General features: G+C 64.7%; 44 protein-coding genes, 1 pseudogene and 2 riboswitches (1 of these 47 cut by a window edge). Of the genes and pseudogenes, 19 read left to right on the plus strand and 26 right to left on the minus strand.

Annotation, left to right across the window (positions count from 1 at the left end; all coding sequences use genetic code 11):
* A protein-coding gene (gene serC / locus AB4Z38_RS12655) for a phosphoserine transaminase (protein ID WP_441430042.1) crosses the window boundary here: on the plus strand, positions 1-347 show its 3' end. It extends 784 nt beyond the left edge of the window; 347 of the gene's 1,131 nt are visible here — the last part of the coding sequence; its start codon lies off the left edge, out of view; the stop codon is at positions 345-347.
* Between the two features lie 21 nt (positions 348-368).
* Here the strand turns inward: serC and AB4Z38_RS12660 are convergent, their stop codons facing one another.
* From AB4Z38_RS12660 to AB4Z38_RS12670, 3 genes are read right to left on the minus strand one after another with little or no spacing between them, the layout of a single operon-like run.
* Positions 369-1,697 carry an MFS transporter gene (locus tag AB4Z38_RS12660; RefSeq protein WP_441430043.1) on the minus strand — a complete coding sequence of 443 codons (1,329 nt, stop codon included), beginning with the start codon at positions 1,695-1,697 and terminating at the stop codon, positions 369-371.
* A gap of 44 nt (positions 1,698-1,741) precedes the next feature.
* Positions 1,742-2,314 (minus strand): DUF3027 domain-containing protein, encoded by a 573-nt coding sequence (locus AB4Z38_RS12665; RefSeq protein ID WP_441430044.1) that lies wholly within the window; start codon positions 2,312-2,314, stop codon positions 1,742-1,744.
* 7 nt (positions 2,315-2,321) lie between these two features.
* Complete coding sequence (locus AB4Z38_RS12670; RefSeq protein WP_441430045.1) at positions 2,322-2,705, minus strand: cold-shock protein; 384 nt, start codon at positions 2,703-2,705, stop codon at positions 2,322-2,324.
* Positions 2,706-2,949: 244 nt separating this feature from the next.
* Between AB4Z38_RS12670 and AB4Z38_RS12675 the strand changes: the two genes are divergently transcribed.
* From AB4Z38_RS12675 to AB4Z38_RS12685, 3 genes are read left to right on the plus strand one after another with little or no spacing between them, the layout of a single operon-like run.
* A complete protein-coding gene (locus AB4Z38_RS12675; RefSeq protein WP_234751558.1) occupies positions 2,950-3,165 on the plus strand; it encodes a hypothetical protein in 216 nt (71 codons plus the stop codon).
* Between the two features lie 49 nt (positions 3,166-3,214).
* Positions 3,215-5,677: a helicase-associated domain-containing protein gene (locus tag AB4Z38_RS12680; protein WP_441430046.1), complete on the plus strand. Its 2,463-nt coding sequence runs from the start codon at positions 3,215-3,217 to the stop codon at positions 5,675-5,677.
* A 10-nt stretch (positions 5,678-5,687) separates the two neighbouring features.
* Positions 5,688-7,331: a DNA repair helicase XPB gene (locus AB4Z38_RS12685; RefSeq protein ID WP_441430047.1), complete on the plus strand. Its 1,644-nt coding sequence runs from the start codon at positions 5,688-5,690 to the stop codon at positions 7,329-7,331.
* Positions 7,332-7,365: 34 nt separating this feature from the next.
* On the opposite strand, the gene AB4Z38_RS12690 is transcribed toward AB4Z38_RS12685, so the two are convergent.
* Both AB4Z38_RS12690 and AB4Z38_RS12695 read right to left on the minus strand, forming a co-directional pair.
* Entirely contained in the window at positions 7,366-7,593 is a 228-nt protein-coding gene (locus tag AB4Z38_RS12690) for a hypothetical protein (RefSeq protein WP_441430048.1), read from the minus strand.
* Positions 7,594-7,683: 90 nt separating this feature from the next.
* Complete coding sequence (locus tag AB4Z38_RS12695; protein WP_441430049.1) at positions 7,684-8,610, minus strand: LysR family transcriptional regulator ArgP; 927 nt, start codon at positions 8,608-8,610, stop codon at positions 7,684-7,686.
* Between the two features lie 69 nt (positions 8,611-8,679).
* On the opposite strand from AB4Z38_RS12695, the gene AB4Z38_RS12700 reads away from it, so the two are divergent.
* The 4 genes from AB4Z38_RS12700 (at position 8,680) to AB4Z38_RS12715 (ending at position 12,033) form a co-directional block, all read left to right on the plus strand.
* On the plus strand, positions 8,680-9,315 hold the full coding sequence (locus AB4Z38_RS12700; protein ID WP_441430050.1) for a LysE/ArgO family amino acid transporter: 636 nt from the start codon (positions 8,680-8,682) through the stop codon (positions 9,313-9,315).
* A gap of 84 nt (positions 9,316-9,399) precedes the next feature.
* The gene (locus AB4Z38_RS12705) at positions 9,400-10,110 is read left to right on the plus strand and encodes a response regulator transcription factor (protein WP_059388206.1); all 711 of its coding nucleotides are present in this window, start codon (positions 9,400-9,402) and stop codon (positions 10,108-10,110) included.
* 2 nt (positions 10,111-10,112) lie between these two features.
* A complete protein-coding gene (locus AB4Z38_RS12710) occupies positions 10,113-11,594 on the plus strand; it encodes a sensor histidine kinase (RefSeq protein WP_441430051.1) in 1,482 nt (493 codons plus the stop codon).
* A gap of 148 nt (positions 11,595-11,742) precedes the next feature.
* Positions 11,743-12,033, plus strand: coding sequence for a WXG100 family type VII secretion target (locus AB4Z38_RS12715; RefSeq protein ID WP_059388207.1), 291 nt, complete (start codon positions 11,743-11,745; stop codon positions 12,031-12,033).
* Positions 12,034-12,103: 70 nt separating this feature from the next.
* Here the strand turns inward: AB4Z38_RS12715 and AB4Z38_RS12720 are convergent, their stop codons facing one another.
* The 6 genes from AB4Z38_RS12720 to AB4Z38_RS12745 form a co-directional block, all read right to left on the minus strand.
* Entirely contained in the window at positions 12,104-13,198 is a 1,095-nt protein-coding gene (locus AB4Z38_RS12720; RefSeq protein ID WP_441430052.1) for an RNase H family protein, read from the minus strand.
* Between the two features lie 233 nt (positions 13,199-13,431).
* Entirely contained in the window at positions 13,432-15,060 is a 1,629-nt protein-coding gene (groL, locus tag AB4Z38_RS12725) for a chaperonin GroEL (RefSeq protein ID WP_234751548.1), read from the minus strand.
* Between the two features lie 296 nt (positions 15,061-15,356).
* On the minus strand, positions 15,357-16,607 hold the full coding sequence (locus AB4Z38_RS12730; protein ID WP_441430053.1) for an ABC transporter substrate-binding protein: 1,251 nt from the start codon (positions 16,605-16,607) through the stop codon (positions 15,357-15,359).
* A 107-nt stretch (positions 16,608-16,714) separates the two neighbouring features.
* Positions 16,715-16,918, minus strand: coding sequence for a cold-shock protein (locus tag AB4Z38_RS12735; RefSeq protein WP_059388209.1), 204 nt, complete (start codon positions 16,916-16,918; stop codon positions 16,715-16,717).
* Between the two features lie 139 nt (positions 16,919-17,057).
* Positions 17,058-17,678 carry a LytR C-terminal domain-containing protein gene (locus AB4Z38_RS12740; protein WP_441430054.1) on the minus strand — a complete coding sequence of 207 codons (621 nt, stop codon included), beginning with the start codon at positions 17,676-17,678 and terminating at the stop codon, positions 17,058-17,060.
* Positions 17,679-17,727: 49 nt separating this feature from the next.
* Positions 17,728-18,063 (minus strand): DUF3263 domain-containing protein, encoded by a 336-nt coding sequence (locus AB4Z38_RS12745; protein WP_269998769.1) that lies wholly within the window; start codon positions 18,061-18,063, stop codon positions 17,728-17,730.
* Between the two features lie 230 nt (positions 18,064-18,293).
* Here AB4Z38_RS12745 and AB4Z38_RS12750 point away from each other — a divergent pair, with 230 nt between their 5' ends.
* Together AB4Z38_RS12750 and AB4Z38_RS12755 are read left to right on the plus strand one after the other, a co-directional pair.
* The gene (locus AB4Z38_RS12750; RefSeq protein ID WP_441430076.1) at positions 18,294-18,989 is read left to right on the plus strand and encodes a uracil-DNA glycosylase; all 696 of its coding nucleotides are present in this window, start codon (positions 18,294-18,296) and stop codon (positions 18,987-18,989) included.
* A 15-nt stretch (positions 18,990-19,004) separates the two neighbouring features.
* Complete coding sequence (locus AB4Z38_RS12755; RefSeq protein ID WP_441430055.1) at positions 19,005-19,844, plus strand: siderophore-interacting protein; 840 nt, start codon at positions 19,005-19,007, stop codon at positions 19,842-19,844.
* 61 nt (positions 19,845-19,905) lie between these two features.
* Here AB4Z38_RS12755 and AB4Z38_RS12760 read toward each other — a convergent pair whose 3' ends face one another.
* On the minus strand, positions 19,906-21,384 hold the full coding sequence (locus AB4Z38_RS12760; RefSeq protein ID WP_441430056.1) for a threonine/serine ThrE exporter family protein: 1,479 nt from the start codon (positions 21,382-21,384) through the stop codon (positions 19,906-19,908).
* A 78-nt stretch (positions 21,385-21,462) separates the two neighbouring features.
* Positions 21,463-22,536 carry a lipid II:glycine glycyltransferase FemX gene (locus AB4Z38_RS12765; protein WP_441430057.1) on the minus strand — a complete coding sequence of 358 codons (1,074 nt, stop codon included), beginning with the start codon at positions 22,534-22,536 and terminating at the stop codon, positions 21,463-21,465.
* A gap of 231 nt (positions 22,537-22,767) precedes the next feature.
* Here AB4Z38_RS12765 and AB4Z38_RS12770 point away from each other — a divergent pair, with 231 nt between their 5' ends.
* Positions 22,768-22,932, plus strand: a complete 165-nt coding sequence (locus AB4Z38_RS12770) for a hypothetical protein (protein WP_441430058.1) — start codon at positions 22,768-22,770, stop codon at positions 22,930-22,932.
* Here AB4Z38_RS12770 and AB4Z38_RS12775 read toward each other — a convergent pair.
* From AB4Z38_RS12775 to AB4Z38_RS12800, 6 genes are all read right to left on the minus strand, one after another.
* Positions 22,913-24,343, minus strand: a complete 1,431-nt coding sequence (locus tag AB4Z38_RS12775; RefSeq protein WP_441430059.1) for an L-serine ammonia-lyase — start codon at positions 24,341-24,343, stop codon at positions 22,913-22,915. The two genes, AB4Z38_RS12770 and AB4Z38_RS12775, sit on opposite strands and share 20 nt — an antisense overlap.
* A gap of 199 nt (positions 24,344-24,542) precedes the next feature.
* Complete coding sequence (gene glyA / locus AB4Z38_RS12780) at positions 24,543-25,865, minus strand: serine hydroxymethyltransferase (protein WP_441430060.1); 1,323 nt, start codon at positions 25,863-25,865, stop codon at positions 24,543-24,545.
* The gene (gene gcvH, locus AB4Z38_RS12785; protein ID WP_441430061.1) at positions 25,862-26,257 is read right to left on the minus strand and encodes a glycine cleavage system protein GcvH; all 396 of its coding nucleotides are present in this window, start codon (positions 26,255-26,257) and stop codon (positions 25,862-25,864) included. Before gcvH ends, glyA begins: the two co-directional genes overlap by 4 nt.
* Before the next feature lie 473 nt (positions 26,258-26,730).
* Positions 26,731-27,864 carry a glycine cleavage system aminomethyltransferase GcvT gene (gcvT, locus tag AB4Z38_RS12790; protein WP_441430062.1) on the minus strand — a complete coding sequence of 378 codons (1,134 nt, stop codon included), beginning with the start codon at positions 27,862-27,864 and terminating at the stop codon, positions 26,731-26,733.
* A gap of 13 nt (positions 27,865-27,877) precedes the next feature.
* Complete coding sequence (gene gcvP / locus AB4Z38_RS12795) at positions 27,878-30,775, minus strand: aminomethyl-transferring glycine dehydrogenase (protein ID WP_441430063.1); 2,898 nt, start codon at positions 30,773-30,775, stop codon at positions 27,878-27,880.
* Between the two features lie 52 nt (positions 30,776-30,827).
* Positions 30,828-30,935: riboswitch (glycine riboswitch) on the minus strand.
* Between the two features lies 1 nt (position 30,936).
* Positions 30,937-31,034, minus strand: a riboswitch (glycine riboswitch).
* Between the two features lie 104 nt (positions 31,035-31,138).
* A complete protein-coding gene (locus AB4Z38_RS12800) occupies positions 31,139-31,687 on the minus strand; it encodes a TetR/AcrR family transcriptional regulator (protein WP_441430064.1) in 549 nt (182 codons plus the stop codon).
* An 82-nt stretch (positions 31,688-31,769) separates the two neighbouring features.
* Here AB4Z38_RS12800 and AB4Z38_RS12805 point away from each other — a divergent pair, with 82 nt between their 5' ends.
* A complete protein-coding gene (locus AB4Z38_RS12805; RefSeq protein WP_441430065.1) occupies positions 31,770-33,311 on the plus strand; it encodes an MFS transporter in 1,542 nt (513 codons plus the stop codon).
* Positions 33,312-33,429: 118 nt separating this feature from the next.
* On the opposite strand, the gene AB4Z38_RS12810 is transcribed toward AB4Z38_RS12805, so the two are convergent.
* From AB4Z38_RS12810 to AB4Z38_RS12830, 5 genes are all read right to left on the minus strand, one after another.
* Positions 33,430-33,840 (minus strand): VOC family protein, encoded by a 411-nt coding sequence (locus AB4Z38_RS12810; RefSeq protein ID WP_059388226.1) that lies wholly within the window; start codon positions 33,838-33,840, stop codon positions 33,430-33,432.
* A 66-nt stretch (positions 33,841-33,906) separates the two neighbouring features.
* On the minus strand, positions 33,907-34,719 hold the full coding sequence (modA, locus tag AB4Z38_RS12815) for a molybdate ABC transporter substrate-binding protein (protein WP_441430066.1): 813 nt from the start codon (positions 34,717-34,719) through the stop codon (positions 33,907-33,909).
* Entirely contained in the window at positions 34,716-35,126 is a 411-nt protein-coding gene (locus AB4Z38_RS12820) for a TOBE domain-containing protein (RefSeq protein ID WP_059388228.1), read from the minus strand. The genes modA and AB4Z38_RS12820 overlap by 4 nt, the downstream gene beginning before the upstream one ends.
* Before the next feature lie 164 nt (positions 35,127-35,290).
* Positions 35,291-35,731, minus strand: coding sequence for a helix-turn-helix transcriptional regulator (locus tag AB4Z38_RS12825; RefSeq protein ID WP_441430067.1), 441 nt, complete (start codon positions 35,729-35,731; stop codon positions 35,291-35,293).
* 292 nt (positions 35,732-36,023) lie between these two features.
* The gene (locus AB4Z38_RS12830; protein WP_441430068.1) at positions 36,024-36,974 is read right to left on the minus strand and encodes a helix-turn-helix transcriptional regulator; all 951 of its coding nucleotides are present in this window, start codon (positions 36,972-36,974) and stop codon (positions 36,024-36,026) included.
* A 63-nt stretch (positions 36,975-37,037) separates the two neighbouring features.
* Here AB4Z38_RS12830 and AB4Z38_RS12835 point away from each other — a divergent pair, with 63 nt between their 5' ends.
* Positions 37,038-38,192 (plus strand): epoxide hydrolase family protein, encoded by a 1,155-nt coding sequence (locus AB4Z38_RS12835; protein ID WP_441430069.1) that lies wholly within the window; start codon positions 37,038-37,040, stop codon positions 38,190-38,192.
* Positions 38,193-38,247: 55 nt separating this feature from the next.
* Here the strand turns inward: AB4Z38_RS12835 and AB4Z38_RS12840 are convergent, their stop codons facing one another.
* Complete coding sequence (locus tag AB4Z38_RS12840; protein WP_441430070.1) at positions 38,248-38,997, minus strand: ABC transporter permease; 750 nt, start codon at positions 38,995-38,997, stop codon at positions 38,248-38,250.
* Between the two features lie 215 nt (positions 38,998-39,212).
* Here AB4Z38_RS12840 and AB4Z38_RS12845 point away from each other — a divergent pair, with 215 nt between their 5' ends.
* The 5 genes from AB4Z38_RS12845 (at position 39,213) to AB4Z38_RS12865 (ending at position 45,302) form a co-directional block, all read left to right on the plus strand.
* The gene (locus AB4Z38_RS12845; protein WP_441430071.1) at positions 39,213-40,259 is read left to right on the plus strand and encodes an iron ABC transporter substrate-binding protein; all 1,047 of its coding nucleotides are present in this window, start codon (positions 39,213-39,215) and stop codon (positions 40,257-40,259) included.
* 4 nt (positions 40,260-40,263) lie between these two features.
* Positions 40,264-41,874, plus strand: a complete 1,611-nt coding sequence (locus AB4Z38_RS12850; protein ID WP_441430072.1) for an ABC transporter permease — start codon at positions 40,264-40,266, stop codon at positions 41,872-41,874.
* Positions 41,871-43,025 carry an ABC transporter ATP-binding protein gene (locus AB4Z38_RS12855; protein ID WP_284982042.1) on the plus strand — a complete coding sequence of 385 codons (1,155 nt, stop codon included), beginning with the start codon at positions 41,871-41,873 and terminating at the stop codon, positions 43,023-43,025. The genes AB4Z38_RS12850 and AB4Z38_RS12855 overlap by 4 nt, the downstream gene beginning before the upstream one ends.
* Before the next feature lie 195 nt (positions 43,026-43,220).
* Positions 43,221-44,135: a patatin-like phospholipase family protein gene (locus tag AB4Z38_RS12860; protein ID WP_441430073.1), complete on the plus strand. Its 915-nt coding sequence runs from the start codon at positions 43,221-43,223 to the stop codon at positions 44,133-44,135.
* A gap of 594 nt (positions 44,136-44,729) precedes the next feature.
* Positions 44,730-45,302: an MOSC domain-containing protein gene (locus tag AB4Z38_RS12865; protein ID WP_441430074.1), complete on the plus strand. Its 573-nt coding sequence runs from the start codon at positions 44,730-44,732 to the stop codon at positions 45,300-45,302.
* An 8-nt stretch (positions 45,303-45,310) separates the two neighbouring features.
* Here the strand turns inward: AB4Z38_RS12865 and AB4Z38_RS12870 are convergent, their stop codons facing one another.
* Entirely contained in the window at positions 45,311-46,585 is a 1,275-nt protein-coding gene (locus AB4Z38_RS12870; RefSeq protein ID WP_441430077.1) for an MFS transporter, read from the minus strand.
* A 179-nt stretch (positions 46,586-46,764) separates the two neighbouring features.
* On the opposite strand from AB4Z38_RS12870, the pseudogene AB4Z38_RS12875 reads away from it, so the two are divergent.
* Positions 46,765-47,396, plus strand: a pseudogene (locus tag AB4Z38_RS12875) (HNH endonuclease); the annotation flags it as partial.

Consider the following 47,396-nt stretch of genomic DNA (forward strand, 5'->3'; position numbering starts at 1 on the left):
AGGTCCAGTGGCTCAACAAGAACGGTGGCCTGGACTTCGCTTCCGGACGCACAGCGGATTCCGCAAGCCGCATCTACAACTGGGCCGAGGCTTCCGAGTACGCCACCCCGTTCGTCGCGAAGGCCGAGGACCGCTCCAATGTCATCGCCACGATCGATTTCGATGATTCGATCGATGCCGCGGCCATCGCCAAGGTGCTGCGCGCCAACGGGATCGTGGACACGGAACCGTACCGCAAGCTGGGCCGCAACCAGCTGCGCATCGCTACCTTCGTTGCCATCGAGCCGGACGACGTCTCTGCATTGCTCGCCAGCATCGACTACGTGGTGGGCGAACTGAAGAAGTAAGGGACTGCGGCGTTCCCGCGGTCAGGACTCGTCGGCGTCGCCCGGGTGGGGATCCCGGGCGGCGCTAGCCCTTTTAATAGAACCACCCGCGCCCTGGGACTCAATGCGGAAGAACCGCATCCCGCGGGCGCTGCTATCGAAACGGAGCCGCAGCTGGCGCGCGCGGATGATCCACACGATGCCGACGACGGCGGTGCTGGCGCCCGCGGCGGCGGCCACGCCCACAGCCCATCGGGGTCCGGCCACGTTGGACACCCATCCGACGAACGGTGCACCGATGGGCGTCCCACCCATGAAGATGGCCATGTAGAGTGCCATGACCCTGCCGCGCATGACAGGTTCCGTGGTGGACTGCACGTAGCCGTTGGCGCTCGTGATCATGGTCAGGGCAAACAGTCCGCAGGGAATCAGCGCCAAGGCGAACATGGTGTAATTCGGCGCCAGGGCAGCCAGTCCGCTCGCAAGGCCGAACCCGGCCGCCGCCGCGAAGATGAGCCGCATCCGTGGCCGCCCGCGCCGGGCGGCCAGCAATGCTCCTGCGACGGAGCCGATCGCCATGACCGAGTTGAGCAGCCCGAATGCCCCCGCGTCCATGCCGAACTCCGTGCCGACCATGGCCGCGATGAAGAGGACGAAGTTCAGGCCGAACGTGCCCATGATGAAGATCGCGACGAGGACGACCACAATGTCCGGGCGATTGCGGACATAGCGAAGCCCTTCACGGATGCGGCCCTTGCCCGCGGCGGCCCGGGGCTGCACGCGCAAGGAGGAAAGGGGGATGGCCCTGATCGCGCCAAGCATTGCGAGGAAGGTCAGGGTATTGATCATGAATACCCAGCCCGGCCCCACAGCCACCGTCAGCACGCCGGCCACGGCGGGACCGATCATGCGGGCAACGTTGAAGGATGCGCTGTTCAAGGCAACCGCGTTGGAAAGATAGTCCTCCTTGACCAGCTCCGAAACGAACGTCTGGCGAACCGGGGCGTCGAGTGCCGAGACGACACCAAGCAAGAGCGCGAACACATAGACATGCCACAGCTGCGCTGCCCCGCTCAGGACCAGGAGTCCCAAGCCAGTGCTCAGGACCGCCATGGCCGATTGGGTCATGACCAGGAGGCTGCGCCGGCTGTAGCGGTCGGCAAGCAGTCCGGCCCAGGGGGCCAGGAAAAGCTGCGGGCCCAATTGGAGGGCCAAGGTCACGCCCATCGCGCCGGCATCGTGGTTGCTCAGATGGGCGAAGACCAGCCAGTCCTGGGCCGTCCGCTGCATCCAGGTGCCGACGTTGGAAATGAGGGCACCAATGAACCAAATGCGGTAGTTAAGGACACCCAGCGATTTGAAGGTGGACATCAGTTTCCACCTTCACGAAATTCACTCGCCGGGTCCGCCAAGGGCTAGTCAGCCTCGATGTCGTCGGCGTCGTCGCTCTCTTGTTCGTCACCGGAGTGGCCGCCGTCGTCGTCCGCGTCAACGGGGACGCCGGCCTCCTCCGCCAATTCTTCGGCCGCGGTGGCCTCGTCCTCCGGACGGACGCGCTTTGCCCAAGGCACCCATTCAGGAGCGAGGATGGAGTCCTCCGACGGCAGCAGGCCAAGCTCGCTGACCGTGACCACTTTGGAGCGGGAGTTGCGGGTCACGACGGCGTACCACTGCCAACCGCCGTAGCCGGCCAGCCGCGATTCGAACAGGTGCGTGACGACGCGTTCGCCTTCGGAGCGCGCGGCAATATGCGGTCCGATCTCGCCCGGTCTGGCAATGGTCTCCACCGCATTGCGGGCGACGTCGACGGCGGCGGCCAGGAAAGCGTCCGGCTTGCCGACGCGCCACACAGGAATGCCGGTGCGGGGTTTCGCCGTTGCCGGCTTCCGCTCAGCACCGGGACCAGCCGTTCCAGCCGTTCCAGCTGTTACAGCAGCGGCATCAATTCCGGCCACTTCAGGACTGGCTTCAGCGGATTCCGATGTCATGGCAGGTTTAGGCTTCCAGCTCGTCGGCAACCTTGCGCAGGGCTGCGGCGATGGCCTTGCCCTTGGCGCCTTCAGGGTACTTGCCGGCGGACAACGTCCCAGAGAGGTTGTCCAGGACAGAGACGAGGTCCTGGACTACCGGAGCGAGCTCGCGGGCGTTCATGCGCTTGGCTTTGGCGATGGATGGCAACTTGTCCAGCACGCGGAGGCCAAGCGCCTGGGCGCCCCGGCGACCGTCGGCGACGCCGAACTCAACCCGGGTGCCGGCCTTGAGATCCGCTACGCCATCGGGCAGTGCGGATTTGGGCAGAAATACTTCCTGGCCGTCCTCTGCTGCGAGGAATCCGAAGCCTTTTTCCTTGTCATACCACTTGACCTTGCCGGTGGGCACGTAATCAACCTTCTTCGTTCTTACTTGCGAGACACAGCCGGCGCGCCACCGCATCCGCAGGATACTGCGGGAATAGGGGTAACTGCCAGGACCGTGTTGGTCTATTGCTTCAAGGTTATCCTGCCCGGCCGCGGATTCGCGCTTTGAGACCCCGCAGGCAGGTCCCGCCGCCTTTTGCCCGCAACCGGACCTGCACCCGGGTCTGGAACAGGGGATGCGGCCCGGGACTGTTAGCGTTGCTTCCATGATTCCCCACGACTTCCGCCGCCCGCTCACGATCGTTGCCGCCGTCGTCGCAGTGCTTTCCCTGGCGGCCGTAGCCGCCGTCATGGCCGTCGCTTTCGCCAACGGCGTGGCACCGGTCTGGGTCACGTCCACCGCTCTCTACGGGCTGCCGCTCGCTTTCATTTTGATGGCCGCGTTGGTGGTTGACTCTGTCTGGGCACGGCGTCGTCAATGAGCAGCCGGAAAGCCCGACGGCAGACCCGGCTGGCTGTAACGTTGAACTGATGTCCCTTATTCGCGCGCTCAGCAAGGAACTGGAAGCGCGCAGCGATGATTCGCTGCGGGCCCTGTTTGCCGCGCGGCCGGACCTCATCTCCCCCGTGGTCCCGGACTTCGCCGCACTCGCGGCGCGGGCAAGTGCCCGGGTCAGCGTGCAGCGCGCCCTGGAACGGCTCAACAAACCGGAGATGCAGGTAGTGGAGACACTCCACCTGTGCACCAACACCGACACCGGCCACAGCGTCTCCGCGGCGGGGCTGAAGAAGTGCATCAACGGCGCGACCCTTGCCGCGCTCGAGCCGATCCTGAACAAGCTCCAGGAACTGGCCCTCATCCACCGCGCCGATCCGCCGCCCACGGTGCACAATCCAGGCCGGCAGCGTTTCTACTTGCCGGTGGGCAGCCTCAAGGACGTCATCGGCATCTACCCTGCCGGTTTGGGGCGTAGCTACACCGAGTTGGTGCGGCTGCAACCGGCCTTCGCCCAGCGCGTGGTGCATCTCGTTGCCGAACTCCACCAGAGCGGCGCCAATATCCTGGCCGCCACGACGCCCATGGACGCGGCGTTGGCGCTGCAACGTTGGACATCGACGCCGGAGAACCTTCAGCACATCCTGTCCGAGGCACCCGTACGGACGCGCCCCCTTTTGAACAAGTTCGGCAACTGGGCCATGGGCGCCGTTCCCCAAGCCCAGCGCAAGGCCTCCGTGCTCCATGAAGGCCGCGACGTCGGTCCCGTGGACTGGCTCTTGGCCCGCGGTTTGCTTGTCCCCCTGGATGCCGGCCACGTTGAACTCCCGCACAGCGTCGGTCTGTCCCTGCGCGGCGGCGCGATCGTGGACCACTTCACGTTGAAGCCTCCCGTGCCGGAGCTGGGCCAAACGAGTGCTGCCTTACGCCGGAATGCCGCCATGGGTGCCATCGCCGAAGCGCTCCGGCTGGTGGGTGAACTCCTGTACGCGGTCCGCGAGCAGCCGGTGGTTACCCTGCGCAGCGGAGGGGTCGGTGTGCGTGAACTCAAACGCCTGGCCGACAGCCTCCGCCTGGGGTTGTCCGAGACCGCCCTGGTCCTTGAGCTCAGTGCCTTGTCCGGATTGCTGCGCCTCGATGTGGACAGTTCCACCTGGGTGCAGCCGCCATCGGTGGAATGGCTCACTCTCCCCCGCCAGGAACAGTGGCTCTGGCTGGTCAACGCCTGGCTCGCCAGCGAGCGTGCTCCTTCCCTCGTGGGACAAACCCTCTCCGGACCTGCCACCACGGCACCGCGATCCGGCTCTCCGGCAAGTTCCATCAATGCCTTGTCCGCCGAGGCCCAGCGCCCTGATGCCCCGCTGGTCCGCAAACGGATCCTGGAAATCCTCGAAGAGCTCACCCTCGAAGTGGAAGCACCGGACGGCAAGGCGCCGGTGCTCAACACCGAAGCCGTCATGGAACGCGCGGAATGGGCCCAGCCCCGCATGTCACGGCGGTTCAGCTCCCTTGTCCGCGGCATCCTGCACGAAGCCGAACTCTTGGGGCTCATGGGCTCCGGCGCCCTGACCCAGCTTGGTTCGGCGATCGCCACCGAACAGCCCGAGCTGGCGCTCAGCATCCTCGGCGAACACTTGCCCGCCGCGGTCAACCATGTCCTGCTCCAAGCAGACCTGACCGCCGTCGCCCCGGGCTACCTGGCACCTGAACTGAGCGAAAAACTGCTCTTGATCGCCGACGCCGAAGGCCAGGGACCGGCCACGATCTTCCGCTTCTCCGGAGATTCGATCCGGCGTGCGTTGGACGCGGGCCAGGACGCGGAAACCATCCTCGCGTTCCTCCGCACCCACTCCGCCACTGACGTTCCCCAGCCGCTCCGGTACTTGATCAAGGACATCGCCTCGAGGCACGGCCGGCTGCGCGTCGCCAGCAGCCCCAGTTTCATCCAAAGCGACGACGAAGCCGCCATCGCCGAGCTCGTTCGGGAGCCGGGAGCCGCAAGCCTGGGGCTGGTCCGGATCGCCCCCACAGTACTGACCTCCGCAACGAGCCCCCGGGAGACCGCGAGGGTGCTGCGCGAGCTGGGACTCTCGCCTGCCGTCCAGGAGGCGGAGACCGCCGTCGTGCGCTATAAGAGGACGACGGCGGTGGCCGGGGGCGTCCGCCCCGTCTACACGGCGCCCCGCATCGCACCGCCGGACGACGACGTCGACGCCCAGCTCGCGGTGCTGAGGCACCATCGCGCGGTCCACGGCGAAGTGACCGGCGAAGCAGCAACGCAACTGGGACTCGAAACCCTGCAGAGGGCCATCCGGCTGAAGCAAGCGGTCACCATGAACGTGGTGGACGGCTTGGGGAATTCCAATACCGAAACCGTTGTTCCGGTTTCAGTGTCGGGAGGGCGCGTCAGGGTGTTCGACGCCGCCAGGGATACCGAAAGAGTCTTGTCCATCCATCGCATCATCGATGTGGAGCCCGCGGGCGATCCGCGCAAGTGAGGAAGCAATAGTGAGCGACGGTCCCCTGATCGTACAGAGCGACAAAACCATCCTGCTGGAAGTCGACCACGAGCTTGCTACCGAGGCACGGCATGCGATTGCGGCGTTCGCCGAGCTGGAACGCGCCCCTGAACACATCCACAGCTACCGGCTCACCCCATTGGGCCTCTGGAATGCGCGGGCAGCAGGACTGGACGCCGAAAAAGTCCTCGACACGCTCCTGCGCTACTCCCGTTTCCCGGTGCCGCACTCATTGCTGATCGACATTGAAGAGACGATGTCCCGCTACGGCCGCTTGCGCCTCGAAAAGGACCCGCAGCACGGATTGGTCATGCGTACCACCGACTACCCCGTACTTGAGGAAGTCATCCGGGCCAAGAAAATCGCCCCCTTGCTGGGACCGAGGATCGACGGCGAAACCGTGGTGGTGCACTCCTCCCAGCGGGGACAGCTCAAGCAATTGTTGCTCAAGCTTGGCTGGCCGGCCGAGGACCTCGCCGGCTACGTGGACGGCACTCCACACCTGATCGCCCTGAACGAGGACGGCTGGCACTTGCGGCCATACCAGAAGCTTGCGACGGAGAATTTCTGGGCGGGCGGCAGCGGCGTCGTCGTGCTGCCCTGTGGTGCGGGCAAGACCTTGGTGGGGGCTGCAGCCATGGCTACGAGCTCCACCACCACGCTGATCCTGGTCACCAATACTGTCGCGGCCCGGCAATGGAAGGACGAGCTCCTCAAGCGGACGTCGCTGACGGAGCAGGAGATCGGCGAGTATTCGGGCGCGGTCAAGGAAGTACGGCCCGTTACGATCGCCACCTACCAGGTCCTGACCACGAAACGCGGAGGCCTTTACCCGCACCTGGAACTCGTGGACGGGCACGACTGGGGACTCATCATCTACGACGAGGTCCATCTCCTGCCGGCTCCGATCTTCCGGATGACCGCGGACCTGCAGGCCCGGCGGCGTCTGGGACTCACTGCGACGCTTGTGCGTGAGGATGGTCGCGAGGGTGAGGTCTTCAGTTTGATCGGCCCCAAGCGCTACGACGCACCGTGGAAAGACATCGAAGCCCAGGGCTACATTGCACCCGCGGACTGCGTGGAGGTCCGGGTGGACCTGCCCCGGGACGAGCGCGTCGCCTACGCGATGGCGGAGGATGCTGACAAGTACCGGCTCTGCGCGACGTCGGAGACCAAGACCCACTTGGTGGAGCAGCTCGTGGCCCTGCACCAAGGCGAGCAGCTGCTGGTGATCGGCCAGTACATCGACCAGTTGGATGAGATCGGCGAGCGTTTGGACGCTCCCGTGATCAAGGGCGATACCACTGTGAAGGTGCGGCAGAAGCTGTTCGATGCCTTCCGCGCCGGTGACATCAAGACCCTCGTGGTGTCCAAAGTGGCCAACTTCTCGATCGACCTGCCCGAGGCCTCCGTGGCGATCCAGGTATCTGGATCTTTCGGTTCCCGCCAGGAAGAGGCTCAACGATTGGGGCGCTTGCTTCGCCCCAAGCAGGACGGCCGTGCTGCACGCTTCTACTCCTTGGTGGCCCGGGACACCCTCGACCAGGACTTTGCCGCCAAAAGGCAGCGCTTCCTTGCCGAACAGGGCTACGCTTACCGGATCATGGACGCCAAGGACGTGCCCGCCGGGTAGGGGCTAGGCAACGTAGGGCTAGTCAATTTAACAGCTAGGCAACCAGCTGTTGCGCGCGCTCCTGTTGCTGCGCTGCTTGCAGCACGACGACGTCGACGACAGCCCAGGAGTCCTCGTCCTTGAGCTGCGCACCGGCGAAGCGTTCGGCGGCAAGGCGGTCGCTGAACTCCTCGTGCTCGATGCGTCCAGAGAGCATATCCAGGTAGCTGACATGGAATTCGACGTTCTGAATTTCAACGCGTGATTCTTGTTTGTTTTCCATGGCTCAAGTGTGAATCGGGGCTCCGACAATTTAGGACTGGGCCCGCGGCGTGTTGGCTTTTGGCCGTTTTTCGGGCCGGGCGCAGCACTGTCAGGCCGGCGCAGCACTGTCAGGCCTGCGCAGCACTTCCGCGGCCGTGCTCCGGACCGCCTCAGTCACGGCGTCCAGGATCCGCGACGATGTCCGCCACCGTTGCCAGTACAAGGGAACGTCCAACGGCCGCTCGGGCGCGAGTTCCACCAAATATCCGTCGGCTATGTCCCGGCCGCATTGCGGTTCAGGCAGCAATCCCCACCCAAGCCCCAAGCGGATGGCCTCGGCAAACTCCTGGCTGGACGGAACATAGTGCCGCGGCCCTGCCGGTTCCATCCCACGCCCCGCACCGCCCAGGAGTTCCAGGAAACGGTGCTGGTACTCATCCTTGCGGTCGAAGTCCACGGCCGGAGCCGCACGCAGCGAGGCGACATCGACGCCGTCGGGAAGCCACCGCGCCCTGAATTCCGGAGTGGTGACGGCGCGGTATCGCATGCTCCCCAGCGGCTCCACCCGGCAGCCCTGCACCGGCTCGGGAGTCGCGGTCACGGCGGCCATCACCGTTCCGGCGCGCAGCATGGACGTTGAATACTGCTCGTCGTCCCGGTGAAGATCAAAGACGGCGTTCAGCTCCGCCGGGACCCTGGTAAGGGCCTTGAGGAACCAGACGGACAAGGAATCCGCGTTGACCACGATCGGAACCGAGACCATCGGCGATTCGCCCGGCAGGCCCAGTTCCAGTTCGGCGTCGGCCTCGAGCTGGGCGAGCTGCCGTGCCAGCCTCAGCACCACGTGTCCCGACTCCGTGGCCTGGACCGGATTGCTGCGCTGCAGCAATACCCTGCCGGATGCTTGTTCAAGCGCCTTGAGGCGCTGGGAGACCGCCGACGGCGTGATGTTCAGTGATCGGGCAGCGGCGTCGAGCGTGCCTTCCGTGAGCACGGCGGCGAAGGTGTGCAACTGTTCGGAAGAGAATCTAGCCATAAGACAATCTTACGATGCCTAAGAATATTTAGCTGGACTAATGCCGAAGGCGGAGCCTAGCCTCGAAGTATGAACTCCCCCGACGTCTTCCACGCTGCCGGCATGGGCCTCGGCACAGGCCTGGCCCTCATTGTTGCCATCGGCGCCCAAAATGCTTTCGTCCTCCGGCAAGGAATCCGCGGCGAACATATCGGAGCAATCGTTGCCGTATGCGCCATCTCGGACGCCGTGCTCATCGCGGCAGGCGTACTCGGCACAGGCGCCCTGCTCACCGCGGCGCCTGCCGCCGTCGTCGTTCTCCGCTATGTCGGTGCGGCATTCCTGGTCACGTACGGCGTGATGGCGGCACGGCGGATCCTCAAACCGCAAGCGCTCATGTCCGCTGAGCCTGGGCCTTCGGGCGCCGGCCGAAGCGGACTGGCCGCAGCGCTGGCAACCGTCATGGCACTGACGTGGCTCAACCCCCATGTCTACCTGGACACCGTGTTGCTCCTGGGATCCGTGGCGAACGCGCAAGGGCCCGGGCTGCAGTGGTGGTTCGGCGGCGGAGCCATGCTGGGCAGCATTCTATGGTTCTGTTCACTCGGGTTCGGCGCGAAACTGCTGCGTGGCTTCTTTGCGCGCCCGGCGTCCTGGCGGGTCCTCGACGGCGGGATTGCCGTCACCATGGTGGGACTCGGCGTCGGGCTGGCTCTCGGCAGTTAGCCCGGGCCTACAACCACGACACCCCGATAATTCTCACACCAAGCATCCAGTCAACTCCCAGAAACTGGGAGCATCATGAATGGTATGAAAAAGAACGGCCCCGAAGCCAAGCTCCTCGTCGTCGACGACGAACCCAACATCCGTGAGCTGCTCTCCACCTCGCTGCGTTTTGCTGGCTTTGAGGTCGTTGCGGCGTCGAACGGCCGCGAAGCGCTCGCTGCCGCCGATCTTCACGCCCCGGACCTCGCGGTCCTGGACGTCATGCTCCCCGATATGGATGGGTTCACTGTCACCCGCCGCCTTCGCGCAGCCGGAAAGCACTTCCCTGTCCTGTTCCTGACTGCCAAGGACGACACGGAAGACAAGGTCACCGGCCTGACCGTGGGCGGCGACGACTACGTCACCAAGCCCTTCAGCCTGGATGAAGTGGTGGCCCGGATCCGCGCCGTGCTGCGCCGCACGCAGCCGATGGAAGACGACGACGCCGTCATCCGCGTGGATGATCTTGAGCTCGACGACGACGCGCACGAGGTCCGCCGCGGCGGCACCATCATCGAGCTGTCACCCACCGAGTTCAAGCTGCTGCGCTACCTCATGCTGAACCCCAACCGGGTGCTTTCCAAGGCGCAGATCCTGGACCACGTTTGGGAATACGACTTCAACGGCGACGCCTCGATCGTGGAGTCCTACATTTCCTACCTCCGGCGCAAAGTGGATATTGACCCGGATGCCACTGCCTTGATCCAGACCAAGCGTGGCGTCGGTTACGTACTGCGGACGGCCGAGAAGCGCTGACCTTGTTCAACCGTTGGAAGTCGGCCTCCCTCAGGTCGCAGCTGGTCGCCATCATCATGGGGCTGCTGCTCCTTGCCCTGGCCGCCACGGGCGCCGGGACGCTGACGCTCGTCAAGAGCTACCTCCAGGGGCAAGTGGATGACAAGCTCAAGGCTGCTGTCCAGACCGCCCAGCAGCAGCAATCGTTTGCCAACCTGTCTGAGGCGAGCCCCGCCGTGCCGACGGACTATTCCTTGACGCTTTACGTCCAGGGACAGCAGCCCTATCCGTTCGGCGGCAGCAAGACCGATCGGCCCAGCATAGCCAGCATCAGCCCGGTTGAAGCCAAGGACCGCAACTACGCGCCCTTCCAAGTGGGTGGCACTGCCGGCGGCAATTGGCGTGTGGTGGCAGTCAACGTCGTGGACAACCGGACCGGGCAAAACGCGGTGGTGATTGTAGGGCTGCCCCTCTCCCCCGTGGACAGAGTCATGGAACACGCCACCCTCGTGGTGGTCGGCGTCGGACTCTTGACCCTGGTGCTCGCGTTCTTCATCGCCACGTGGACTGTTGCACGTTCCTTCCGCCCCCTCGCGCGCGTCGAAAAGACGGCGGCCGCTATCGCTGCTGGTGATCTCTCGCGCCGTGTGGAGGTCGAAAACCCGGTCACCGAGGTCGGTCGCCTGGGTGCTTCCCTCAACGCGATGCTCGCCCACATCGAGTCGTCCTTTGCTGCGCGTGCAGCCTCCGAGGCCAGGATGCGGCGATTCGCCGCCGACGCCTCCCACGAGCTGCGCACCCCCTTGGTCACCATCCGCGGTTTCTCCGAGCTTTACCGCCACGGCGCCCTAGCCACGCCGGAAGACGTGGGCACCGCCATGGGCAGGATCGAGAGCGAGGCGAAGCGGATGGGATCCATGGTGGAAGACCTGCTGTTGCTTGCCCGCCTCGATGAACAACGGCCGTTGCAGCTCAAGCCGGTGGATCTGCACCTGCTGGCGAACGACGCCGTGGTGGACTCACTCGCAACGTCCGGCGAGCGGAAGATTTCGCTCACGGGGCTCGACGGCGGAGCGGCGGCGCCTGCCCCGGTCCAGGGTGACGAGGCCAAGCTTCGTCAGGTGCTCGGAAACCTGGTGGGCAACGCCCTGAGGTACACGCCCGAAGGAACACCGATCGAGCTCGCCGTCGGGGTGCGGAACACCCCCGCCGGTCCGTTGTCCGTTCTCGAGGTGCGGGACCACGGCAGCGGCATTCCGGCCGAGGAACTGCCCCGGATCTTCGAGCGCTTCTATAGGGCGGACACTTCGCGCACGCGGGAGACTGGCGGCAGCGGGCTCGGCCTCGCGATTGTCGCGGCAATTGTGGGGTCCCACGGCGGTACCGTCAGGGTCGAAGAGACCGACGGCGGCGGGGCCACCCTGGTCGTCAGCCTCCCCTTCCAGGACGACATGTCCGAGGTGCCTGAAGATGCGGGTATTGCCGAGGCGGAGATCTCCGACTAGCAGTTTCTGCGCTGGCGGCTTGATGTAGCGAGTTGTCCACATACGGAGATTCGACTCTGCCTGGGCCAGGTGACGGCTTCTAGGCTCGTTGTGTGGACCACAAGCCAGCCGCACCTGCGGACCCTCTCTAGTTGAAAGGCCACGCCCTATGAGCGTTATCTCCGTCGATACCGAATTGCTCCAGCTGAAGTCCGCCAACGTCAAAGCCACCGTGGATCGCATCAGCGCCGACGTCCAAGCGATGAAACGTGGCCTGGACGAACTTCAAGCCACGTGGAAGGGATCAGCGGCCAACAATTTCCAGGCCCTCGTCTCCGAGTGGACGTTGACCCAGAACAAGGTGGAGGCCTCGCTGGCATCCATCAACCTGGCACTGTCCTCCGCCGCGGCAAGCTACCTCCAGACCGAGCAAGGCAACACCCAGCGGTTCAGTTACTAGGAACTGAGGCTGGGAGATCCCGGCGGGCGGCTCATCTGCCCTCCCGCCGGGATCCAGTTGCGTGCCGCTATTACTTCTCCGGCGTCGACTGGTGGAAGCGCAACCGCCAGCGGCCGTCGTCCAGCAACCAGATCGAACTCCGCAATGCCGAGCCGGTTCGCCCATAACTTCTGTAGCTGAGCAGCATGGTGTTGCTGGAGAGGCGATCTGCGGAAATTATCTCTACCTCCGCGGTTTCGCCTGGATTGCCCTCCAACGCCATCATGAGTTCGTCGCGGGACCAGACACGTCCGGAGCTGCCAATCTCAGTGAAGTCCGGGTGGAGCAGGATCCCGGTACGCCCAAGGTCTCCCCTGACGTCGGGCCTCAGGAGCTCCCTCTCAAGAAGAATGACCGTTTCCTCGTCCGAACGCCCGCCGGGCCGGCCAAGGACCGTTTCTTCGTCGTCACCGGCGAACAAAGTGGGTTCTATGAACGTCTCCTGCTCCGTGAACGCCGCCGGTCCGTTCGGCAGGGACGACCCGCTCAAGAGGTCCTGACCGCCGAACAACGTGAGGTCTTCATCCAGGGCATCGGCATCGTCGTGTCCATCGTCGAAAAGCGAGGGCGCCTCCACAGGCGCTGTGCGGGCTGACGGCGTGCTGACTGATGACGTGCGGACGGATGGAGTTCGGGGCAAGGTCCGTGCAGCTTCAGCAGCTCCCGGATAGCCCGGCCCGCCAGGAGCGGCTGTTCCTTGCTGGAACGCCGTGGCGACCGCACGGGCGCGATCGTCGGCAGCCTCGTTGAGCTCGTGGCCGGCGTGGCCCTTGACCCACTCGAATGTGTACTTGCGGCCGATAATGGCTTGGTCGATGTCCTTGAGGAGATCGACGTTCAAGACGGGCTTTCCGTCCGCTTTGCGCCAACCCTTGCGCTTCCATCCCGGCATCCACTTGGTGATGCAATTGATGACGTACTGGCTGTCGCAGAGAATCTTCAGCTCTTCATCGGGAACATGTGCCGTGGACCGGAAGAGGTCAAGCACCGCCATGAGCTCGCCCTGGTTGTTGGTTCCGTGCGGCCACCCGCCGGCCCTCCAGCAAGAGTCGTTCACGTACCAGGCCCAACCGGCAGGCCCGGGATTGCCGAGGGCAGAACCATCGGCGGCAGCAATAATCGTCATGGCTTCCATCCTGCCAGACCGCCCCGACACTCCCGGACCGCGCGGCCCTGAGCGAGCGTCGGGCCAAAACCCGATAAAGGTGAGCGAGCGTCGGGCCAAAACCCGATAAAGGTGAGCGAGCGTCGGGCCAAAACCCGACAAAGGTGAGCGAGCGTCATTAAACGGCGACGACGGCCCCCACCTGAAGTGGGGACCGTCGTCGTGCGTGTGGCTAGTGAGCCGGCGCGGAAGGCTTAGAAGCCGCCCATGCCGCCCATGTCGTCGCCGCCACCCATAGACGGAGCGTTCTTCTCCGGCTTGTCGGCAACAACGGCCTCGGTGGTCAGGAACAGACCAGCGATGGAGGCAGCGTTCTGGAGAGCCGAGCGGGTGACCTTTACCGGGTCGTTGACGCCAGCGGCCAGCAGGTCCTCGTAAACGCCGGTTGCAGCGTTCAGGCCGTGGCCCGACGGCAGGCCGCGGACCTTGTCGATGACAACGCCCGGCTCGAGGCCAGCGTTGTAAGCGATCTGCTTGAGCGGAGCGTCGATGGCAACGCGGACGATGTTGGCGCCCGTTGCTTCGTCGCCTTCGAGCTGAAGGTTGGCGAATGCCTTGGCGCCAGCCTGGATGAGGGCAACGCCACCACCGGCGACAATGCCTTCTTCAACGGCAGCCTTCGCGTTGCGGACAGCGTCCTCAATGCGGTGCTTGCGCTCCTTGAGCTCAACTTCGGTTGCGGCACCGGCCTTGATGACTGCAACGCCGCCGGCCAGCTTGGCCAGGCGCTCCTGCAGCTTCTCGCGGTCGTAGTCGGAGTCGGAGTTCTCGATCTCAGCACGGATCTGTGCCACACGGCCGGCGATGGCATCGGCGTCGCCGGCACCTTCGACGATGGTGGTCTCGTCCTTGGTGACAACAACCTTGCGGGCGTTGCCGAGCAGTTCGAGGGTTGCGTTCTCGAGGCTGAGGCCGACCTCCGAAGAGATGACCTGGCCACCGGTGAGGATCGCGATGTCGGCGAGCTGTGCCTTGCGGCGGTCACCGAAGCCCGGAGCCTTGACGGCAACGGACTTGAAGGTACCACGGATCTTGTTGACGATCAGGGTGGCCAGGGCCTCGCCCTCGATGTCTTCGGCGATGATCAGCAGCGGCTTGTTGGACTGCATGACCTTCTCCAGGACCGCAACGAGTTCCTTCACGTTGGAGATCTTAGAGTTGACGATCAGGATGTACGGGTCTTCGAGGACCGTTTCCTGGCGCTCTGCGTCGGTGACGAAGTAAGCGGAGATGTAACCCTTGTCGAAGCGCATGCCTTCGGTGAGCTCAAGCTCCAGGCCGAAGGTGTTGGACTCCTCGACCGTGATGACGCCTTCCTTGCCAACCTTGTCCAGGGCTTCAGCAATGAGGTTACCGATTTCGGAGTCGCCGGCGGAGATGGAAGCCGTGGCTGCGATCTCTTCCTTGGTCTCGATTTCCTTGGCGGAGGCGAGCAACTCGCGGATGACGGCTTCAACAGCCTTCTCGATGCCGCGCTTGAGGGACAGCGGGTCGGCGCCGGCAGCTACGTTGCGCAGGCCTTCCTTGACCAGTGCCTGGGCCAGAACGGTGGCCGTGGTGGTGCCGTCGCCAGCGACGTCATCCGTCTTCTTGGCAACTTCCTTGACCAGCTCGGCGCCGATCTTCTCGAACGGGTCGTCCAGTTCGATCTCCTTGGCGATGGAAACACCATCGTTGGTGATCGTGGGGGCGCCCCACTTCTTTTCGAGGACGACGTTGCGTCCACGCGGGCCGAGGGTGACCTTGACGGCGTCGGCGAGGATGTTAAGACCCCGCTCGAGACCGCGGCGTGCCTCTTCATCAAATGCAATGATCTTGGCCATAACGGCGGTAGTCCTTTCGGGACAGTCGTTAAGAAGGTGCCTTCACTGCGGTGCCCGCGACGGACGATCCTTCACATTCGGCCTCTGTACGCCGCGTGCTCCGGACCTCACCCCAGCAAGGTTTTCTTTGTTCCCCCAGGCACCGCCACTATTCCATACGGCCGGAGTCGCGAAGAATTAGCAGTCAGCGCTTGAGAGTGCTAATCAATAATTAGCACTCACCCGAGGAGAGTGCAAGCAGGAAGAGCCGGAAACTGCTCGCCACGCCAAGGGAATTCGCTACGGGCACAAGCCCGTCACGGGGTCCGCGAGGCCGTCTCCTTGCCGCTCACCCGCGCAGTGTTGTCAGCTCCGTAGGTGAAGACCATGTAATTGGACGAGGTAACGTCGCCGTTGGCGTCGAACCCGATAGTGCCGGACTCGCCGTCGTAATCCGGGAGCCTGGCCCCCTTCAGCACCACGAGGCAGTCCTTGTATGACGCACAGGACGTGCGTTCTTTCGTCGCCGCATCGCCCGACGCCGGGCGCGTCCCGCCGGACACTGTGGTGAGCCACGCCGCGATCGAGCAACCGGCGTCGTCGCCCGCCGCTGCGGCCGCAAGCGACGCGAGGTTGACGGCGTCGTACGTCTCGGCAGCGTAGGTCGTGTCCTTGAGTTTAGGGTCGATGCCAATCAGATCGGACTGGAACTCCGCACTCGGGAAGACACCTGGAAGAATTCCCCGCGCGCCGTCGAGCCCACCGGCACCGAGCGCTGTTCCGTATTGGCGGATGGCACCGTCACTCAGGATCAGGCTCTTGCCGCTCAGCCCCGCGTTCAGTAGCTCGGCCAGGGCGCCTTGGGCGCCATCACGGGCAACCACGACGACGGCGTCCGGCGTGCCCGACTTGATGCCCGCCGCGGCGGGAGCTGCTTTGCCGGGCGTGAATTCCGCATTGGACACCGCATTCATTCCAAGGCTTCGCGCGGCGTCCATGACCGCTCCGGAGACGCGCGTACCGTAGTCCCCGGCTTCGTGGAGGACGGAAATCCTCTTGGCGCCGGCGTCGTGGGCCAGCTTCGCCAAGACGCTGCCCTGTGCGGCATCAGCGGCCGAGGTGCGGAAGTAGAAGCCGCCGTTCTTGTAGCTGCTCAGCCCCGACGCAGTGTTGGCCGGCGAGATGAGCGGAATCCGGGCGGGAGACAACACATCGATGGCGGCGGGAGCGTGGCTGGAATCCGTTGGCCCCACAACGACGTCGGCGTGGGCCGACAGCAACGCCTTGGCTTGCGCCGCGGTATCGGCCGTGAAGGCCGCCGCGCTGCTGCCTTCGCTGGCCGCCGACGCCGGAAGCAACTCGACAGGGTGGCCCTTGTATCCGCCTGCGTCGTTGATCTGCTTGACAGCCAACTTGGCCGCTGCCAGCTCGGACTCGTTGAGGAATGCGGAGCTACCGGTATTGTCCAGAATCACGCCCACGCGCAGGACGCCGTCGCCGCTCGGGGTAACAGCGCTGAGCCTGGCGTTGCCGATGGGGGCGGAACATCCGGCCAGTCCAAGGGCCAAGGCTGCAAAGCCTGCAAAGCCTGCAAGAAGAGAAACTACCCGGGACCGGTGTCCTCCAAGGGGCTGGGTTCCAAAAGGCTGGGACAGCCGTGTTGCCGCCACACCCACTAGATAAGCCGCACGCTTTCTGCCTGCGGGCCCTTCTGGCCCTCGCCCAGTTCGAAGTCGACCCTTTGTCCTTCTTCGAGAGCACGGAAGCCATCCATCTGGATGGCGGACCAATGCACAAAGATGTCGTCACCGGACTCATCCACGGTGATGAATCCGTAGCCCTTTTCGGCATTGAACCATTTGACGGTTCCCAAAGCCATGATCCCCACACTTTCAACTAGCAGTGGCCGGCTTCCGGGATCTCCGGGCCAGCTCACAACTACTGTAACCACAGTCACGTTGCCGTAGCGCAACCTTGGGTGCGGGTATCCGCAATGTTATTGAGGCGTAACCGAGTTGCTACTTGTAGCCGGGCCCCAGAATGACAACAACGGGCTGCTGGAATTCGGCGCTGTCCACAAGGTTGGAAATGCCCAGCAATTTGCCGAGCGCTTCGGCATTGCCTTTCTGGGCTGCGCCTTTGTAGAAGACCGACGACGTCTGCTGGGGCATGCCGCCCCAGTTTGCGACGGTGGCCAACGGCCAGCCCCCGCCCTGTACGAGGCCGGCCACGCGGGCAGCCAGGCCGCCCGTGGTGGTGCCGTTGTAGACCGCGACTGCGGCCGTCTTGTCCAATGGCGCCGTGCTGGGGGTTGCTGTAGTAGGCGTCGGCGTGTTGGAAGGTGCGTCGCTCGGGCTCGGCTGGCTGGATGCCTGCGCAGAGCTGCTTGCGGAAGGTGACGCCGCGGCACTTTGCTCGGAGGCGTCCGCGGTGACGACGGCTTGCGGCGTCGTCGATGAGGTGAATCCAAGCTTCGGAAGAATGAGGAAGGCAACGAGGCCTACAGCCAGCGCGATGCCGCCCAGGAGTAGCACCGGCCACAGCGCGGGACGGGAAGCGGACGCGACGAGCCTGTGGACACCTTGGCGCGATGAGCTCTGCGGGACACGGTCGAATTCATCCCGGGCAAATTTGGTCATGGTGAAGCCTTGTCCTTGCTGCTTGCTTGCTGGGGGATCAGCGGGTGCTCTATGCGTCAGAACCGAGACGACGCGCTGTGCGGGCCCTCTGACGTGACATACGTAGTCTACGCAATCTCTTGACCAGCATAGGATCGTGCGCCAGTGCGTCCTCGGTGTCGATGAGGGCATTGAGCAGCTGGTAGTAGTGGGTCGCGGAAAGATCGAAGAGTTCCCTGACCGCCTGTTCCTTGGCCCCGGCGTACTTCCACCATTGCCTCTCCAGGGCGAGCATCTGCTGTTCACGTTCGCCGAGCGGCGAATCGCTGCGGAGTCCGGCGGACAGGTCTTCAAGCACCAATCCAGTTGCTTCGGACGCCATGGGTTCCCGTGCGGGTTCTGCCACGACACACTCCTTCGACGCATTGACTGAAAAATGTCCCCCGCCCATGGTAACGGGCGAATAACACGGATGTCATTTGCCCCGCCGCCTTCCGTCGGAGTCGCGGCGCGTTCCGCCAGAGCAGCTTTCCCCGGGAGCCCCAGGACAGGGACAATGGCTGGGTGGCAGGCGAAGAAGCGTTATTTGAGCTTGAATCCGAGGATCACTCCGCCGGGTTCAAGGCACTCCCGGGAATGGCCCTGGAGGACCTGATGGCGCCGGACTGGGCTGACGCGCTCTCCGGCGTCGAGGACGAGTTGCGTTCGGTGCTGGCCTTCGTGGCCGCCGAGGCCACTCGCGGAACCCACGTGCTTCCTGCGGCGTCCAACATCCTTCGCGCCTTCCGGCAGCCTCTGGCAGACGTCAAGGTGCTGATACTGGGCCAGGACCCCTACCCAACGCCGGGACACGCCGTCGGGCTTTCCTTCGCGGTTTCCGCGCCAACCCGGCCCATCCCCCGCAGCCTCTCGAACATCTACCGCGAGATGGAGTCCGATCTCGGGCTCCCGCCGCGGGTCCACGGCGATCTTTCGGCCTGGACGGGCCAGGGAGTTCTCCTCCTCAACAGGGTGCTCAGCGTCGCTGCCGGTGCGGCCGGCTCGCACCGGGGCAAAGGCTGGGAGGCGATCACGACGGCGGCGGTCACCGCCGTCGCCCGCCGCCGCACAGCTGCCGGGCAGCAGAGTCCGCTCGTCGCGATCCTGTGGGGCAAGGACGCGGAAGCCGTGCAGCCACTGCTTGATGGCGCCCCTGTGATCTCTTCCGCGCACCCCAGCCCGCTATCCGCATCGCGGGGTTTCTTCGGTTCGCGCCCGTTCAGCCGGGCCAACGCGCTGCTCCGAGAGCAAGGCGCAGATCCCGTCATCTGGGAGCTTCCACCACTGCCCTAGCTTAGGCTTGCCTACATGACATCTTTGCCCGCGACGTCGTCTGCATCCCGCAATACCCGCCCCCAAGTGAACCTGACTGTGCTGCGCACGGAACAGCTTTCGCCCCACATGGTGCGCATCATTGCAGGTGGACCCGGTTTTGCCGGCTACGCGAACAACGACTTCGTGGACCGGTATGTGAAGATCGTGTTCCCGCAGCCCGGCGTCGACTACGCGCTGCCGCTGGATCTTTGGGCCATCCGCGAGACCATGCCGCGCGAACAGTGGCCCTACACCCGCACCTACACCGTCCGCTGGGTGGACCAAGCCGCGCAGGAACTGGCAATCGACTTTGTGGTCCACGGCGACGAGGGCCTTGCGGGGCCGTGGGCCCTGGCAGCCCAGCCCGGCGACGCACTTGTCTTCACGGGTCCCGGCGGCGCCTACAACCCGGCGCCCGACGCCGACTGGTACCTTTTCGCAGGCGACGACGCCGCGCTCCCGGCGATTGCCGCCGCGATCGAATCCCTGCCGGCCGACGCCAAGGGCCTTGCGTTCCTCGAAGTCGATAGCGACGCCGACATCCTTGCTATCGAGGCGCCCGACGGCGTGGCGCTGCGCTGGCTTCTTCGCTCCGGAGTCCCCGCCGGATCAAGCTCGATCCTGCTTGATGCCTTGGGCGAAGCCGAGTGGCTGCCCGGCCGCGTCGACGTGTTTGCGCACGGTGAACGCGGCTACATGAAGGGCCTCCGGGACATCTTCTTCAAACAGCGTGGGCTGGAGCGTTCCCAGGTTTCGCTTTCCGGATACTGGGCCCAGGGGCGGGTCGAGGACGATTTCCAGGCGGAGAAGAAACTCCCGATCGGGCAGATCTAGGACCTGCTTCCGTTGGGTGGCCCTGCGGACGCGGCTGGCTACCGCCGACGGACCCGGCTGGCTACCGCCGACGGACGCGGCGGCGCTCGTTGCTGGCCAGGCCCCTGGTTAGCGGCCGGGCGAGATTGTCGCCAAGCACAATTCCTGCGGCCACGCCCAGTACGATCGCTCCTGCGTTGAGCATGCCGCCCGAACCCAGCAAGACATCCGCTTCCTGCACCGTCAACACATACATGGAACGGAATATCTTCAAGCCGGGCAGCAGGATGAGGGCCGCGGGGACGGCTACCACCAATTGCGGCGCCCCGAGCCTGAGTGCCACCATGCGGGCGAGCAGGCCGATGACCACGGCGGAAATCGCCGGAGAGAGCCGGTCTCCGAAGCCAAGGTTGGAAGCCCCCCACAAGACGAAGTAACCCACCAAACCCACTGCCGCCGTCGGGAGCAGAAGTTTGAGGAGGGTCTGCTCTGTGATGCCGATGGCAATAACCGCAAGGGCGATCAGGATGGCCTGGCCCCACAATGGATACGCCTCGGGGAATGTTTGCGTGACGTCGATCGCGACGCTGCCGATGAGGTCACCCACAACCACCGCCACGGCGATGCCCGCAACGATCGCGCCGAAGGTCAGGATCGTGGACAGGAAACGTCCGGCCGCAGTCACGGGGAATCCGTTAATGGCATCTTGCACCGAAGACACGAGCCGACCGGTAGGCAACAGCAGGAGGATGCCGCCCGCCACGACGATGGACGGGGGGATGTCCGCCCCGGCCCAGTGGAGCATGAGCGCGATGAACGTGACCAGGAAGGAGCAGGCCGCTGTCACGAAAAAGTCAGGCGTGCGCCACTTGCCCAATTGCCGGGCCACGAGATTGACAAGCATGTTGGAGACGAAAGCCAGGGCGGACGCTCCCAGTCCCCCGCCCAGGACCCCGACGAAAACAGCGGAGAAGACGCCGAATGCCATGGTGACCATCCACCGCGGGAAGGGCTTGCTGCTCCGGATGATGTCATCCAGCCGCCGCACAGCCTCGGCCCTGCCCACCCCGCCGGCCACGATATCCGTGACGAGTTGGTGCACCTGGGCCAAACCTGCGTAGTTGTTGGTCCAGGAACGGACAACGCGGAGCAGAGTAATGGGGGTCTGGTCCTTGGGCGCATAGTTGAGCGCGACGGACTGGTTGGTGATGTCGACTTCGATATTCTTCAAGCCGAGCGCAGCCGTGACCGCGATGATGCTGGTCTCCACTTCCAGGGCACCTGCCCCGTAGCGGAACATCGTTTCGGCCATATGCAGCGCGAAGTCGATGGTCTTGCGAGCCGAAGCGTCAACACCGCCCACGTGGATGATCGGGTTGGCGTAGGGACTGCCCGCCAGGCGGTCGACGATGCTCATGGGGGCGGTGGGAGGATTCTCGCCCTGCACGAGCCTGCGCAGCATGCGCTTGGCGTTGACATTCTGGCGCACCTGGGATGGCTTCAGCGGCTGCGTCTTGGGCAAGCCGTCCGTGTTGGGCCTGTTGTCGGGGCGGTCAGTCACGCGGGTGTTCCTCCAAAGGGCGTGGTTCCTCCAAATACGGTGTCGTGCACATGCAGCAGGCGGGGTGGCGCTGCGAATCTAGTAGAACTGCTGGCCCGTGCGGCGGGTGTAGATCTGCCGTGCGATACGTTCCCCGGCAGCGGTCCAGAGCTTGTACTTCAGCGGGCTGATGACTTGGTCGTAGCAGCCGACGAAGTCGGTGACGGTCTTGCTGAAGCTGGTCTTGAACAGGCCAAGTCCGTGGAACGGATGTGAGGTGTCCTTGAGCCGGTCCGCGGGCGGAGTGCCGCAGAAATCGTACTCAGTGCAACCCAACTCCTTGACCTGGTTGATGGCTGTCCACTGGACCAAGTGCGAATCGCCGTACTGCGCCCGCTTCTGCAGCGATCCGCCGTCCTTGTAGGTGCCCTTCCGGCCATAGTTGATGACGAAGGCTCCGACGGATGGGACACCGTTTTCGAAGACAAACAGGAGCCTGCCCTGGCCACGCTCGATGAAGTTGGTCCAGAACTGGCGGTAGTACCCGAATTCACGGACGCGCACTTGGGACTTCGCCTCGACCGTGTTGGTCATCAGCGCATACATGGAACGGAAGTTCTCTTCCGTAGGTTCCATGGTGTGGACTTCGACGCCCTCGCGGATGGCCCGGCGAACGGCGTTGCGGCCGCGGGAATGCAGGTTGCGCAGCAACTGGTTTTCCTCGGGAGAGATGTCCAGCAGCGCTGTGGAGTCGTTCGGCTGCAGGTTGGGGGTCTTGACCACTCCGGTGGCCTCAATCGCATCCCGGGCTTCGCCGCTGAGGACGATGTCCGGCTCGATTTTCACGGCGAAAACCCCGAGCTTGTCCCGCTTGACGAATTCCCGGTTGGCCTTGACGATCCCCGGAATGTCCTCGACCCCGGCAACGTCAGGGCCCTTGATGAGGTACCAGAGCTTGCCGAGCAGTGGAAACGACTTCTCCAAGACCAGGTTGTAGCTGCTGTAGTCCGCGGTCTCGTACACGAGATGCAGGGGCTTCCAGCCGAAGTGCTGCTTCACATCTGCAAAGGCCCCGGATTGGAGGAGGTTGCCGCCGTTGGGATTGGCTGTGACGTGTTTGTCCCAGTGTTCGATTTCCTCGGCGGTGGCAAAGCGTGCGGTAAATTCTCGCAAGGGGGCCGTGTCCAATCAGTTGCTTACTTGAGGCAGCAGGCACCGGTGTGCGGCGCAGGCGTTCACCCCCAAGTCTATCGGCCCAGACGGAGAGCTACCGCCTGATCGGTCTCTGACGCCGTCAAACCAGCGCCCTTCGAATCCTCACAGCCACGGCAAAGGTTCCCCAAAGTCCGCAACTATCCCGGCGGCGGAAAGTGGTTATGACAAAAGCCGAACCAGGAGGATCCGATGATCGTCTACCGCCCCATTCCGCCGCTCTCCACCGGCCGCAGCAACAGCTTTTGGTCGGTATTCGCTGCCATGGCATCCGCGGCATTGCTCGGCCCTGCCTGGCCGTCCGGTACCCGCCGCCTCGAATATCAGGAAGCGGGCGTCAGCACTCGACGACGTTGACGGCGAGGCCGCCCATGGCGGTTTCCTTGTATTTGGAGGACATGTCCTTGCCGGTTTCGCGCATGGTCACGATGACCTCGTCCAGGGAGACGCGGTGGGTGCCGTCGCCCCAGAGCGCCATCTTCGCGGCGTTGATGGCCTTCGCCGCGGCGATCGCGTTGCGTTCGATGCACGGGATCTGCACGAGTCCGCCGATCGGGTCGCAGGTCAGGCCCAGGTTGTGTTCCATCGCGATCTCCGCCGCGTTTTCCACCTGTCCCGGGGAGCCGCCCATGACTTCGGCCAACCCGGCGGCGGCCATCGAGGAAGCGGAACCGACCTCGCCCTGGCAGCCGACTTCGGCTCCGGAGATCGAGGCCTGCTCCTTGTAGAGCACCCCGACGGCGCCCGCGGCGAGCAGGAACTTCACCACGACGTCGTCGCGGTCCTGCTGCGTGGCTTTGTCCATGCCGGGGGCGAAATGCAGGGCGTAGTACAGCACGGCGGGGATGATCCCGGCGGCACCGTTCGTGGGTGCGGTGACCACGCGGCCGCCCGAGGCGTTTTCCTCGTTCACGGCCAAGGCGATCAGGTTCACCCATTCCTGCCAGTACTTCGGATCCCGGTAATCGGGGTCCTGGTCTTTGGTTTCCTTCAGGAGCCGCTCGTGCCAGTCGGGGGCCCGACGGCGGACCTTCAGTCCGCCGGGCAGCACGCCTTCGCGCTTGAGGGACGTTTCAACACAGGCCTCCATGACGGAATAGATGTGCAGCAGGCCTTCGCGGATTTCCTCTTCGCTCCGGGAAGCGCGTTCGTTGATGAACATGATGTCCGAGATGCCAAGCCCCTTCGAGGAGCAGCGGCCCATGAGTTCGGCGGCGGTGCGGAAGGGCAACGGGAGTTCCTTCTTGGACTCCTCCAGTTCCTTCTGGGCCGCGTCCTCTTCGCCTTCGCGGACGATGAATCCGCCGCCCACGGAAAAAAACGTGGCCTCGTGCAGCACGTCGCCGTCGACGTCGGAAACGGAGAACTTCATCCCGTTCGTATGCCGGGGCAGGACCGTGAGCGGGTGCAGGATCATGTCCGCTTCCCCGTACGGCAGCGACACCCCGGATTCAGGATCGACGGCGCCGCAAAGGTTCAGCGTGCCGGTTTCGGCGATCGAGGCGAGCCGTTCCTCCACTTCCTCGGGGAGGATCTCCTCGGGGTGGTAGCCCTCCAGGCCCAACAGCACCGCGGTCATGGTGCCGTGCCCGCGGCCCGTAGCAGCCAGGGAACCGTACAGGTCAACGCGCAGGGAGGCCACCCGGCCCAGGGCGCCGGAATCCTTCAGCTCGCCCGCGAACACCGCCGCGGCACGCATAGGCCCCACGGTATGCGAACTCGAAGGACCAATCCCAATAGAGAAAAGATCGAAGACGCCAACAGCCATGTCGGTTTCCTTAGTTAGTTGTGGTCGGGTTGGGGGCGGGTGAGCGAGTTCCTCCGCGTGCTGCTCCTTCGTCGCTTTGACGCACGCTTCCGGAACCCACTCACCCGCCTTTAGCCGTCACCAGAGCGCCCGGTGAACGTTTTGCGCTCCAAAGGAGGTTAGCAGCGGCCCCTTCGGGGCTTGCCGGGTCCGGAGACGGTCAGCTAAGCGCTGCGACGCCCGGGTAGAGCGGGTGCGCGGCGGCGAGGGCCTCCACGCGGTGACGCAGGCCGGAGAGGTCGGCGTCGGCGTCGGCGATCAGTGCCTCGGCGATGATGTCCGCAACTTCACGGAACGCCGCTTCACCGAAACCGCGCGTGGCCAGGGCCGGGGTGCCGATCCGCAGACCGGAGGTCACCATCGGCGGGCGCGGGTCGAACGGAACCGCGTTGCGGTTGACGGTGATGTCGATCGCGGCGAGGCGGTCTTCGGCCTGCTGGCCGTCGAGTTCGCAGTTGCGCAGGTCCACGAGCACCAGGTGCACGTCCGTGCCGCCGGAAATCACGGAGATCCCCTTGGCGGTCACGTCGGGCTGGACGAGGCGTTCGGCCAGGATCCGGGCACCGGCGAGGACCCGTTCCTGGCGTTCCTTGAACTCGGCAGTGCCGGCGATCTTGAAAGCCACGGCCTTGCCGGCGATCACGTGCTCCAACGGGCCGCCTTGCTGGCCCGGGAAGACCGCGGAGTTGATCTTCTTGGCAATCTCGGCGTCGTTGCTCAGGATGATGCCCCCACGCGGACCCGCGAGGGTCTTGTGCGTCGTCGACGTCGTCACGTGCGCATGCGGGACCGGGGACGGGTGCAGCCCGGCGGCCACCAGGCCCGCGAAGTGCGCCATGTCCACCATCAGGTACGCGCCCACCAGATCCGCGATCCGGCGGAACTCGGCGAAGTCCAGCTGCCGGGCATAGGCGGACCAGCCGGCCACGATCAACGCCGGCTTGTGCTCAAGCGCCAGGGCCTCCACCTCGGCCATGTCGATCCGGTGGTCCTCTTCGCGGACCTGGTACGGGATCACGTTGTACAGGCGGCCGGAGAAGTTGATCCGCATGCCGTGGGTCAAGTGCCCGCCGTGTGCCAGGTTCAGGCCCATGATGGTGTCGCCCGGCTTGATCAGGGCATGCATCACCGAAGCGTTCGCCTGGGCGCCGGAGTGCGGCTGCACGTTCGCGTAGCCAGCACCGAAGAGGGCCTTCACGCGGTCGATCGCGAGCTGCTCGATGACGTCCACGTGCTCGCAGCCACCGTAGTAGCGCTTGCCCGGGTAGCCTTCCGCGTACTTGTTCGTCAGCACCGAACCCTGCGCCTGCATCACGGCCACGGCGGTGTGGTTCTCGGACGCGATCATTTCCAGGCCCGAACGCTGACGGTTCAGCTCGTCGTCGATCTTCGCAGCGATCTCCGGATCCAGCACGGACAACACCGTGTCCAGGCTCGGCGAAACGACCTGCTCGAACGCTGCGGTCCCGGTTGCGGCGCTCACAGCTCGCCACCATTCTTGGAAGCGTATTCCTCCGCGGAAAGCAGCGGACCGTCGGACTCCGCGGCGACCTTGAACAGCCACCCCGCACCGTAGGGATCGTTGTTGATCAGGGCAGGATCGTCGACGACGGCGGAGTTCACTTCCGTGACCTCGCCCGTCACCGGGGAGTACAGGTCCGAGACGGACTTGGTCGACTCAACCTCGCCGCAGGTCTCCCCCGCAGTCACAGCGGAACCGACCCCGGGCAAGTCAACATACACGATGTCGCCGAGGGCATCCGTGGCCACGGCGGAGATACCGATAGACACAATGTTCGATCCGGCTTCGCCGGAGTCGCGGGCAACCCACTCGTGCTCGTCGGAGTACTGGAGTTCAGGTGCAACTTTTGCCATGTTTCTTCCTTTGCGTTGGTCTAAAAAACAGTTGTGGTCTGGTCACGCGGCGGGGGCCGCCATCCTCTGCGTGCTGCGCCCCACCGGCCCCCTAGCCTCACAAGTTCGGCTAGGGAACCCGGCCGGTGTGGGCCCACTTCGTCGCTTTGACGCACGCTGCCGGATGCCGCTCCCCCACCGCTAGAGGCTTGTTCAGTTTTCGGGGCCAACAGTTCCGGAAAAGAACGCTGGCCCTTTCGGGTTTAGCCGGTGACCCCGTGGTTCCCGTGAGCTGATCCGAAGGTGAGCTGCACGGCCCCATCGGAACCGGTATCCGGAAGCGGGCGTCCCCACCGTCCCCCTAACCTCGCAAGCTCGGTCAGGGAACCCGGACGGCGTGGGCCCCTGCGGGAGCGTCACGTCCGCTTAGCGGGCGTCTTCGCGACCGAGCACGCGGAGGATGCCGGTTCCGACGGGCTAAAAGGTGAGGAGACTTACTTGACTCGCTTGTAGAACGGCAAGGCGACAACCTCAAATGGCTCGGACTTGCCGCGCAGGTCTACGTCCAGGGCCGTGCCGGGCTCAGCGTGTTCGACGTCGACGTATGCCAATGCCACGGGGTAGCCGAGGGTGGGGCTGGGCTGGCCGGACGTGACTTCGCCCACCACCACGCCGTTCTTGAGGACCGGGTAGTGGCTGCGGCCGGCGCGGCGGCCAAGGCCCTTGAGGCCAACCAGCTTGCGGCCGCTGGTGGAACCGGCGCCCTCAGCCTTCAGGCCCTCCAAGGCAGCACGGCCCACGAAGTCGCTTTCCTTGGCGAGCGAGACAACGGGGCCCAGGCCTGCCGAGAAGGGGTTGCCTTCGCGGGAGAGCTCGTTGCCATAGAGCGGCATGCCGGCTTCGAGACGGAGGGAGTCACGCGAGGCCAAGCCGGCGGGGATCAGCTCGCCGTCCTCGGCAACTGCAGCGATTGCTTGCCACAGGGCGGCCGCAGCATCGTTGTCCACGAAGATTTCGAAGCCGTCCTCGCCCGTGTAGCCCGTGCGGGCAAGCAGCAGTTCCGTGGTGCTCCCGGCAAACGTGAAGGGCACCTCGACGGCGGCGTAGTACTTGAGCCCAGTCACCAGCGAGTGCTGTTCGGTCGGGACCAAACGGAGGAGGATTTCTTCCGCCCTGGGGCCCTGGACGGCAATCAGGGAGGTTGCCGCGGAGGCGTCCTCCACAACGACGTCGAAGTTGGCAGCCCTTTCGACCAGGGCCGCGGCGACGACCTTGGCGTTGCCGGCGTTGGGAACCACCAGGAACTTGGCATCGCCACGGCGGTAGGTGATGAGGTCGTCGATGATACCGCCGTCTTCCTGGCAGATCAGCGAGTACTTGGCCTTGCCAACGGACATGGCGGAGATCTTGCCCACCAGGGCGTAGTCCAGGAAGGCCGCGGCGTCCGGGCCGGAGACCCAGACTTCTCCCATGTGGGAAAGGTCGAACAGGCCTGCGGACTGGCGGACCCCGTGGTGTTCGGCAAGCTCAGAGGAGTACTTCAGGGGCATCTGCCAGCCACCGAAATCGGTGAAGGAAGCGCCGAGTTTCTTGTGCTCTTCGTAGAGCGCAGTGTAGTTCTCAGTCATCGTGAGGAGTCCTTTAGTTTTCGAAGGCTTCGATGGGAGGGCAGGAGCAGACCAGGTTGCGGTCGCCTGCGGCGCCGTCGATGCGGCCCACGGGCGGGAAGTACTTGTCCTGTTTGAGGTGATGGACGGGGAAGACTGCCTGCTCGCGGGAGTACTCACGGTTCCAGTCCGAGGAGACGACGGCGGCCGCGGTGTGCGGTGCGTGGCGCAGCGGACTGTTCTCCACCGTGAAGTCGCCGTTGGCGACCTGGTCGATTTCTTTGCGGATGGTGATCATGGCTTCGATGAAGCGGTCGATCTCGCCAAGGTCCTCGGACTCCGTGGGCTCCACCATCAGGGTGCCCGCGACCGGGAACGCCAAGGTGGGGGCATGGAAACCGTAATCGATGAGGCGCTTGGCCACATCCTCAGCAGTAACACCCGTGCGGGCGGTCAGTTCGCGCAGGTCCAGGATGCACTCGTGGGCCACGAGCCCGCCTTCACCGGTGTAGAGAACGGGGAAGTACTCGTTGAGGCGCGAGGCGATGTAGTTCGCGGCCAGCAGCGCGGACTTCGTGGCTTCGGTCAGGCCTTCGCCGCCCATCAGCTTCACGTAGGCCCAGGAAATCGGCAGGACACCCGCGGAGCCGTACCGCGAGGCGGAGATGGCAACGCCAGTCCCTGGCACAGAAGCGCCGTCTTCATGGGCTGCCTTGTTGGCATCGCCCGGCATGAAGGGTGCAAGGTGCGCCTTGGCCGCGACCGGGCCCACGCCGGGTCCGCCGCCGCCGTGCGGGATGCAGAAGGTCTTGTGCAGGTTCAGGTGCGACACGTCGCCGCCGAACTTGCCCGGCTGGGCCAGGCCCACGAGCGCGTTGAGGTTCGCGCCATCCACATACACCTGGCCGCCGGCTGCGTGCACGGAGTCGCAAATTTCGCGCACGTCGGCGTCGTACACGCCGTGCGTGGACGGGTAGGTGATCATGATGGCCGAGAGGACGTCCTTGTTCGCGTCGATCTTGGCCTGCAGGTCCGCGTGGTCGATCGTGCCGTCGACAGCGGTGGCCACCACAACCACCTTCATGCCGGCCAGCACCGCCGAGGCGGCGTTGGTGCCGTGGGCGGAGGCCGGGATGAGGCAGACGTTGCGCTGGGCGTCGCCGCGGGAGTGGTGGTAGCCGCGGATCGCCAGCAGGCCCGCGAGCTCGCCCTGGGAACCGGCGTTGGGCTGGATGGAGACCTGGTCGTAACCGGTGATCTCCGTGAGGTCAGCTTCCAAATCTTCGATCAGTTCACGCCAGCCCTCGGTCTGGGAATCCGGGGCAAACGGGTGGATCGAGGCGAATTCCGGCCAGGAAATGGCTTCCATCTCCGCGGTGGCGTTCAGCTTCATGGTGCACGAACCCAGCGGGATCATGGTGCGGTCGAGTGCGAGGTCCCGGTCCGACAGCTTGCGGATGTAGCGCAGCAGCTGGGTTTCGGAACGGTGGGTGTTGAACACGGGGTGCTGCAGGTAGTCAGAAGAACGCTCGACGGCGGCCTCCAGCGCAAAGCCCTCTTGAGCTTCGGTGAGTGAAGCACCAAACGCGGCGACGACGTCAAAAGCATCGAGGACGCCGCCGACGATTTCTTTTGTTGTTGTCTCGTCAACGGAGACGCCGACGGTGTCGGCGTCGATGATCCGCAGGTTGATGCCCTTGGCCTCGGCAGCTGCAACGATCCCGGCAGCCTTGCCCGGGACGCGGACGGTGACGGTGTCGAAGAAGCTGCCGTGCAGGACTTCAAGGCCCGCGGCCTTTAAGGACGCAGCCAGGGTCCGGGCGTGGTTGTGGGCGGTCTCGGCGATCGCCTTCAGGCCATCGGGGCCGTGGTACACGGCGTACATCGAGGAAACGATGGCCAACAGGGCCTGGGCGGTGCAGATGTTGGACGTCGCCTTTTCGCGGCGGATGTGCTGCTCGCGGGTCTGCAGGGCCAGGCGGTAGGCCGGAGTGCCGGCGTCGTCCTTGGAAACGCCCACCAAGCGGCCCGGCATCGAACGCTCAAGGCCCTTCTGGACAGCCATGTACGCGGCGTGCGGGCCGCCGAAGAACAGCGGCACGCCGAAGCGCTGGGTGGAGCCGACGGCGATATCGGCACCCTGCTCGCCCGGAGGCGTGATCAGGGTGAGGGCAAGGAGATCGGCGGCAACGGTGACGAGGGCACCCCGTTCCTTGGCGGCGGCGATCACGGCGGAGTGGTCGAACACCCGGCCGGAAACGCCCGGCTGCTGCAGCACGATGCCGTTGATCTCGCCGTCGGGCAGGCCCTGGGACAGATCAGCGATCTCCACCTCGAAGCCCAGCGCCTCGGCACGGCCTTTCACGATGGCAATGGTCTGCGGCAGGCAGTCCGCGTCGAGGACGGTCTTGCCGTCATGGGCCCCTGTTTTCTGACCTACGGTCTTATTGGCCCTGCGCATCATGAGGACCGCTTCGGCGACGGCGGTCGCTTCGTCCAGCAGGGAGGCGTTGGCGATGGGCAGGCCCACGAGGTCCTGGACCATGGTCTGGAAATTCAGCAGGGCTTCGAGGCGGCCCTGGGAAATTTCCGGCTGGTACGGCGTGTACGCCGTGTACCAGGCCGGGGATTCGAGGATGTTGCGGCGGATCACCGGCGGAGTGACAGTGTCGTAGTAGCCCTGCCCGATCATCTGCACGGCCGTCTTGTTCTTGGCCGCCAGCTTGCGGAGTTCAGCCAGGACTTCCACTTCACTGAGGGCGTTTTGAAGCCTCAGGGCGACGTCCTGGCGGATGTCATTGGGAACCGCGGTGTCTACGAGCGAATCCACACTGTCGTAGCCAACAGACTTGAGCATGATGTCAATGTCGGCCTGGCGGCGGGCGCCGATATGCCGATCTACGAACGTAGTGGAGGTTGAACTAACCGTCACGAAGGAACTCCATTAATAAGGCGGCGCAGGGTGCGCCACAGCTAATCGGGTTCCTCCCCGCTCTGTATTGGACCTGAGAGTTTCCGCGAAACCGTGCTTGTGGCACTGGTTCGCTTGCACCGTCGGTGAGCACGCGACAGCGTGCTGCTTTCCAGAGTTGCCTTGCCGCGGCGGTGCGTGGGCCTGAGAGATTCCTGGGGAGGATTTGCTCCTACGGCGCCTGCATCACATGCCTGCAGGACTCTCCCGCCGCAGATCAAAGGCGTATTCAGTTATGTGAGTCTACAGTGGTTGCCGGTGACGGCTGCCACAACTGTCAATTGTCCTATGGACTGCCCGCGTCCGCAAATGGTCCGCGCGCCCTCAGTCACGAAGTCGTTCGACGGCGGCCAGCAGCGCTCCCACGTCGGTGCTCCTCGCACTGGCCTTGACTTCCGTATCACCGGCGCCGCCTTCAAGCATCGCGTTGAAGTAAAGTCCATCGCCCATGTACCGGACCGCTTTGGCCATCTCGGGCCCCACTTCCTCGGCGAGCACATCGAGCCATTGTTGCTGGATCCCGGCGAAGCGCCTTCGGGTTTCTTCATGGGCTACTTCCGCGAGCCGCGTGGCCGCTACAAACACCCGGTCCAAGGGAGTATCCGCCCACAGGGAAGACTTGATAAAGAACGCGGCCGCACCTTCGGGGGCTGCCTTCATTGCCTCGATGTCCATTGCGGCCAGCCCGTCCATGCGTTCGAGCAAGGAACTGATCATGGCTTCCTTGTTGGGGAAATGGTAGAGCAAGCCGCCCTTGGAGACACCTGCGCGCTTGGCGACGGCGTCCAGGGTGGCAGCCCGCTCCCCCACCTCGATCAGCAGGGCTTCAAAGGCATCCAGGACAGCGTCCCGGGCAATAGGTTTTCGCGGCATGGTCTCCATCATCCCTTAGTTCGATGTGGCAATTTTATGAGTCGGATTGAAACTATACCGTCCAGACGGTACAGTTATCTTCATGTTCAGCCCGTCCACGACCCAGCACCCCCGCACCCCTTCGATCCAATCCGCCCCGTGGCGCGATTGGGCTGCCCTGGCACTCCTGATGTTCCCCGTGCTGCTGGTGGCTGTGGACAATACGGCGCTGACATTTGCCCTGCCGCAAATCGCCCGTTCGCTGGACGTCGGGGGCGTGCAGCTCCTGTGGGTCGTTGACGCCTATGCGCTTGTGCTCGCTGCACTGTTGGTGTCGATGGGAAACCTGGGAGACAGGATCGGCCGCCGCCGTTTGCTGTTGATCGGCAGTACGGGGTTCGCCGCCGTTTCCGCGGCCACCGCCTTCGCGCCGTCGGCTGAATGGCTCATCGCCGGACGTGCCAGCATGGGCATCTTCGGAGCCATGCTCATGCCGTCCACGCTGTCCTTGATCCGCAACATCTTCCCGGACCCGAACCGCCGTCGGCTCGCCGTCGCCGTGTGGGCCGCCGGATTCTCCGGCGGCGCCGCACTCGGGCCGATCTTCGGTGGCTGGCTCGTGGAGCATTTCTGGTGGGGAGCCGTGTTCCTGGTTGCGGTACCACTGTTGCTGCCCTTGCTCGCCTTCGGCCCGTTCCTCATCCCCGAATCCAAGGATCGCAACCCGGGCAAGCCGGACGTTCCCAGCGTCGTGCTGTCCATCTTGACGATGGCCACCGTGGTTTATGGGATCAAAGAGGCCGCCGTGCACGGTTTTGGCCCTGGACCCGCGGCCTTCATGGCATTCGGCCTGGCCATGGGAATCGTCTTCGTCCGCAGGCAGCGCTCTTTGGCATCGCCCATGTTGGATGTACGGCTTTTCCGGAACAAGGTCTTCAGCACGGCCATCACGGCCAACGTCCTGTCCCTGTTCTCCATGACGGGCTTCATCTACTTCTTCGCGCAGCACTTGCAGCTCGTGGAAGGCCAATCCCCCATGCAGGCGGGTATCGCGATGATTCCGGCACTGCTGGCCACCATCGTGGCGGGCCTGGTGGTGGTTCCACTCGTCAAGCGGATCCGCCCGGGCCTTGTGGTGGCATCGGGGCTGGCACTGAGCGCGGTTGGATACCTCGTGGCCGCCCTGGGCAACCACAGCCAGGGGCCGGGGTACCTTTTGACGGCACTCCTGCTGCTGGCCATAGGGGTAGGCTCGGCGGAGACCATCTCCAACGACCTGATCCTCGGCGCGGTCCCCGCCGACAAGGCGGGTGCGGCATCGGCGATCTCCGAAACGGGTTACGAACTCGGATCATTGCTGGGCACGGCCGTGCTTGGCTCCATCTTGACAGCGTCGTACCAACACCACTTGCTGCTTCCGGGCGAGTTGTCCGGCCACGCAGCCGAACGCTCGCGGGAGACGCTCGCGGGAGCGATGGACGTTGCGGCCGCACTGCCCCAGCCATTGGGCGACGCCCTGGCCAGCGCCGCGCGTGCCGCCTTTGAATCGGGCGTCCACATCACGGCAGCGATCGGGCTGGTACTGATGGCGGGAGCGGCAATCCTTGCCGCCGTCGTGCTCCGCCGCGTTCCGACCGCAAAGTAGGCGGAGTCTAGACAGCCCGGTTCAAGGCAGTGAGCGAAGTCGAGTTCGTGGGTGCGGTCCGGGGGCTGCGTTTCGGAACGCAGCCCCCCCGGCCGTCACCCACGAACTCAAGCGCAAGCTACGCGGCCGGAGCCTGCGAAATCCTCACCATGTTGCCCGAAGGATCGCGGAAGGCGCAGTCGCGGGGACCCCACGGCTGGTCGATTGGCTCCTGCATGACCTCCGCGCCGGACGCCCTGACCTTCTCGAAGAGGGTGTCAACGTCGTCGGAGCGGAAGACGATCGGTCCCAGGACGCCCTTGGTGAGCAGTTCCTGGAGAGAGTCGCCGTCGGCCTTGGACCGGCCCGCGTGCGGTTCGGAAAGCACGATTTCAACACCCGGCTGGTCCTTGCTGCCGAGCGTCACCCAACGGAATCCGCCCTGCGCGACGTCGTTGAGCACCTCGAGGCCGAGGGCGTCCCGATAGAAGGTGAGAGCTTCGTCGGGATCGTTGACAGTGATGTGTGAGTACTGCAGTGAAATAGTCATGGCAACGACGCTAGTCCTGCGCGTCGACGAGCGCTTCTCGAATCCTGCTCGCTTCTTTCGGGAGGATCAAAGCGTTCCGAAACCGGCGTCGCCGAGAACCTTCTTGCCATCACTTCCCGTCACCAACGCGATGAAAGCCGCGGCCAGATCCTTGTTCTTGCTAGTGCCGACGGCGCCGATCGGGTAGGTGTTGACGGCCTTGTCCGACTCGGGGAAGGTGATGCCCTTGACCTTGTCTCCGGCGCCCTTGACGTCCGTGACATAGACGAGTCCGGCGTCGGCCTCCCCGGAGGCGACCTTACCCAGGACGTCAGTCACGGAAGACTCTTCGCTGACGGGCTTCAGGGTTGTGCCGGTGGCCTTTTCGATGGTTTGGGCGGCGGAGCCGCAGGGTACTTGGCTGGCGCAGACGACCACCTTGACCCCCGGTTTGGCGAGGTCCGCGAAGGAAGTGATCAACGCCGGGTTGGACGGCGGGACGGCAATGGTCAGGACGTTGGTGGCGAAGTTCCTGGCCGTTCCGTCGAGCAGCTTGGCGTCGGAAAGCTTGGCCATGTTCTTCGTGTCTGCCGAGGCAAAGACGTCCGCCGGAGCTCCCTGGGTGATCTGCGTGACGAGGTCGGAAGACCCGGCGAAGCTCAGGGCGACTTTTGTACCTGGGTTCGCTGCCTCGAATTCGCTGGCCAGCTTGGTGAACGTTGCCTTCAGCGAGGCGGCCGCGTAAACCGTCACCGTGCCCGAAAGCTTTGGCGTTGCGCTGGCGCTGTCGGATCCGCTGCTTACAGTGCTGGCGGGACTGCCTGAACCGCAGCCGGCCAGGCTGGCCGCGAGGGCGCCGGCAACGAGCAGCGCGGCGAAAGGCTTGCGGGTGATCCTCATATGGTGCTCTTTCCTTGGGGAGTTTCGATGATGACGGTGGTCGCCTTGACCACGGCTGTGGCGACCGAACCGAGTTCGAGCCCGAGCTCCCGGACCGCCTCGCTGCTCATGAGGGAGACGACGCGGAAGGGACCGCATTGCAGTTCCACCTGTGCCATGACCTTGTCGGCCGTGATGCCGGTGACAAGGCCGACGAAGCGGTTGCGTGCCGAACGGCCCACCCTGGTGGGATCCTCAGGCAACTGGGCCTGGTCCCGCGCGACGTGGGCAAGTTCCAGCCCATCCACGGCCAGCCGCCCGGAATCGTCCTTGACGGGGGTCAGAATGCCGTTCTCGGTCCAGCGCCGGACGGTGTCGTCACTGACGCCCAGGAACCGGGCTGCTTCAGATACTCGAATATTTGGCATGGTTTCAGAATAATCCTCAAATGCGGTTGTGACGGCATGTATCTTCCGCAAATCAAATGTGACCGTATTTCCAGTGGTCCCGGCCAGTAGACGTCCCGGACGCGGCAGAGGTCCCGCCCCACTGGGGCGGAACCTCTGGCGTGTGTTGGCCTACTACGGCGTAGTCAGTCTGCGGCGACCGCGAGCGCTTCCCGACGCTTGTTCGCTTCGTTCCGGCTGGGCCGCGTGCGGATCTTCGCCACGCACGCAGGCATGGCAACAACGGCCAGGTGTTCGCGGGCGCGGTAAGTGCTCGGCGGCACGCCCACGAGTTCAGTGAAACGCGAGCTGAAGGAGCCAAGCGACGTACAACCGACCTCCATGCACGCGTCGGTCACGCTCATTCCGCCGCGCAGGAGCGCCATCGCACGCTCGATTCGGCGGGTCATGAGGTAGTTGTAAGGGGTCTCGCCGTAAGCAGCCCGGAACTGCCGGGAGAAGTGCGCCGGTGACATGAACGCATGGCTGGCCATGGTAGGTACGTCGAGCGGCTTGGCGTACTCGCGGTCGATCAGGTCGCGGGCCTTGCGCAAGTACGTGAGCCTGGCGATGTCTTCCGGGGTCATGCCACGAGCGTACCTCGGCGCGCTGGCCATTTCCACGGACCCTGACGCCGTCCCGTCACCTGCACGACAAGCGCGCCGCCCTATTGGCCGGCGGCCCTCGCCTTGAGTGCCTTGGGGATGAGGGCGTCGATGCTGTCCTGCGGCTTGTCCGTCTTTCCTTTGAACGCTTTGGGGACCGGAATCAGCGCGACGCGGGCGCGGATCCTCTTGATTTTGACGGAGGCATCCGGCGATCCATGGCCGAATAGCGGAAGTGCATCAGCATTGCCTCCGTCGCTAACCGACTGCGGTATTAATCGGTCGCGCTGGCGAGCCGGGCTGCCAGCGTCCTGACGTGCTCGACGAGCTCCGGGGGTTCGTGCACCTGGAAGTCGAACCCTTTGGTTGCCACGTAGATGGCCAACTCGTCCAGTGAGTTGGACCCGGCCCACAGGGTGCAGCTGTGCTCGTCGACCGGCTCCAGCGCTCCGGTGGTGGGGGCGATCCATTCCGCCGCGGTCTCGGCGTTGACGTGCAGGGTGAACCGGGCCTGATAGCGGTAGGCCGACGTGGAGATCGCCCGCGAGGCGTAGCCGCTGATATCGGGGTCCGGCGGAGTGCGCGGGGTGAACCGGGGGCCGGTGGGCGTGCGCGGATCGAGGCGATCCACGCGGTAGGTGCGCCAGTCCTGGCGGTCGACATCCCAGCCGATGAGGTACCAGCGCCGGCCCGCGTGCACCATCCGGTGCGGCTCGGTCGTGCGGATGCTGCTGATTCCGTCGTGGGTACGGTAGTCGAAGCGCAGGCGCAGCGAGTCGCGGCAGGCTGCGGCGATGGCGGTGAGGGTGCTCGGATCGACGGTGGGGCCTGCACTGGCCATCGGCACGACCATCGACTGCAGGGCGTTGATCCGGTGGCGCAGACGGGACGGCAGTACCTGTTCGAGCTTGGCCAGGGCCCGCACCGAGGTTTCCTCGATGCCGGTGATCGAACCTCCAGCAGCCGTGCGCAGGCCCATCGCGACTGCAACGGCTTCGTCGTCGTCGAGCAGCAGCGGCGGCAGGTCCGCGCCTGCACCCAGCCGGTAGCCGGCGGTGCCCGCGGTGGCCAGCACGGGATAGCCGAGGCCGCGAAGCCGGTCGATATCGCGGCGCACGGTGCGCGGAGTGATCTCCAGTCGCTCGGCCAGTTCGGTGCCGGACCAGTCGCGTCGGGTCTGCAGGAGGGAGAGCAGTCGCAGCAGCCGTGCCGAGGTTTCCCACATGGTTTAAAGTCTGCCATAGTCCTAGGACGGAATCTGACCTAACCGGCTCCTAGAGTTATGGGCATGGAGAACAACAGAGATATTCGCCCCTTCACCATCGACATTCCCCAGGCTGAGCTGGATGACCTGCGTGACCGGCTCGCCAGGACCCGGTGGGCCACGGACCTGCCCAATGTCGGCTGGAGCCGCGGGGTGCCGGTGAGCTACCTCAAGGGGCTGGCCGAGTACTGGCGTGATGGCTACGACTGGCGCGTCTACGAGCGGGAACTGAACGGGTACCCGCAGTTCACCACTGAGATCGACGGGCAGAACATCCACTTCCTGCACGTGCTCTCGCCCGAGCCGGACGCGTTGCCGCTGATCCTGACCCACGGCTGGCCCGGCTCGATTGTGGAGTTCCTCAACGTCATCGGCCCGCTGACCGACCCCAAGGCACACGGCGGAGATCCGGCGGACGCGTTCCACCTGGTGATCCCGTCGATCCCCGGCAGCGGATTCTCCGGGCCGACCGGCGAGGCTGGCTGGGACACCAACCGGGTGACCAGGGCGTTCGCTGAACTGATGAACCGGCTCGGCTACGAGCGCTACGGCGCGCAGGGCGGCGACACCGGCGCGGTCATCTCCCCGGGGCTCGGCCGTCTCAACCCCGGCAAGGTCGTCGGCGTGCACGCGAACGGGCTCTGCGCGTTCACGGAGGTCACCCCGGACGAGGTGGTGGAGCTGACCGAGGCCGAGCGGACGCGGCTGGAGCACCTGCAGTACCTGAAGACCGAGCAGTCCGGCTACATGATGATCCAAATCACCCGGCCGCAGACCCTGGCGCACGGGCTGCACGACTCCCCGGTCGGGCAGTTGGCCTGGATTGTGGAGAAGTTCAAGGAGTGGACCGATCCGGCCGCCGAACTGCCCGAGGACGCGGTCGACCGGGATCTGCTGCTTACCAACGTGATGCTGTATTGGCTGACCGGTACCGCCGGCTCCTCGGCCAACAGCTACTACGAGACCGCACACGCCGGAGCCTGGGGAGCAAGCGAGCGTTCCACAGTGCCGACCGGGGTCGCGGTGTTCCCCATGGATGTATCGATCCGGCGTACCGTCGAACTCGAACACACTCTCGTGCATTGGTCCGAATTCGGCCGCGGCGGCCACTTCGCCGCCATGGAGGCCCCCGACCTACTCGTCGAAGACGTCCGGGAGTTCTTCAGCAAGCTGCGCTGAACCCACCGCGGGCGCCGACCTCGATCAGCCGGTTCCAGCCGCAGCCCGCTTCCCGTCAGCGCAGCGTCGCTGGACGCACGCGTACTGGTGCGAGGATTCCGATGATCATGACGGCGGTGATGGAACCTGCCGCCATGATCGCCGCGAGCACCACTATCTGGAAGCGGCCTGCCTCAAAGGGAGAAACCCCGCCAAAGATGGCCCCGACGAACGCGCCGGGTAGGGTGACAAGTCCCGTCGTCTTGGTTTGATCGGTTGACGGGATAAGGGCCGAGTAGACCGCGCGTCGAGCGAGATCCAGGGTTGCTTGCCTCGGCGAGGCACCGAGCGCGAGCCAACCCTCGACTTCCTCCCAATGCTCGTAAACCGATTCCTTAAAGCGCCGGCCGGCCAGGACTGCGATGGTCATGCCGTTGCCTATGACTATCCCGCCAATCGCGAGCGCGTAGCGGGGAGTGAACGCGATGGCTCCCGTCGCGAAAATGACGGCGAGGGTGATTCCGATGCCCGCGGCCATGGAGCCGCTGACCAAGCCCAAATGGGGCAGGCTCCAGCCAATCCGGCGAGTGGCACTCATCGCGGCTACTGCAAACATCACCAGGAGGGCTACCGCCACCCATAGCGGGCTGGTGATCACCCCACCCAGAACAAAACTGATCGCGGCGAGCTGCACGGCTCCGCGGAGGATGGCCAGTGCAGGCGCGAAAGGGTGAGGGGTCCGGAACACCAGGAGCAGTGCCAACGTGGCCGCCATCAGGACGCCGACGCCGAGGAAGGTCGGCAGGAATTCGGCGAGACCGGGCATGGGGCCAGCTTATCGACTGCCGCAAGGCGCTCGCTCAAGCGACGACACGCGACTTCCCCTATTAGGTCATGTAAATCTTGCGTAATGCATGTGATTCCCGTCACGATCTGGCACTCTGGATGGAAATTTAGGTATGGCTAACCTAAAGTTTCAAGCTGTGAGCCCGCACTTCTTTCCCCCGGGCTCCCAGGACTTGCTCGCAGAAAGAAGCCCTCATGAAGATTCGCGCAAATGCGCTGGCCGGCATCGCACTCGCCGCCACTGCAGCCCTCGGCCTGACCGCTTGCGGCAACGGGACCGCCTCCCCGGCGGCCACCGGAGACAATAAAGCGGCTGGCGAAATCACCGTCTACAACGCCCAGCACGACACCCTGACCAAGGAATGGGTGGACGCATTCACCAAGGAGACCGGCGTCAAGGTCACCGTCCGCCAGGGTTCCGACACCGAGCTCTCCAACCAGATCATCCAGGAAGGCGCGGCATCCCCGGCCGACGTCTTCCTCACGGAGAACTCCCCCGCCATGGCCCAGGTTGAGAACGCCGGCCTCTTCGCCGACATCGACAAGGCCACCGTGGACCAGGTCCCGGCCGAGTACCGTCCGTCCACCAACAAGTGGACCGGCATCGCCGCCCGCTCCACGGTCCTGGTGTACGACAAGACCAAGATCAGCGACGACAAGCTGCCCAAGTCCATGCTGGACCTGGCCAAGCCGGAGTGGAAGGGCCGGTGGGCCGCTTCGCCGTCGGGCGCTGACTTCCAGGCCATTGTTGCCGCCCTCCTCGAACAAAAGGGCGAGGCCGCCACCGCTGAGTGGCTCAAGGGCATGAAGGATAACTTCAAGGCGTACAAGGGCAACAGCACCGCCATGAAGGCAGTCAACGCCGGCGAAGTCGACGCCGCATTGATCTACCACTATTACTACTACGGCGACCAGGCCAAGACCGGCGAGAACTCCAACAAGGTCACCCCCTACTTCTTCAAGAACCAGGACCCGGGCGCCTTCCTGTCCGTCTCCGGCGGTGGCGTGCTGAAATCCTCCAAGAACTCCGCGGCTGCCCAGGCCTTCATCAAGTTCATCACCGGCAAGCAGGGCCAGGAAGTCCTGAAGAACGGTACTTCCTACGAATACGCCATCGCTTCCAACGTGGACTCGAACGCTAAACTCGTTCCCATCAAGGATCTGCAAGCTCCCGCCGTGGATCCGGCCAAATTGAACTCCGCAAAGGTCACCGACCTGATGACCAAGGCAGGACTGCTGTAATTCTGTGACCACTGATCTATCGGCCCGCATCTCCCCGGAAATTCCCGGGGCTTCGGCGGGCACGACGACGGCGGGCAGGGGCAAGCGCCCCCGCCCGCCTTTCGGCGTTTCTGCAATATCCCTCCTGGCCGTGCTGATCGCGCTGTTTTCGCTCATCCCGCTGGGGTACGTCGCTTACATGACGGCCGCGACGGGGTGGGACACCGCCGTCGCGCTCATCTTCCGGCCGCGCGTTGGCGAGCTGCTCCTGAACACCGTCATGCTGGTGGTCTTCACGGTGCCCATCTGCCTGGTGTTGGGAGTCGGTGGCGCGTGGCTCGTGGAGCGGACGAAGCTGCGGGGGCATCGCTGGTGGGCCGTGGCCCTGGCAGCCCCGCTGGCCATCCCGGCGTTCGTCAACAGCTATGCGTGGGTAACCGCAGTCCCTTCGCTGGAGGGCATCTGGTCCGGTGTACTCATCGCCACACTGTCCTATTTCCCCCTTGTCTACATTCCCGCGGCGGCGACGCTGGGGCGTCTCGACCCCGCGATTGAGCAGTCCGCGGCGTCCCTTGGCTTGGGTCCGTGGGCCATCTTCTTCCGGGTTGTCCTGCCTCAACTACGGATCGCCATGACCGGTGGCGCCCTGTTGGTGTCGCTGCACCTGCTGGCCGAATATGGCGCGTTCGCGATGATCCGCTTCGACACGTTCACCACCGCGATCATGACCCAGTTCCAATCCACGTTCAACGGCACCGCCGGGAACATGTTGGCGAGCGTCCTCGTGTTTTTCTGCCTCATCCTGCTCCTGGCCGAAGTCAGGAGCCGCGGTACCGCACGCTATGCCCGTATCGGTTCCGGCGCCCAAGCCAAGCCGACCAGGCTTCCCCTGCACCACTATCAGATTCCGTCCCAGCTCGCGCTGCTTGCCCTCACCGTATTGGCGTTCGGCTTGCCGATCTTTTTTGTCCTGCGCTGGGTGGTGGCGGGTGGCGCCCGCGTCTGGTCGGCCGACGAATTCCTTCCGGCACTCCTCCAGACCCTCGCTTATGGCACCGTAGGCGCCGCTGCGACAATCGTCGTCGGCTTCCCCATGGCCTATCTGGCCGTGCGGCACCCGAGCTGGTTCAGCAAGATGCTTGAACTCTCCAACTACGTCACCAGTTCCCTGCCCGGCATCGTTGTGGGCCTCGCCTTCGTGACCGTGAGCATCCGAATGGTCCCGGGAATCTACCAGACGTCCGGGGTCCTGATTGCGGCCTATGTGCTGCTGTTCCTGCCGCGGGCCTTGGTCAACATCCGCTCCGGACTGGCCCAGGCTCCCAAGGAACTCGACGAGGCAGCGCAATCGCTCGGCAAGGCCCCGCTGGTGTCCTTCCTGAAAGTGACGCTGCGCCTCACAGCTCCGGCCGCCGCCGGCGGGGCCGCGCTGGTGTTCCTCGCCATTGTCAATGAGCTGACGGCAACACTGCTGCTATCCCCCAACGGCACGCACACCCTGGCCACCGAATTCTGGAGCAAGAGCAGCGAGATCGACTACTCGGGCGCGGCACCCTACGCCTTGCTCATGATCCTGTTGTCTGCCCCCATGACGTACATGCTTTTCCAACAGTCCAAGAAAGTAGCCGGACAGTGACCGAACAATCCCCCTCAAGGCTTCCGTCACCCCGCGTAGCGGCTTCGGTGGCTCCCACCACCAACACGCATCTGGACATCGCCGAGGTCACCAAGAACTTCGGCTCGCAGGCCGTGCTGAAGGGCGTGAACCTCTCGGTGGCCAAGGGCGGAACAACCGCCATCGTCGGGCCCTCCGGTTCCGGCAAGACCACCTTGTTGCGCCTGATCGCCGGCTTTGAGCACCCGGACACCGGTTCCATCAGCCTCAACGGAAACAAGGTAGCCGGGAACGGGATCTGGGTACCGGCCCACAAACGGCATGTCGGCTATGTTGCCCAGGACGGCGCGCTCTTCCCGCACCTTACGGTGGGGCAGAACATCGCGTTCGGGCTGGACAAGTCAGCGCTCGACGGCGGCCGCCGCGCCGTGAAGACGCGCGTCCAGGAACTGCTCGACATGGTTTCCCTCGATGCGGACATGGCAAAGAGGCGGCCCCACCAGCTCTCGGGGGGCCAGCAGCAACGAGTGGCGCTCGCCCGCGCCCTGGCCCGCGAACCGCAACTCATGCTGCTCGACGAGCCGTTCTCCGCGCTCGACGCCGGCCTCCGCGTGGCCACCCGGCGCGCCGTGGCGAAGGTCCTGAACGAAGCCGGGGTCACCACCATTTTGGTGACGCACGATCAAGCCGAGGCCCTTTCCTTCGCGGATCAAGTGGCGATCATGCGCGGCGGAAAGCTGGCGCAGATCGGCAATCCGTTCGTTGTGTACACGCGTCCCGCAGACCGGGCAACTGCCGAATTCCTCGGCGATGCCGTCATCCTGGACGCGTGGATGGAAGGCTCCCTGGCCACGTGTTCCCTGGGCGGCATCCCCGTGCGCCGTCCCCCGGCACAAGGCCTCGTGCAATTGATGCTTCGCCCCGAACAGATCCGGATTGCTCCCGACGGTCCCATCCGCGGAGTAGTTGTCGATACCGACTACTTCGGCCCCGAGACCACGGTGCGAATCAAGCTCGCTCCGCGCGTTGCGGCAGCCGGCGCATCCTTGGCCTACCCGGGAGGCGGCGAAATCATTACCATCCGGCACTGGAACGCTTCCATCACCAAGCCCGGTACGGAACTGTGCCTCCGCGTGGTGGGCGAAGGTGTGGCGTTCCCTGTCGAGGATTAAGGAATCGACGTAATGCCGACGATTGCGCGCCTCGTCGCGGGCGTGCTAGCGTTGCGGCGATCGTGATCTATCGGCAGGAGGTGAGTCCCATGAACGCAGTATCCGCAATGGGTGCTCCCCTGCAGTCCACGATCTCGCGACTGACGTAGTCGCCACCGGGAGCGCCAAACAGGCAATTCGCGAAAGGCGACTCCCATGAACACAACATCTTCTTCATCTTTGCACTCCCGCGAGCGGGCGTTGGTCCTCGGTGGCGGCGGATCGACAGGCAATGCCTGGCTGATCGGCGTCATCGCCGGCCTCTTCGATGCCGGGCTGGACGTGACCGACGCCGATCTGACCATCGGCACGTCCGCCGGATCGACGGCAGCGGCCCAGATTGCTGGCGCGACCCCGACCGAGCTGTTCGCCAGCATCCTTGACGCTGTCCCAAAGCAACGGTCCGCTCCCGTCGGGTCCGGACCGGGACGCGCACCGGCGAGGCCAGTGGTGAACCACCTGGAGCGGATCAACAAGATCATCGCCGATGCTCAGGATGTGGCTGACATGCGCCGGCGACTGGGCGCGGCAGCGCTTGAGATGGATGCGGCGTCGGATGGCTCCTGGTCAACACAATGGCGCACCACCGTCGCCGCGCGGCTACCCAGCCAGCACTGGCCGGAACGAACGGTGCTCATCACGGCGGTCGATGCCCGTACCGGTGAACCGGTCGCTTTCGACCGCCACTGCGGAGTCGGCTTGGCGGACGCCGTGGCTGCCAGCTGTTCCAGTGGCCTGCCTTACAGGATCGGAGACAACCGATACATCGACGGCGGTTACCGATCCAACGCCGAGAATGCCGATCTGGCAGCCGGATACGAGCGGGTCCTGGTGCTCTCGCCCTTCGGTGGCAGATCATTGCAACCGCTGGAGTGGGGCACGCATCTGGCAACGCAGGTCGACGAACTCAGCGCACGCGGCAGCAGAGTCGAAACGATCTTCCCGGACGGCAACTCCGAGCACATGTTCGGCGCCAATGCCATGGATCTGTCGCTGCGTCCGCCCGCGGCCCGGGCAGGTTACGAGCAAGGCAGAGCCCTGGCCGGGCAGCTTTCCGAGTTCTGGCGCTGACGCTGGCGAAACCAGTCGACTCTGCAGGCGTGACGACACCTCTTGCCTAGAGGCCGACCGAGGCGGTCAACCGCCGCCTCGGTCGGCCTCGCGGCTCAACCTGACGACTTTAGTTGCGACTGACTATGAACCAAAGTATTAATAAATACGACAGGAACGTAAGCGATTAATTCCGATTTAGAATATCGGAAAAAATTCCTCTGACCTGTTTAATAAAACCTCTTGCCCCAGTTTGCCCGTCTGCATAATTTGATCGTGAAGCGCCTGTCTCTCCCTGGAAGGTGATCCATGTCCGTCGGTGGTCTCGCCGGAGAGATTCTAGGCATCTCCTCGATCAAGGAAGCATGTTTTGACTCCTAAACGTACTCGCGACATTTCTATTTCCCTGATTCTATTTGCGCTAGTAGCGGTCCTGCTATTCATAACGGCCGCCGGATATATGCAGCTATGGTGGTCAATACTTGCTGGTATCGCGCTCGTTGGAACCGGCATCGGAGCGTTCGCTGACTTCCAACGCCGCAAGAATTAGCTTTCAAGGCTGAGGTTGGAGCGGCCGGGGGGTCACTGACTCCGGGACAGGCATAGCCTTATGGCATGACGGCAAGCTACAGGTACGACGTGGAGATCCTGCATCTGCTCGTGTCATCCGGCCACGCCTACTTCGGCCGTGCACGCGATGGTGCCGCCGAGGTGCCCACCACGGATGCCGAGCAGGTCGACGTCGTAAGCGGCAAGGGCATCGTCGGTGACCGGTTCTTCGGCAAGGCCGCGCACATGGATGCAGCGGTCACCCTGATGGCCATCGAGTCGCTCGAAGCGATGGCCGCTGAGTTGGGCGTCGCACCCTTTGACCCGCTCCTCACCCGCCGGAATGTCGTCCTCAGGGGAGCCCATCTGGCTCCCCTGCTGGGTGGGGAGTTCGCATTGGAATCCGGCGGCGGCCTTGTGCGGTTCCGCGGCGGGCGGCCTGCCCACCCCTGCGCCTGGATGGACAAAGTCCTGGCTCCGGGCGCGCACGCCGCCATGCGAGGCCGGGGCGGCGTGCGCTGCCAACCGCTTTCGGATGGCATCCTGCATCGTGGCCCAGCTGTGCTAATTAGCCCTGTACCGCTCGATCCCGACAAGGCCGGCGAGGCCACGCTCCTCCGGGCTTCACGGCTTCCGTAGGTCAATTCCTACGGAAGCCGGGGTTCCGTGTCGGATGTGGCGATCGAGGCGTTGGCTTGATCGGCCAGAGAGCCGCGCCGACGGCTCGCCAAGAGGAACGGCACCGCGATGAGCTCGATGACACCGCTGATCGCCAATGAGGCGGAGTAGCCGTACACATCGGCGGCCCGGCCGAGCAGCGGCTGCACAACCACTCCGCCGCTCGATCCCATGAGTGAGTCGAAGCTAAGCACTGTTGCCCGCTGTTTCGACGGGATCATGTCGTTCACGTAGGCCTGCCGCACCGGGGTGCCCGCCGATTCGACCATGGCCCAGAGGGTCAAGAGCACCAAGGCAACCCAGAACACCTGGGTGATCCCGAGCACCACCAGAATCAAGGCGCCAACCACGCCACTCAGAATCAACACGGTGGTGCGTTTGCGAACGAGGCGCCGGATACGCGGTGCAAGCCACCCACCCAGCACCTGCGCTCCTGCAACGATTGCCGCCGCCAGCCCAGCCACGGAGTACGCGCGCGGGTCGCCGAAGAGCTGAAGCAGGTATGGCTGCAGGGCATAGAACACATAGATCCCGACGCCGGCGCTGAACGGCGCTGCCAGCATCACGTACCGTACGGGTGGATTTTTCAAACCGTTCTCGATCGAGGCGTCGAGGACGGCGCGGGTCGCCTTGAGGGGATGGGCAGAGCGCTCGGGGGTGAACCCGACGTCGCGCATGAGCAAGAATGCCACGACGAACATGGCGAGGAGCACACCCACGCGAATCAGGAACGGCACGCCCAGGTTGGTCGCCTGCGCGATCACCCCGCCAGCCACCGAGCCCGCAAGCATGGCGGCGCCCGAGACCATCTGGCCGCGCCCGAGCACCGTCTCCAGGCCGCCGTCATATCCAGTGAACCGCAACGCGTCGACGAGCCAGGCCTCCACCGCACCCGAGAAGAAAGTGAAGCCCAGACCGAGCAATACCGACACCACGGCCCACCACCAGAACGGGGCGGAAAGCTGCCAGAGCAGATAGTAGAGGTAGGTGGACCCGGCCAGCGTCACGGTGCCAAGCAGGAACGAAACCCGGCGCCCCCACCCATCGGCCACTACTCCAGTAGGCACCTCGAATACCACCATTCCGGCAGTGAAGAAGGCATTAGCGGCAAAGGCCTCAAGGTTGCTGAGTCCGGCATCCAAAAGGAAGAGGGTGTTGATCCCCCAGATGAACGAGGCCGCGAGGGTATTGCCGAGGGTCAACGTGAGATAGACGCTTTGGATCTTTCGGGCGGCGGAGTTCATCGGGACGACGGCCCCGCCTTGACGAGGGGGAACCACGAGCCCATTCTCGTCCGCTTCGGCTACGCACGCCAGAGCCGGCGGGGGGCTGGACCGCAACAAAAAAGTCGTGCCGATTTCCGGGTTTTTCGGCGGGCAGGTGTTCTTCGAATGTCAGACCCCCCCCCTGGAATGCTTTGGTTATGGCCGGGAACCGGGGAACACAGCTGAAGGGATCGGGCGCGCCGTCCGGCGGCGCTGGTCCGGAGGCCGCCGTGCCGGGCGTCCGGGTGCAGAACCTGATCGGTGCCGTGAACTCGCTCCGGCCGGGAGCCGGCGGCACCGAACTTGCCGAGCGCGCCGAATTGATTGACCGCACGGAATTGATTGACCAGTTGCGTGCCCTGGAGGATCTGAAATCGGCGGCCGCGGCCGCGCAGGCCCGGATCGCTGTCGCGTTCGATGCCGCCCAGCGCAGCGCAGAAGCAGACCTGGGCGTCCCGGCCGAGGAACGTGGACGCGGGGTCGCCGCACAGATTGCTTTGGCCCGGCGGGAGTCCCCGGCCCGCGGATCCCGGCTCTTTGGACTGGCCAAGGCCCTCGTGAGCGAAATGCCGCACACCCTCGCCGCTCTCGACACCGGGCAGCTGAACGAATGGCGCGCGACCCTGCTGGTGAAGGAAACAGCTTGCCTGTCCGCCGAAGACCGGTCCGCCGTGGACGAGGAACTCGCCGCCGACACCGGAACCTTCGACGGCGCCGGAGACAAGGCCATCATCGCCGCGGCCCGGACCGCGGCCTACCGGCGGGACCCCCGCTCCGTCACCCAGCGCGC

It is taken from the genome of Arthrobacter sp. 2RAF6 (assembly GCF_052115205.1).
In the GTDB taxonomy this organism is placed as follows: Bacteria; Actinomycetota; Actinomycetes; order Actinomycetales; family Micrococcaceae; genus Arthrobacter.

What these genes read in the sequence shown, in the direction of transcription:
- AB4Z38_RS12740 (WP_441430054.1), bottom strand. Translation starts at nt 17,678, where the DNA reads ATGACCAAATTTGCCCGGGATGAATTCGACCGTGTCCCGCAGAGCTCA.
- AB4Z38_RS12830 (WP_441430068.1), bottom strand. Translation starts at nt 36,974, where the DNA reads ATGTGGGAAACCTCGGCACGGCTGCTGCGACTGCTCTCCCTCCTGCAG.
- AB4Z38_RS12660 (WP_441430043.1), bottom strand. Translation starts at nt 1,697, where the DNA reads ATGTCCACCTTCAAATCGCTGGGTGTCCTTAACTACCGCATTTGGTTC.
- AB4Z38_RS12800 (WP_441430064.1), bottom strand. Translation starts at nt 31,687, where the DNA reads ATGCCGCGAAAACCTATTGCCCGGGACGCTGTCCTGGATGCCTTTGAA.
- groL (WP_234751548.1), bottom strand. Translation starts at nt 15,060, where the DNA reads ATGGCCAAGATCATTGCATTTGATGAAGAGGCACGCCGCGGTCTCGAG.
- modA (WP_441430066.1), bottom strand. Translation starts at nt 34,719, where the DNA reads ATGAGGATCACCCGCAAGCCTTTCGCCGCGCTGCTCGTTGCCGGCGCC.
- AB4Z38_RS12845 (WP_441430071.1), top strand. Translation starts at nt 39,213, where the DNA reads ATGAAGATTCGCGCAAATGCGCTGGCCGGCATCGCACTCGCCGCCACT.
- AB4Z38_RS12675 (WP_234751558.1), top strand. Translation starts at nt 2,950, where the DNA reads ATGATTCCCCACGACTTCCGCCGCCCGCTCACGATCGTTGCCGCCGTC.
- gcvT (WP_441430062.1), bottom strand. Translation starts at nt 27,864, where the DNA reads ATGACTGAGAACTACACTGCGCTCTACGAAGAGCACAAGAAACTCGGC.
- AB4Z38_RS12755 (WP_441430055.1), top strand. Translation starts at nt 19,005, where the DNA reads ATGACATCTTTGCCCGCGACGTCGTCTGCATCCCGCAATACCCGCCCC.
- AB4Z38_RS12720 (WP_441430052.1), bottom strand. Translation starts at nt 13,198, where the DNA reads ATGACGATTATTGCTGCCGCCGATGGTTCTGCCCTCGGCAATCCCGGG.
- AB4Z38_RS12680 (WP_441430046.1), top strand. Translation starts at nt 3,215, where the DNA reads ATGTCCCTTATTCGCGCGCTCAGCAAGGAACTGGAAGCGCGCAGCGAT.
- AB4Z38_RS12835 (WP_441430069.1), top strand. Translation starts at nt 37,038, where the DNA reads ATGGAGAACAACAGAGATATTCGCCCCTTCACCATCGACATTCCCCAG.
- AB4Z38_RS12860 (WP_441430073.1), top strand. Translation starts at nt 43,221, where the DNA reads ATGAACACAACATCTTCTTCATCTTTGCACTCCCGCGAGCGGGCGTTG.
- AB4Z38_RS12810 (WP_059388226.1), bottom strand. Translation starts at nt 33,840, where the DNA reads ATGACTATTTCACTGCAGTACTCACACATCACTGTCAACGATCCCGAC.
- AB4Z38_RS12865 (WP_441430074.1), top strand. Translation starts at nt 44,730, where the DNA reads ATGACGGCAAGCTACAGGTACGACGTGGAGATCCTGCATCTGCTCGTG.
- AB4Z38_RS12825 (WP_441430067.1), bottom strand. Translation starts at nt 35,731, where the DNA reads ATGACCCCGGAAGACATCGCCAGGCTCACGTACTTGCGCAAGGCCCGC.
- AB4Z38_RS12870 (WP_441430077.1), bottom strand. Translation starts at nt 46,585, where the DNA reads ATGAACTCCGCCGCCCGAAAGATCCAAAGCGTCTATCTCACGTTGACC.
- AB4Z38_RS12705 (WP_059388206.1), top strand. Translation starts at nt 9,400, where the DNA reads ATGAAAAAGAACGGCCCCGAAGCCAAGCTCCTCGTCGTCGACGACGAA.
- AB4Z38_RS12750 (WP_441430076.1), top strand. Translation starts at nt 18,294, where the DNA reads ATGGCCCTGGAGGACCTGATGGCGCCGGACTGGGCTGACGCGCTCTCC.
- AB4Z38_RS12665 (WP_441430044.1), bottom strand. Translation starts at nt 2,314, where the DNA reads ATGACATCGGAATCCGCTGAAGCCAGTCCTGAAGTGGCCGGAATTGAT.
- AB4Z38_RS12715 (WP_059388207.1), top strand. Translation starts at nt 11,743, where the DNA reads ATGAGCGTTATCTCCGTCGATACCGAATTGCTCCAGCTGAAGTCCGCC.
- AB4Z38_RS12695 (WP_441430049.1), bottom strand. Translation starts at nt 8,610, where the DNA reads ATGGCTAGATTCTCTTCCGAACAGTTGCACACCTTCGCCGCCGTGCTC.
- AB4Z38_RS12690 (WP_441430048.1), bottom strand. Translation starts at nt 7,593, where the DNA reads ATGGAAAACAAACAAGAATCACGCGTTGAAATTCAGAACGTCGAATTC.
- AB4Z38_RS12805 (WP_441430065.1), top strand. Translation starts at nt 31,770, where the DNA reads ATGTTCAGCCCGTCCACGACCCAGCACCCCCGCACCCCTTCGATCCAA.
- AB4Z38_RS12840 (WP_441430070.1), bottom strand. Translation starts at nt 38,997, where the DNA reads ATGCCCGGTCTCGCCGAATTCCTGCCGACCTTCCTCGGCGTCGGCGTC.
- AB4Z38_RS12820 (WP_059388228.1), bottom strand. Translation starts at nt 35,126, where the DNA reads ATGCCAAATATTCGAGTATCTGAAGCAGCCCGGTTCCTGGGCGTCAGT.
- gcvH (WP_441430061.1), bottom strand. Translation starts at nt 26,257, where the DNA reads ATGGCAAAAGTTGCACCTGAACTCCAGTACTCCGACGAGCACGAGTGG.
- AB4Z38_RS12770 (WP_441430058.1), top strand. Translation starts at nt 22,768, where the DNA reads ATGATCGTCTACCGCCCCATTCCGCCGCTCTCCACCGGCCGCAGCAAC.
- AB4Z38_RS12775 (WP_441430059.1), bottom strand. Translation starts at nt 24,343, where the DNA reads ATGGCTGTTGGCGTCTTCGATCTTTTCTCTATTGGGATTGGTCCTTCG.
- AB4Z38_RS12735 (WP_059388209.1), bottom strand. Translation starts at nt 16,918, where the DNA reads ATGGCTTTGGGAACCGTCAAATGGTTCAATGCCGAAAAGGGCTACGGA.
- AB4Z38_RS12700 (WP_441430050.1), top strand. Translation starts at nt 8,680, where the DNA reads ATGAACTCCCCCGACGTCTTCCACGCTGCCGGCATGGGCCTCGGCACA.